Origin of the sequence: Methanococcoides sp. NM1, from assembly GCF_900774285.1 — an archaeon.
Taxonomy (GTDB): domain Archaea; phylum Halobacteriota; class Methanosarcinia; order Methanosarcinales; family Methanosarcinaceae; genus Methanococcoides; species Methanococcoides vulcani.
Genome location: NZ_CAAGTW010000002.1, coordinates 1 through 56,536 on the forward strand (window position 1 = coordinate 1; position 56,536 = coordinate 56,536).

Annotated in this window: 64 protein-coding genes, 1 tRNA gene, 1 rRNA gene and 1 pseudogene (1 of these 67 cut by a window edge); 34 read left to right on the forward strand and 33 right to left on the reverse strand. The window is 43.6% G+C overall.

What is annotated here, in order from left to right:
- Positions 1–57: 57 nt before the first annotated feature.
- Positions 58–179: ribosomal RNA gene (gene rrf, locus E7X56_RS01900) — 5S ribosomal RNA — on the forward strand.
- Between the two features lie 544 nt (positions 180–723).
- On the opposite strand, the gene E7X56_RS01905 is transcribed toward rrf, so the two are convergent.
- On the reverse strand, positions 724–1,020 hold the full coding sequence (locus E7X56_RS01905) for a winged helix-turn-helix domain-containing protein (protein WP_135604347.1): 297 nt from the start codon (positions 1,018–1,020) through the stop codon (positions 724–726).
- Positions 1,021–1,401: 381 nt separating this feature from the next.
- On the opposite strand from E7X56_RS01905, the gene E7X56_RS01910 reads away from it, so the two are divergent.
- A complete protein-coding gene (locus tag E7X56_RS01910) occupies positions 1,402–1,635 on the forward strand; it encodes a sulfurtransferase TusA family protein (RefSeq protein WP_091690142.1) in 234 nt (77 codons plus the stop codon).
- A 98-nt stretch (positions 1,636–1,733) separates the two neighbouring features.
- On the opposite strand, the gene E7X56_RS01915 is transcribed toward E7X56_RS01910, so the two are convergent.
- Entirely contained in the window at positions 1,734–2,741 is a 1,008-nt protein-coding gene (locus E7X56_RS01915; protein ID WP_135604349.1) for a DUF169 domain-containing protein, read from the reverse strand.
- Positions 2,738–2,998 carry a hypothetical protein gene (locus tag E7X56_RS01920; protein ID WP_210409224.1) on the reverse strand — a complete coding sequence of 87 codons (261 nt, stop codon included), beginning with the start codon at positions 2,996–2,998 and terminating at the stop codon, positions 2,738–2,740. Before E7X56_RS01920 ends, E7X56_RS01915 begins: the two co-directional genes overlap by 4 nt.
- Positions 2,999–3,084: 86 nt before the next feature.
- Between E7X56_RS01920 and E7X56_RS01925 the strand changes: the two genes are divergently transcribed.
- The 3 genes from E7X56_RS01925 (at position 3,085) to E7X56_RS01935 (ending at position 5,883) form a co-directional block, all read left to right on the forward strand.
- Positions 3,085–3,612, forward strand: coding sequence for a hypothetical protein (locus tag E7X56_RS01925; protein ID WP_244603367.1), 528 nt, complete (start codon positions 3,085–3,087; stop codon positions 3,610–3,612).
- 9 nt (positions 3,613–3,621) lie between these two features.
- Entirely contained in the window at positions 3,622–4,317 is a 696-nt protein-coding gene (locus tag E7X56_RS01930; protein WP_135604353.1) for a tetratricopeptide repeat protein, read from the forward strand.
- 300 nt (positions 4,318–4,617) lie between these two features.
- Positions 4,618–5,883, forward strand: coding sequence for a PGF-pre-PGF domain-containing protein (locus E7X56_RS01935; RefSeq protein ID WP_135604355.1), 1,266 nt, complete (start codon positions 4,618–4,620; stop codon positions 5,881–5,883).
- 24 nt (positions 5,884–5,907) lie between these two features.
- On the opposite strand, the gene E7X56_RS01940 is transcribed toward E7X56_RS01935, so the two are convergent.
- Complete coding sequence (locus tag E7X56_RS01940; protein ID WP_135604357.1) at positions 5,908–6,888, reverse strand: glycosyltransferase 4 family protein; 981 nt, start codon at positions 6,886–6,888, stop codon at positions 5,908–5,910.
- A gap of 249 nt (positions 6,889–7,137) precedes the next feature.
- On the opposite strand from E7X56_RS01940, the gene E7X56_RS01945 reads away from it, so the two are divergent.
- The gene (locus tag E7X56_RS01945; protein WP_135604359.1) at positions 7,138–7,716 is read left to right on the forward strand and encodes a VanZ family protein; all 579 of its coding nucleotides are present in this window, start codon (positions 7,138–7,140) and stop codon (positions 7,714–7,716) included.
- 12 nt (positions 7,717–7,728) lie between these two features.
- On the opposite strand, the gene E7X56_RS01950 is transcribed toward E7X56_RS01945, so the two are convergent.
- From E7X56_RS01950 to E7X56_RS01960, 3 genes are read right to left on the reverse strand one after another with little or no spacing between them, the layout of a single operon-like run.
- Positions 7,729–8,664 carry a UDP-N-acetylglucosamine 3-dehydrogenase gene (locus tag E7X56_RS01950; RefSeq protein WP_135604361.1) on the reverse strand — a complete coding sequence of 312 codons (936 nt, stop codon included), beginning with the start codon at positions 8,662–8,664 and terminating at the stop codon, positions 7,729–7,731.
- A gap of 1 nt (position 8,665) precedes the next feature.
- The gene (locus tag E7X56_RS01955) at positions 8,666–9,742 is read right to left on the reverse strand and encodes a DegT/DnrJ/EryC1/StrS aminotransferase family protein (protein WP_135604363.1); all 1,077 of its coding nucleotides are present in this window, start codon (positions 9,740–9,742) and stop codon (positions 8,666–8,668) included.
- Positions 9,743–9,789: 47 nt separating this feature from the next.
- Positions 9,790–10,458, reverse strand: coding sequence for an acyltransferase (locus E7X56_RS01960; RefSeq protein WP_135604365.1), 669 nt, complete (start codon positions 10,456–10,458; stop codon positions 9,790–9,792).
- Between the two features lie 294 nt (positions 10,459–10,752).
- Here E7X56_RS01960 and E7X56_RS01965 point away from each other — a divergent pair, with 294 nt between their 5' ends.
- The 10 genes from E7X56_RS01965 (at position 10,753) to ftsY (ending at position 16,864) form a co-directional block, all read left to right on the forward strand.
- Entirely contained in the window at positions 10,753–12,024 is a 1,272-nt protein-coding gene (locus E7X56_RS01965; RefSeq protein WP_135604367.1) for an adenylosuccinate synthase, read from the forward strand.
- A 203-nt stretch (positions 12,025–12,227) separates the two neighbouring features.
- Entirely contained in the window at positions 12,228–12,677 is a 450-nt protein-coding gene (locus E7X56_RS01970; protein WP_091689960.1) for a 30S ribosomal protein S19e, read from the forward strand.
- Positions 12,678–12,797: 120 nt separating this feature from the next.
- A complete protein-coding gene (locus tag E7X56_RS01975) occupies positions 12,798–13,154 on the forward strand; it encodes a DNA-binding protein (RefSeq protein ID WP_135604369.1) in 357 nt (118 codons plus the stop codon).
- Between the two features lie 2 nt (positions 13,155–13,156).
- Complete coding sequence (locus tag E7X56_RS01980) at positions 13,157–13,750, forward strand: alpha hydrolase (RefSeq protein WP_135604371.1); 594 nt, start codon at positions 13,157–13,159, stop codon at positions 13,748–13,750.
- A gap of 157 nt (positions 13,751–13,907) precedes the next feature.
- Positions 13,908–14,063, forward strand: a complete 156-nt coding sequence (locus E7X56_RS01985; RefSeq protein ID WP_135604373.1) for a 50S ribosomal protein L39e — start codon at positions 13,908–13,910, stop codon at positions 14,061–14,063.
- Between the two features lie 10 nt (positions 14,064–14,073).
- Positions 14,074–14,340 (forward strand): 50S ribosomal protein L31e, encoded by a 267-nt coding sequence (locus E7X56_RS01990; RefSeq protein WP_135604375.1) that lies wholly within the window; start codon positions 14,074–14,076, stop codon positions 14,338–14,340.
- 48 nt (positions 14,341–14,388) lie between these two features.
- Complete coding sequence (locus E7X56_RS01995) at positions 14,389–15,042, forward strand: translation initiation factor IF-6 (RefSeq protein WP_135604377.1); 654 nt, start codon at positions 14,389–14,391, stop codon at positions 15,040–15,042.
- A gap of 43 nt (positions 15,043–15,085) precedes the next feature.
- Complete coding sequence (gene rpl18a, locus E7X56_RS02000; RefSeq protein WP_135604379.1) at positions 15,086–15,262, forward strand: 50S ribosomal protein L18Ae; 177 nt, start codon at positions 15,086–15,088, stop codon at positions 15,260–15,262.
- A gap of 5 nt (positions 15,263–15,267) precedes the next feature.
- Complete coding sequence (pfdA, locus tag E7X56_RS02005; protein WP_135604381.1) at positions 15,268–15,684, forward strand: prefoldin subunit alpha; 417 nt, start codon at positions 15,268–15,270, stop codon at positions 15,682–15,684.
- A gap of 58 nt (positions 15,685–15,742) precedes the next feature.
- A complete protein-coding gene (gene ftsY / locus E7X56_RS02010; protein WP_135604383.1) occupies positions 15,743–16,864 on the forward strand; it encodes a signal recognition particle-docking protein FtsY in 1,122 nt (373 codons plus the stop codon).
- Positions 16,865–16,998: 134 nt separating this feature from the next.
- Here the strand turns inward: ftsY and trpA are convergent, their stop codons facing one another.
- From trpA to E7X56_RS02035, 5 genes are all read right to left on the reverse strand, one after another.
- A complete protein-coding gene (trpA, locus tag E7X56_RS02015) occupies positions 16,999–17,781 on the reverse strand; it encodes a tryptophan synthase subunit alpha (RefSeq protein WP_135604385.1) in 783 nt (260 codons plus the stop codon).
- A 1-nt stretch (position 17,782) separates the two neighbouring features.
- Positions 17,783–18,967, reverse strand: coding sequence for a tryptophan synthase subunit beta (gene trpB / locus E7X56_RS02020; RefSeq protein ID WP_135604387.1), 1,185 nt, complete (start codon positions 18,965–18,967; stop codon positions 17,783–17,785).
- A 29-nt stretch (positions 18,968–18,996) separates the two neighbouring features.
- Complete coding sequence (locus E7X56_RS02025; RefSeq protein ID WP_135604389.1) at positions 18,997–19,800, reverse strand: indole-3-glycerol-phosphate synthase; 804 nt, start codon at positions 19,798–19,800, stop codon at positions 18,997–18,999.
- A 67-nt stretch (positions 19,801–19,867) separates the two neighbouring features.
- Positions 19,868–20,230 (reverse strand): hypothetical protein, encoded by a 363-nt coding sequence (locus E7X56_RS02030; RefSeq protein WP_135604391.1) that lies wholly within the window; start codon positions 20,228–20,230, stop codon positions 19,868–19,870.
- The gene (locus tag E7X56_RS02035) at positions 20,223–21,011 is read right to left on the reverse strand and encodes a hypothetical protein (RefSeq protein ID WP_135604393.1); all 789 of its coding nucleotides are present in this window, start codon (positions 21,009–21,011) and stop codon (positions 20,223–20,225) included. The genes E7X56_RS02030 and E7X56_RS02035 overlap by 8 nt, the downstream gene beginning before the upstream one ends.
- Positions 21,012–21,253: 242 nt before the next feature.
- On the opposite strand from E7X56_RS02035, the gene E7X56_RS02040 reads away from it, so the two are divergent.
- From E7X56_RS02040 to E7X56_RS02075, 8 genes are all read left to right on the forward strand, one after another.
- Positions 21,254–22,033 carry an archaellin/type IV pilin N-terminal domain-containing protein gene (locus E7X56_RS02040; protein WP_135604395.1) on the forward strand — a complete coding sequence of 260 codons (780 nt, stop codon included), beginning with the start codon at positions 21,254–21,256 and terminating at the stop codon, positions 22,031–22,033.
- Positions 22,034–22,073: 40 nt separating this feature from the next.
- Positions 22,074–22,856, forward strand: coding sequence for an archaellin/type IV pilin N-terminal domain-containing protein (locus tag E7X56_RS02045; protein ID WP_135604397.1), 783 nt, complete (start codon positions 22,074–22,076; stop codon positions 22,854–22,856).
- 208 nt (positions 22,857–23,064) lie between these two features.
- On the forward strand, positions 23,065–24,006 hold the full coding sequence (locus tag E7X56_RS02050; protein ID WP_135604399.1) for a hypothetical protein: 942 nt from the start codon (positions 23,065–23,067) through the stop codon (positions 24,004–24,006).
- A 108-nt stretch (positions 24,007–24,114) separates the two neighbouring features.
- Complete coding sequence (locus tag E7X56_RS02055; RefSeq protein ID WP_135604400.1) at positions 24,115–24,357, forward strand: thioredoxin family protein; 243 nt, start codon at positions 24,115–24,117, stop codon at positions 24,355–24,357.
- Between the two features lie 13 nt (positions 24,358–24,370).
- Entirely contained in the window at positions 24,371–25,291 is a 921-nt protein-coding gene (gene trxB / locus E7X56_RS02060) for a thioredoxin-disulfide reductase (RefSeq protein ID WP_135604403.1), read from the forward strand.
- An 83-nt stretch (positions 25,292–25,374) separates the two neighbouring features.
- Positions 25,375–25,767: a DUF2111 domain-containing protein gene (locus E7X56_RS02065; protein WP_135604406.1), complete on the forward strand. Its 393-nt coding sequence runs from the start codon at positions 25,375–25,377 to the stop codon at positions 25,765–25,767.
- A 75-nt stretch (positions 25,768–25,842) separates the two neighbouring features.
- Positions 25,843–26,730, forward strand: coding sequence for a serine/threonine-protein kinase RIO2 (locus E7X56_RS02070; RefSeq protein WP_135604407.1), 888 nt, complete (start codon positions 25,843–25,845; stop codon positions 26,728–26,730).
- Between the two features lie 46 nt (positions 26,731–26,776).
- A complete protein-coding gene (locus E7X56_RS02075) occupies positions 26,777–28,753 on the forward strand; it encodes a DUF460 domain-containing protein (RefSeq protein ID WP_135604409.1) in 1,977 nt (658 codons plus the stop codon).
- A 66-nt stretch (positions 28,754–28,819) separates the two neighbouring features.
- Here E7X56_RS02075 and E7X56_RS02080 read toward each other — a convergent pair whose 3' ends face one another.
- On the reverse strand, positions 28,820–29,365 hold the full coding sequence (locus tag E7X56_RS02080; protein ID WP_135604411.1) for a ferredoxin domain-containing protein: 546 nt from the start codon (positions 29,363–29,365) through the stop codon (positions 28,820–28,822).
- A gap of 89 nt (positions 29,366–29,454) precedes the next feature.
- Here E7X56_RS02080 and E7X56_RS02085 point away from each other — a divergent pair, with 89 nt between their 5' ends.
- The 3 genes from E7X56_RS02085 (at position 29,455) to E7X56_RS02095 (ending at position 34,755) form a co-directional block, all read left to right on the forward strand.
- The gene (locus tag E7X56_RS02085; protein WP_135604413.1) at positions 29,455–30,060 is read left to right on the forward strand and encodes a molybdenum cofactor guanylyltransferase; all 606 of its coding nucleotides are present in this window, start codon (positions 29,455–29,457) and stop codon (positions 30,058–30,060) included.
- Positions 30,061–30,666: 606 nt separating this feature from the next.
- On the forward strand, positions 30,667–31,491 hold the full coding sequence (locus E7X56_RS02090; protein WP_135604415.1) for a CbbQ/NirQ/NorQ/GpvN family protein: 825 nt from the start codon (positions 30,667–30,669) through the stop codon (positions 31,489–31,491).
- A 6-nt stretch (positions 31,492–31,497) separates the two neighbouring features.
- Entirely contained in the window at positions 31,498–34,755 is a 3,258-nt protein-coding gene (locus tag E7X56_RS02095) for a nitric oxide reductase activation protein NorD (protein ID WP_135604417.1), read from the forward strand.
- 9 nt (positions 34,756–34,764) lie between these two features.
- On the opposite strand, the gene E7X56_RS02100 is transcribed toward E7X56_RS02095, so the two are convergent.
- The 12 genes and pseudogenes from E7X56_RS02100 to E7X56_RS02145 form a co-directional block, all read right to left on the reverse strand.
- On the reverse strand, positions 34,765–36,000 hold the full coding sequence (locus tag E7X56_RS02100; protein WP_135604419.1) for an MBL fold metallo-hydrolase: 1,236 nt from the start codon (positions 35,998–36,000) through the stop codon (positions 34,765–34,767).
- A 22-nt stretch (positions 36,001–36,022) separates the two neighbouring features.
- Entirely contained in the window at positions 36,023–38,245 is a 2,223-nt protein-coding gene (locus E7X56_RS02105; protein WP_135604421.1) for a DNA topoisomerase I, read from the reverse strand.
- 248 nt (positions 38,246–38,493) lie between these two features.
- Complete coding sequence (locus E7X56_RS02110) at positions 38,494–39,261, reverse strand: succinate dehydrogenase/fumarate reductase iron-sulfur subunit (protein ID WP_135604423.1); 768 nt, start codon at positions 39,259–39,261, stop codon at positions 38,494–38,496.
- On the reverse strand, positions 39,261–40,937 hold the full coding sequence (locus E7X56_RS02115) for an FAD-dependent oxidoreductase (protein WP_135604425.1): 1,677 nt from the start codon (positions 40,935–40,937) through the stop codon (positions 39,261–39,263). The genes E7X56_RS02110 and E7X56_RS02115 overlap by 1 nt, the downstream gene beginning before the upstream one ends.
- Positions 40,934–41,335 carry a hypothetical protein gene (locus E7X56_RS12010; protein ID WP_371413341.1) on the reverse strand — a complete coding sequence of 134 codons (402 nt, stop codon included), beginning with the start codon at positions 41,333–41,335 and terminating at the stop codon, positions 40,934–40,936. Before E7X56_RS12010 ends, E7X56_RS02115 begins: the two co-directional genes overlap by 4 nt.
- Positions 41,315–42,289: pseudogene (locus tag E7X56_RS02120) on the reverse strand (lyase family protein); the annotation flags it as partial. The pseudogene E7X56_RS02120 and the gene E7X56_RS12010, both read right to left, overlap by 21 nt.
- Positions 42,290–42,374: 85 nt before the next feature.
- On the reverse strand, positions 42,375–43,865 hold the full coding sequence (locus E7X56_RS02125; protein ID WP_210409225.1) for a glutamate synthase-related protein: 1,491 nt from the start codon (positions 43,863–43,865) through the stop codon (positions 42,375–42,377).
- A 36-nt stretch (positions 43,866–43,901) separates the two neighbouring features.
- Positions 43,902–44,063, reverse strand: a complete 162-nt coding sequence (locus tag E7X56_RS11930; RefSeq protein ID WP_210409226.1) for a rubredoxin — start codon at positions 44,061–44,063, stop codon at positions 43,902–43,904.
- Between the two features lie 20 nt (positions 44,064–44,083).
- Complete coding sequence (locus tag E7X56_RS02130) at positions 44,084–44,521, reverse strand: DsrE/DsrF/DrsH-like family protein (RefSeq protein WP_135604427.1); 438 nt, start codon at positions 44,519–44,521, stop codon at positions 44,084–44,086.
- Positions 44,522–44,536: 15 nt separating this feature from the next.
- Complete coding sequence (locus E7X56_RS02135; RefSeq protein WP_135604429.1) at positions 44,537–44,758, reverse strand: sulfurtransferase TusA family protein; 222 nt, start codon at positions 44,756–44,758, stop codon at positions 44,537–44,539.
- Between the two features lie 98 nt (positions 44,759–44,856).
- A complete protein-coding gene (locus tag E7X56_RS02140) occupies positions 44,857–45,312 on the reverse strand; it encodes a TIGR00725 family protein (protein WP_135604431.1) in 456 nt (151 codons plus the stop codon).
- Positions 45,313–45,335: 23 nt separating this feature from the next.
- Positions 45,336–45,857, reverse strand: a complete 522-nt coding sequence (locus E7X56_RS02145; protein WP_135604433.1) for a DUF367 family protein — start codon at positions 45,855–45,857, stop codon at positions 45,336–45,338.
- 358 nt (positions 45,858–46,215) lie between these two features.
- On the opposite strand from E7X56_RS02145, the gene E7X56_RS02150 reads away from it, so the two are divergent.
- From E7X56_RS02150 to E7X56_RS02165, 5 genes are read left to right on the forward strand one after another with little or no spacing between them, the layout of a single operon-like run.
- Complete coding sequence (locus tag E7X56_RS02150) at positions 46,216–46,563, forward strand: DUF5518 domain-containing protein (RefSeq protein ID WP_091690145.1); 348 nt, start codon at positions 46,216–46,218, stop codon at positions 46,561–46,563.
- 33 nt (positions 46,564–46,596) lie between these two features.
- Entirely contained in the window at positions 46,597–47,340 is a 744-nt protein-coding gene (sfsA, locus tag E7X56_RS02155) for a DNA/RNA nuclease SfsA (protein WP_244603368.1), read from the forward strand.
- A gap of 33 nt (positions 47,341–47,373) precedes the next feature.
- The gene (locus E7X56_RS02160) at positions 47,374–48,000 is read left to right on the forward strand and encodes a class I SAM-dependent methyltransferase (RefSeq protein ID WP_135604435.1); all 627 of its coding nucleotides are present in this window, start codon (positions 47,374–47,376) and stop codon (positions 47,998–48,000) included.
- Between the two features lie 13 nt (positions 48,001–48,013).
- On the forward strand, positions 48,014–48,220 hold the full coding sequence (locus tag E7X56_RS11935) for a hypothetical protein (RefSeq protein WP_210409227.1): 207 nt from the start codon (positions 48,014–48,016) through the stop codon (positions 48,218–48,220).
- Positions 48,220–48,849: an MBL fold metallo-hydrolase gene (locus tag E7X56_RS02165; protein ID WP_210409228.1), complete on the forward strand. Its 630-nt coding sequence runs from the start codon at positions 48,220–48,222 to the stop codon at positions 48,847–48,849. The genes E7X56_RS11935 and E7X56_RS02165 overlap by 1 nt, the downstream gene beginning before the upstream one ends.
- 22 nt (positions 48,850–48,871) lie before the next feature.
- Here E7X56_RS02165 and E7X56_RS02170 read toward each other — a convergent pair whose 3' ends face one another.
- Complete coding sequence (locus tag E7X56_RS02170) at positions 48,872–50,077, reverse strand: MFS transporter (RefSeq protein WP_135604437.1); 1,206 nt, start codon at positions 50,075–50,077, stop codon at positions 48,872–48,874.
- A 127-nt stretch (positions 50,078–50,204) separates the two neighbouring features.
- Here E7X56_RS02170 and E7X56_RS02175 point away from each other — a divergent pair, with 127 nt between their 5' ends.
- Positions 50,205–50,378 carry a PLD nuclease N-terminal domain-containing protein gene (locus tag E7X56_RS02175; RefSeq protein WP_135604439.1) on the forward strand — a complete coding sequence of 58 codons (174 nt, stop codon included), beginning with the start codon at positions 50,205–50,207 and terminating at the stop codon, positions 50,376–50,378.
- Positions 50,379–50,585: 207 nt separating this feature from the next.
- Here the strand turns inward: E7X56_RS02175 and E7X56_RS02180 are convergent, their stop codons facing one another.
- From E7X56_RS02180 to E7X56_RS02190, 3 genes are all read right to left on the reverse strand, one after another.
- Positions 50,586–50,804: a hypothetical protein gene (locus E7X56_RS02180; RefSeq protein ID WP_135604440.1), complete on the reverse strand. Its 219-nt coding sequence runs from the start codon at positions 50,802–50,804 to the stop codon at positions 50,586–50,588.
- Positions 50,805–51,007: 203 nt separating this feature from the next.
- Positions 51,008–52,282 carry a Glu/Leu/Phe/Val dehydrogenase gene (locus tag E7X56_RS02185; RefSeq protein WP_210409229.1) on the reverse strand — a complete coding sequence of 425 codons (1,275 nt, stop codon included), beginning with the start codon at positions 52,280–52,282 and terminating at the stop codon, positions 51,008–51,010.
- Positions 52,283–52,461: 179 nt separating this feature from the next.
- Entirely contained in the window at positions 52,462–54,756 is a 2,295-nt protein-coding gene (locus tag E7X56_RS02190) for a CDC48 family AAA ATPase (RefSeq protein ID WP_135604442.1), read from the reverse strand.
- Positions 54,757–55,006: 250 nt separating this feature from the next.
- On the opposite strand from E7X56_RS02190, the gene E7X56_RS02195 reads away from it, so the two are divergent.
- Entirely contained in the window at positions 55,007–55,459 is a 453-nt protein-coding gene (locus tag E7X56_RS02195; RefSeq protein WP_135604444.1) for a DNA-deoxyinosine glycosylase, read from the forward strand.
- A 100-nt stretch (positions 55,460–55,559) separates the two neighbouring features.
- On the opposite strand, the gene E7X56_RS02200 is transcribed toward E7X56_RS02195, so the two are convergent.
- From E7X56_RS02200 to E7X56_RS02215, 4 genes are all read right to left on the reverse strand, one after another.
- Positions 55,560–55,637 (reverse strand) — tRNA-Glu (locus E7X56_RS02200).
- 71 nt (positions 55,638–55,708) lie between these two features.
- On the reverse strand, positions 55,709–56,062 hold the full coding sequence (locus E7X56_RS02205; protein WP_135604446.1) for an Lrp/AsnC family transcriptional regulator: 354 nt from the start codon (positions 56,060–56,062) through the stop codon (positions 55,709–55,711).
- Between the two features lie 26 nt (positions 56,063–56,088).
- A complete protein-coding gene (locus E7X56_RS02210) occupies positions 56,089–56,313 on the reverse strand; it encodes an LSM domain-containing protein (protein ID WP_135604448.1) in 225 nt (74 codons plus the stop codon).
- Between the two features lie 178 nt (positions 56,314–56,491).
- Positions 56,492–56,536 carry the end of a DUF3467 domain-containing protein gene (locus tag E7X56_RS02215; protein WP_135604450.1) on the reverse strand. Its footprint extends 327 nt past the window's final position, so 45 of the gene's 372 nt are visible here — the last part of the coding sequence; its start codon lies off the right edge, out of view — the gene reads right to left on this strand; it ends in the stop codon at positions 56,492–56,494.

Sequence of the window (56,536 nt, forward strand, 5' to 3'; positions counted from 1 at the left end):
GATTCCATTCCGGTTCGAATCCGGACCTTGGCTTTCATCCATTAATATGAGTTAGAGTACGGCGGCCATAGCGGCAGGGCAACTCCTGTTCCCATTCCGAACACAGAAGATAAGCCTGCCCACGTTGCTTACTGTACTGAGGTACGAGAGTCCTCGGGAAATCTGCGTCGCTGCTGTGCTCACTCTATTACCCTTTTTCTTTAACTGATCTTAACTTACTAGTTTTCACTTTGCTGTTCTGATATGTTTCTATTCATGATCTCATTTTATAGATTCGAATTGCTATATGGATCTTACTAACGTCTGTTTCGTTTAACTGATTTCTACAAGCTGCGCTTTGGTCAAAATCCCGAATTTACCTGGCGCTACATCTTCTGACTTATTATTAAACCAGTGGAGAATAGAGGTAATTAAAAAAATCTGATAAATTGTAGATCTGAATACAAAATACAATATTCCAATTCATCGTTAATAGTCTGACTGTAATTTCAATACTTTTCAAAGTATTTAAGCTGAAGATGGATTCTTCTGAGAATTGATTTCCATTATCGACTTACAAACGATATTTTTGGGAAATGAAATAGAAAATAGCTTAAAATAACTGTTGAACTCATTGTTCTCACAATGAGTCCGCCATTGGTTGTAACACCTTTTTACCAATCATATTTTTGAGATACTCGGTTTTTAGGTTGTTGAGTTGATCCGTTTTTCACAGAATTAAATTTATGTTGCCAATACTTCGTACTCCTTAGGGACAGTATATACATTGGCAAAATCAAATTCAGCCGGTGAAGCTGTTTCTCCTGTTACCTGGTGTTTGGTCATATCTTTCAGACCATACAAGCTTTGTCTTGCGTCTTTGAAGTAGAATCTTTCCTGCAGGAAATCCTCATTCTTCAGTCTGCCCAATGCATATCGGATGGTACGGGGAGGGAGATAACTTTGTTCGGCGATTTCTTTCTGTGTAAGAAGACCACCGTATTCAAGTACCTTGTAGACAAGTTTTGCAGAAGGTGGCAACCCTTCAATTGTCTTTCTCAGGTGTTTGTCCTTTGGCTCTTCGATGCTTTTCTTTATCTGTACGTTTTTCTCGTGATTGTCAACAAAAGCGATCCCTCATTTTCATTACTCCTTTGTATAGGTTAAATCTTAGTCGTATCCATAGTTTGATATGGCACGTCACAACTTCACTATCGTGAAGTCACAATTGTGAATACAATTCTCTACTATATAAATGTGTCGGCAAAACACATCAATTGAATAAAATATGCAGAATGTTTTGTGTTGCTAGTCTTACATTGGATTGATGAAGAATACGTCTTTATTTGCCTGTATCTTAGCTCTTATATCTTTACAGGTAGAGCTATTTTCATTCCAATATTAAAGACCAAAGGTGAAAATATGACTGAAGATTCGATCGAATTAGATCTCAGGGGGGAGATTTGTCCCTTTACTTTCGTAAAAACAAAATTGCAATTAGAGGAGCTGGAAAGTGGTGAACATCTCACAGTTATCTTTGATTATGCATCTGCGATATCAAATGTTCCTAAAAGTGTGAAGAATGAAGGTCATACCATTCTTGGTATCGACAAAGAAGAAAATAACATCTGGAAAGTCCATATTAAAAAAGCCTGATCTCTCGGTCAAGTCTCTTTTTTCATCATCTTTTTCATTTAAAAATAGACAAAAGTAGATCCCCTATAGATTATAGGGTAATCACTTTTACTAAAGATTCACTGTATCGTCTTGAGCTTGAATTTAGCAACACGATCCAGCATTACCTCTATTCCATTGTTGACAAGTGCGTTGAACTTTTCAGGTTTCATGGCTGCACGTCTGATGGGTTCGTGGAGGTCGATCAGTAGTATTACATCAACCCAGTTATCCCTGAGACGATAGTTCATCGGGTCTTCGAACAGGCAGGATGCCACATCTTCTGAAACCTTTGCTGCATCCGTATCTTTAAATTTAACAGGGACATGCAGGGTTACTGATGAGCTCTTTCCGCTTTCATCCTTTGGAATGTATAGCCTCACTATCTCATTCCCGAAACGTCCGATGAAATGATCCGTACCTTTCGTGAAACCGAGTGCGAGGATAGCATCCACCAACCGTGCCGGCAGGTCGTCCATAAGACAGCCACAAAGCGCTTTTGTGATACTCTCTTCCTTCAATGATTCTGTGAGCTCAACAAAGGCCTCCATAGGGAATCCGAATACTATTTCATCGTTCCTGTAATCGCTGAACATACGTGCTCCGGCACACAAAAGTGAGAGGTTCACCTTGTTTTCCATTATTGGAATGGTAGTACATTCTCCACAGACCGCGAATTCCCCTTTGAATTTGGCATTTACCATATCTCCTTTCACTTTAGACAACGTTGCTGCCACACGCATGAGCTTGCTGGCGGTTCCGACAACCACCACCACATCAGGTTCGAATTCACATTTGTCAAGTGGTGTAACGGTCATTGTTCTGGTATCCGCGGGTTTCACCCTTGGATACACATCCCCGTAAGCAGGTTCGGTGAACCCGAGTGCAAGTTCTGCGCTTGCACAGGACATATCGTCAGCCGAACAGGTATAGGACGTACCAAACGCTGCAGCTTTTCTGACTATCTCACAATAACGCATAGGATGCGGGATATTAGGATCATCATCGCTGTTGAATTTTACAGCAACCGGTGTAAGTGGCAACTCGAAAAATTGCCTGAACTGTTTTGTCAGTTCCGTATATTTCATGCTTCATCCTCCACCGGTATATCATATTTCTTTGCTATCTCAATGAAAGCTTTAGCGACATATTCTACCTGATCTCTGCTGAGTCCGAATGTATTTAATTTGAAGCTCTTGCTCATACCAGGCTGTATTCCGATTATCTTTCGTTTCTTCAGTTCGTGGTACAGAAAATAACCTCGTTTCTTGGTCTTGGCAGCAGCCTCAAAGAGCGGCAGGGATTCAAATGCCACAAGTGTATGTTCTGTCGGCTTGACACCCATCTGGTGAAATCCTTCGATACGCTCGAGCTGTGTAGCAAGGTATTCCTGGATATGCCCTGGGTCTTATTGCAGGTATTTTTCTTGATATGCAGGGCTACCAGAGAAGTCCTGTGGGTCAATGGCTGGTCAGGACTCTGTCAGGAGAAGGTGAAAGCATACTGGAAGGTATCTATTCAATTCGCCAACGTTTTCTTGGTGGCGCGAGTACAATGGCGGAAGCCTACGGTTGGGGCAAGCTTTTTGGCTTAGCAGTTCCCTGGATAATCGATATTGCCAGTCGCCTTGCAGGTGTTAACGTATATGGCGTTGAGGGTTTCTATATTCCTTACTTCTATGCACTTAGTGACCAGATAGGAGCAAACATTTCCGGGATGCTTTTCCTGAAGAGAAAAGAAGGTACCTGGGTTGGAGTTGTCAATAAGTATGTACGTCATCCTGTGATGGTCGCAAGCCTGGCAATAATTGTGACCGTGCCTTTCGGTCTTTTACTTTTACGCATATATGGCTTCAGCCCAACGACCCAAACCTTTACTGCCCTTGAGACCATTGTGGCAAATCTATGCTGGGTTCCACCTGTTGTGGGCTGGTATGTACAGAGAAAAAGAGGAATATGAGGATATTCTATGGCAAAAGATGATGTAAGTAAGACCGTTGAGAGGTACATTGCCTCCGGCAGATCTGAAAAGGATGTTGAAAGGAAAGAACATTATTTCAAGATGGCTTTACAGCTGCAGCCTAAAAATGTCCACGCATTGAACAATATGGCTCTTCTTTTACAGCAGCAACGCAAATTCAGAGAAGCTGTAGATATTTATGAGAAGATCCTGAGCATAGGTGTTGTGGCAAGACCGTATCCCGTATACTATAATATTTCACTTTGCCTGAAAAGCCTTGGTAACCTTGAAGGCGCAAAAACATACATAAACAGGGCACTGGCAATAAAGCCTGATGATGAGATCTTCCTTGAATTAAAAGAAGAGATCGTTGATCTTCTAAGCAGTGGTTCAAAGGAATCTGTTCCAAAGATCACTTCGAATACTCTGGAGATCGGAGCAGTTTATGATGAATGGGATCCTCCAGCAGTTTCGACACTTACCAGTCAGATATATTATGCTGACTGGAATGATTACAAGTATCATCGTGGATTGGGTGAGACAGATCTTCACGAAAAGGTTATCCGGGACAAACTGGAACAGCGGTTCTACTGCTGTAATGCATGTCGTTATTTCTCAGCAGGCACATGCAGGAAGAAAGGGAAGGTTGGCAGGAAAGTACTGCCGGATTCGATATGCAAGCAGTTTTTCCCAGCAAAAAACTGATTTGTTTTATTTTTTTACTAAAACTATTATTATATTTTCTAGCATTCATATTTTATTTATTGGGGCGATTGCATGTTTTCTAAAAAACCTGTCTATTTATGGAAAGGTTTATCTATTAAGCAATTATACTATATTTTGTCCTTAGGAGAGAACATTGAGACCATTCCTGAACACAACGACATAAACTATTGTACCACCAACATATTCCCCCACCCAAACTCAAAGTTCTCTTCTAATGATTCCATTCAAAAGATAGATATGTTAGGGGGGACTAACTTTTCCTTATAAGTGGTGCTCAATATGATCAATAAACATTTAATTCCAGATAGTTTTACGAATAGTCTTCTAAAAACTCCGGATTCAAATTTACCCGTACGTCTTTTTGTGGTCTTTCTGTTGTTACTATCAGCATTTGCTCTTATAAGTCCGGTCTCTGCAGAGACGGTTGTGAGTCTCTCTCCTGATAACCAATCTGTGGAATTGGGTTCGGAAATTGTTGTTGATGTCTACATCGAGCCAGACATGCCTATATCAGGGGCACAGTTCGACCTGTATTTTGATGGTTCTGTACTTGATGTGAAAAGTGTATCAGAGGGAGACTTGTTTAGCAACACTGCTACTACTCTTTTCAGTGAAGGTACTGTTGACAATACAGCTGGGACCATCATATATGCATATACTGTTCTTTTTGGAAAAGATGAGGTCACAAGTCCCGGCATACTTGCAACTATTGTTTTTAAAACAACCAGTTCTGGTCAATCCAATTTACAAATGGCCAATGTCGTGGTAAGTAATTCCAGCGGAACAGCAGTTCCAATATCGATTGAAAATGCTGTAGTGAGCATATCGGACACGTCTTCATCCGGAGGGGGTACCGATAGTACTGGTTCAGGAAGCAGTGGAGGTGCCGGCGATTCAGGCGAGCAATTTGGGAATATTGAATTCAAAGATGTTGCTGCAAGGACGGTTAACAAGGGAATGGATGTGTCCTATACTTTCAGTTCTCGTGAGAATCCGATTGTGAACGTAAACTTCACACCTCTCAAAAATTCAGGTTCTATAACCACAACTGTTGAAGTTTTGAAGAACAGGTCTGCTCTTGTTCAAGATGATCCCGAGGGGCTTGTTTACAGGAATATGAACATATGGGTTGGAAAATATGGTTTTGCAACTCCTGCAAATATTGAAGCCATGACAATTGGCTTCAGGGTTGAAAGTTCATGGATGGAAAGAAATGATATTAATGCTTCTGCTATCAGGCTAAACAGACATTCTGATGGTAAATGGGATGCTCTTCAAACCATGGTCATGGGTGAAAAAGATGGTTATGTTTATTTTGAATCTTCAACACCAGGGTTTTCACCATTTGCAATAACTGCAGATTCTGATCCCACAATGGCATTGAATCATGATCCTTCCGGGAATGGGGCACAAATTCTGGATGATAGTTCTTCAGAGGATTCAACTTCCGATGATAATGAAGACGAAACTCTGGATCAGAATTTGATCTTAGTGCTTTTCATTGTATTCATGGTTCTGACTGTAAAGCGTGGCAGGGGTAAATGAACTCTGTCAATGCATTTTTTAATTTTAGATCCTTCCCGGAATAAGGAGTGCAATAAAACAGAAGAAGCCTGTTAAAAGATACATTGCATATGTTGCCTGCTTCTCAGTAACGTTATAGTAGTAGGGAAGTATCCATTTCAATGTGTAAGGATTCGGAACTTCGATTATTCCGTCGCCTCTATTTCCTCCAAATTTAGCTACCGGGAATTTCTTGACTTTCCAGTAAACGTAAAGCAGGAAGTTCACAGTATGTGGGATTAGCATGATGAATCCGCTTATAATGAATCCCTGTATGACTATCAGAGTACCAATTGTTGCTCCTATTGTAAGTGAACCCACATTTCCCCAGAATATTTTCGATGGATATCGGTCATAAATGTAGTATCCCACAAGTGCTCCTGTTATTGCAATTATTGAAAGGATGTTGTTTACATCTCCAATCATTATAGATTTTAGTATCAGTGATATCAGGATTATTATCGAGAGACCGGATGCCAGACCGTTATATCCGGAATGCATATTAACAAGGTTCGAAGCTACAAGGACATAGGTTGGTATAATGAACTGCAAATAAAGTATTCCTAGCTCAAGACTACCAATAGCTGGGATCACAAGTGCTGTGTTTGTGGCACATTGGATAAGCGGATAAGAACAATAATACATAATAAGAAGTTTAGATAATCGTCCGATATCGATCATATCATCGAGTATTCCAAATAGCCCAAAAAGACAAACGACAATAAGGGCAATGTAATTGGCAGGTTCGAAGTTGAAGAACAAGCTGTTAAAGGATATTGATAACATTGCTAGAAGCAGAATGACTATGCCACCACGCTCAGGGATCTTCACATGCCCTTTCTTATAATAGTCTCGTGCAAGAATACCGCTTTTAGTGAACTTTTTTATGAAATAAGGCATTGAGATGACAGTTAGCACCAAAGGTAGAAGGAAATTACTTGCTATTGCCAGATTATATATCATTGAAGGAGATGTAATATCTACCATCTTTGTACCTTTTACTTTAATTCAATGTCTAACTACTGGCGCTAAGCTATATTCTGCTCTGTTAAACTATATTGTGTTCTGCTTCCCATTCCACAATTTCCGTATATACTACATTGATATCGATTTATATAAAGTTGTCATCACAAGTTATATATGTACTCTGAAGTTAAATTATAGTGTAAGTTTTTTGTTTCATCTTCTAAATATTAGATGATGAAAAGCATATCTTTGTGAGTCGGGGTGGCGGGAATGGTCAAAGAAAACACAGATTCATATTTGATTGTGCCTCTAAAAGACCCAAAGAATAATGACAGCTATCGTATTAGAAGATTCCATATTTTCATTGCACTTTCTATACTTTATGGAGGCTTTATTTTTTATCTTTCATCACAATCTGCTATCAACGTGCCAAATGAAAGTTTTTTATTTGAATGGTCCATTGATTATGCAAAGAACAACAGTATTATCTCCAAAGTAATCGGTGTTCCTCTTTTAATGGACATTGTACGCTACTCTTATGGTAATTTTGATAAGATTGCACATATGTTCCTGTATTTAGGATTAGGGATTCTTTTACATATAACATTCCGTAATTCCGGAAACAATACCCTTAAAAAATATGCACCATTATTTGCGATTCTTCTGGGCATTGCCTATGGGATCACGGATGAGATTCACCAGATGTACGTTCCAGGCAGAACTCCAAGTGAAGCCGACCTTGTAGCAGATAGTGTAGGTGTAACCCTTGCCCAAATTATATTCTGGATCATCATCCTCAAGAGCTTTCTACTTCGTAAAAAAGGTAAAGATCCTAAAAATTTAAAGTAAGGTTAGATCAATTCAGTCAATCCTTATTATGCCATCCCGATTGTAGGATCCTATGGCTGAGAGTGCAACTTTTAATGCATGTTTTCCGTCAATGCCTGATTCGAGGGGTGTATCTCCTTTCTCTATGCAGTTTATGAAATGTTCGAGTTCCTTTTGCAGTGGTTCAGCTTTCTCAACCTTTGCATTTCTTATCCATTTAGCATCATGTATTGTAACTGTTTGATCGATGTAGTCCAGGTATCCGACCCCATGTACGCCAATAACTTCCATTTTTCTCACTTTGTGTGGGGTTAGCCAGTTAATGTTAACAACACCTGCCTGTTCATCATCAAATCTGAGCATTATAGATGCATGGTCTTCCTTTGAATGAATGTCCTTGCCGGCAATAGCGTAGACTTCTGTGACATTGCTACCGTACATATATGATATAGCATCGATGTCATGTACTCCAAGGTCGAGGATAATCCCCACATCTCTTATCCTCGGGTTGTAAGGGCCAACTCTCTTTGTGGAAATAGATACTATCTTTCCAAGGAGTCCGCTATCTATTATTTCTTTCATTTTTGTTGTTGCAGGGTTGAATCTCTCGATCTGTCCTACCATAAGGATAACTCCTGCCTTTTCGGCGGCTTCTATCATTATGTCGGCATTTTCAAGTGTATCTGCAATGGGCTTTTCTACAAGTACATTCGCATTTGAATTTATAGCATCCAATGAGACCTTTTTGTGGAGTGTAGTTGGGACAACAATACTTACTGCATCAAGATTCTCTTTTAAGAGCTCTTCATAATCAGTATAAGCTTTAACATCATATTTTGCTGCCAGTTCTTCGACCCTGTCCCTGTCAACATCGGATATTCCTACAAGTTCCACTCCTTCCATTTCTTTGTAGATCCTGACATGGTGCTGCCCCATAGCACCAACACCTATAACTCCTACACGTGTCATTTTACTTACCCCCCTCTATTACAGTTTTGATTATATGTTTAACATCTTTCTCTGAAACACCCGGGTGTACCGGAAGTGAGATGACTTCCTTTGCTGCTTTTTCACATACTGGCAGATTGTAGTTGTATTCTGCTTCAATATATGTCGGTTGCATATGTATTGGTATCGGGTAATAGACGCCTGTACCGATGCCATTCTCATTCAGCTTTGTGATCAGAACATCGCGTTTTTCCGCCCTTATGGTGTATTGGTGGAACATGTGCTCACATCCTTCCCTGATAGTTGGAATGGTAACTCCACTTACATCTTTTAGTCCTTCTGAAAGGAGCTGTGCATTCTTCCGGCGTTTAAGGTTGAATTCATCGACCTTTTTGAGCTGAGCCAGACCAATTGCAGCTGCAATATCTGTCATTCTGAAATTGTACCCTATCATTTCATGAATGTAACGTTCCTGTGAACCATGTGCACGTATCATCCTGGCTTTTCTGGCAATTTCACTGTCATTGGTGGTTATAATTCCACCTTCTCCGGTGGTCATGTTCTTTGTGGGGTAGAAACTGAACGCTCCCGTTCCGAAGGAACCGACTTTCTTACCGTGGTAAGTTGCACCATGGGCCTGACATGAATCTTCAATAATGGCCAGATCGTGATCTTCTGCAATTTCATTTATCTGCTTCATTTCTGCCGGATGGCCGTAGAGGTGTACCGGCATCAGTGCCTTTGTATCTTTGGTTATACTATCCTCTATTATATCAGTGTTGATATTGAACGTTTCAGGCTCAATATCCACGAATTCCGGCCTTGCACCGGTATATATGATACTGTTAGCAGTTGCTATGAAGCTAAAGGACGTTGTGATGACCTCATCGCCTTTACCTATCCCATGTGCCAGCAGTGCGGCATGAAGGGCAGCTGTTCCGGAGTTCACTGCGATCGCATGCTCTGTTCCGATATATTCTGCAAAAGCACTTTCAAACTCTACAACACATTTTCCTTCTGCGATGATTCCTGAAGCCAGCACCTCAGATACTGCATCTATTTCTTCATGTCCAAGATTGGGTTTTGCTATTGGAATCATAGTATCCTCTTGTATTTTTGGAATTTTCCTGATAAGTTCAGATCAGATCAGATCCTGTTTAGTGATCTCAGTTCTTCTGGAAGTTCTTCTATCTTTGCAGGGCAACCTATCGCAAGTTTCCATGGGGGGACTTCCCTTGTCACCAGCGCCCCACCTGCTATAAATGCACCTTCTCCGATCTCAACTCCCGGGAGTATGGTTGCATTTGCACCTATAGATGCTCCTTTTCGAATCAGAGGGCCTTCCGGTTTGTATTCTTTACGAATTGGATATTTATCATTTGCAAGTACTGCGCAAGGTCCGATGAAAACATTATCCTCTATCGTCACATGGGTTGGAATATAGACGTTCCCCTGGATGCTGACATTATTGCCAATAGTTACATCTCCATCGATGATCACGTTGGTTCCTATCAGGACATTATTTCCAATAGTGGTGTTCTCACGTATCATACAGTTGTGTCCTGTCTTGAAGTTGCTACCTGTCCTGACATTATTGAAGATCGTTGTATTCGGTCTTATGAATGAGTTGGGGCCAATTTCACATCCCTGAAAATCAGAATCTTCGATGGGGGCATCACCCTCTACTATTCGGGAGAGGATCTTATGTTCCGGATATCCAAGTATAACGTTTTCAAGTACTACTGAATTATCTCCTATAGTGCTTGATCCATATATCTTGGCAGAAGAATGTATTTTTAAATTTATATTATTCAATATGAACTCCCCGGTATCTTATATGTCAGTAATACATTGATAATGTTTATGGTTTGTAACATATAGCATTTTGGAATTATTCTTTGAAATTGATAGTTTATTTGTTGGTGGCAGTTTTTCATCTGATAGACAATTTGCCTTTAACTTACACTTGTATTCAGTTGCAATGAGTGATTTAACATAGTTTCCATCCTCTGTGTCAATTATTATTTCAGCGGCAAAAGTAGAGTTATTATCTCAACATCTCTAATGTTGCCAAATGCTTTATATGTATAAACTGCAATTTCCCCCTCTATGTTTACTATTCTGACAGGATCACAGTTTGGTGATGAAGGAAAAGGAAAGATCGTTGATCTGCTTTCAAAAGACTACGATCTTGTCGTCAGGTTCCAGGGTGGCGACAACGCCGGTCATACGGTAACAGTTGGCGAGGATGTCTATAAGTTACATTTGATACCTTCCGGGTTTTTACTTGATTCAAGGGTGCTGATAGGTCCGGGTACTGTCCTGAACCCTGAGGTTCTGGCAGAGGAGATCGATATGCTTGGAAAGGGCGGTGTTGATATCCATTCCGATAAGCTTGGTATCGATGCTAAGACCAGTATCATTATGCCATATCATATTGAGCAGGACGGTCTTCGTGAATCTTCCCGTAAGGAGAAGATCGGCACTACTAAGAGGGGTATTGCTTTTGCTTATATGGACAAGATCGCAAGGGATGAGATCCGCATGGGCGACCTGGTCGATTCCGAGAAGCTCCTGAGCAGACTTTCGGAGATGGCTCCTTCTAAAGAGGCAGCTATCAGGGAACTTGGCGGGGATCCTTCAATTGTCACCGATAAGGAACTTATTGATAAGTACGTGAAGCTTGGTCAGAGGTTGGCTCCTTATGTTACCGATGTGTCCTATGAAGTGAACAAAGGTATTGAAGATGGCAAGAACGTGATGGCTGAGGGTGCACAGGGCACTCATCTTGATGTTATCCACGGTACACAGAAGTTTGTGACCTCTTCAAGCACAATTGCAGGTTCAGCATGTGCAAATCTTGGTGTTGGTCCTACTAAGGTGGATGAGGTTCTGGGTATTGTTAAAGCTTATATTACAAGGGTCGGAGAAGGCCCGCTTCCAACAGAGCTTGATGATGGGGCCGGCAAACATTTACATGATGTGGGTCATGAGTTCGGTACTACTACCGGAAGGTCCCGCAGATGTGGCTGGTTCGATCTCCCGCTTTTGAAGAAGGCAATTTTCCTGAACGGCTACACAAGTGTCGCATTGACAAAACTAGATGTGCTGACCGGCCTCGAAATTAATAAAATATGTGTTGCCTATGAGCTTGATGGGGAAAGGCTGGATTATCCGCCTATTGATGCTTCCGATCTTGACAGGTGCAAACCTGTTTATGAAGAGATGCCTGGCTGGTCTGACGATCTCACAGATGTCAAAAGCTATGCAGATGTTCCCGAACCTGCCCGCAACTATGTCGAGCGCCTTGAAGAATTGATGGGCGTACCCATTGAATACGTGTCCGTAGGACCTGGCAGGGAGCAGACTTTCGGGAAATAATGCTCCATTATCTATAATACAATGCATGAGTACAGGAGTATATGCGAAAACTGCCGAAACACGTATATACTAATCAATAAATTACAACCCTATTTCCATGCACACATTATGATAGATAATTATACTTGCTGGTAACAAGTTTACTGAATAAATCAACTACAAATAAAAATCCAATCGATACATTTCATTCCAAGGAGGATAAGATGACTACAGCATATGATGTTCCTGCTGCAAATATTATTGCAAAGGTGGCAGAGAAACTAAAAGAGAACGATCAGATCAATGCTCCCGTATGGGCAGCTCACGTTAAGACAGGTGTTCACAAAGAATTGCCACCTATTGATAATGAATGGTGGTACACTCGCTGTGCAGCTATTATGAGGACCATTTACATGGAAGGTCCTATCGGTGTGGAGAGATTAAGGTCTGTCTATGGCGGTAAAAAAAGGAGAGGCGCAAACCCATCCAAGAAAGCAAAAGGAAGCGGTTCTGTCGCAAGGGAAGTAGCTCAGCAGCTCGAAAATGCAGGCTTTGTCCGCAAGTTGAAGAGCGGAAGGGTAATTGCTCCTGCTGGCCAGTCACTGCTTGACAATATGGCAGTTGAGGTCAAGAACGAGCTTGTCGAAACAATTCCAGAACTTGCAAAGTACTGAATGGGTGTTAAGGGAGTTGATCTCCCATCCTGTTCAGATACATAATAATTGCTATACAATTGCTATACAATGGTTCTATCGGGCCATTTGTAATAAAATCGGAAAGGACGTGATGAAGTAATGGTGGACGATATTGAAGCTATCCGAAGAAAGAGACTTGCTGAAATGCAGCAGCAACAGCAGGCAGCTCCTCAAATGGAAAATGATGCCCAAGCCGCATACCAGCAGCAACAGGCACAGGCTGAAAGGGATGCTCAGGTCCAGGCGGTCCTTCGTCAGATCATGACCCCTGAGGCGCGCGAGAGGCTAACTCGCTTGAGACTATCACGCAAGGAACTGGCTGAACAGCTTGAATCCCAGCTTGTGATGCTCGCTCAAAGTGGTCGCCTGCAGTCAATGATCGATGATGATAAGCTTAAATTACTTCTTTCACAGATGCAGCCCAAAAAACGTGAACCAACCATCACACGTATGTGAACATGAAAGCTCAGGTACTGTTCAGTGGAGGAAAAGACAGTTCATTGTCGGCAATATTGCTTGCTCCCTTCTTTGATGTCGAACTTGTGACCTGCAGTTTCTCGATCCTTCCGGTTGGGGAAGTTGCAAAGGTTGCCGCAGATGAGCTGGGTTATTCCCACAGGGTACTGGAACTTGACAGAGGCATATTGGAATCCGCTTTGGATATCATAATAGATGATGGTTATCCAAGAAACGCTATCAATTACATACACAAGACCGTGATCGAGACACTTGCAAAGGAAGAGGATGTCTCTTTGATCGCGGATGGTGTCAGGCGCGATGATCGTGTTCCAAAACTGACCGATGCAGAAGTTCGAAGCATAGAGGACCGGTTCGGCGTAAGTTACATATGCCCTCTTCATGGGTATGGTAGAAGTGCCGTTAATTTACTGGTGAGCCGATATCTGGTGATCGAAGAAGGTCAAAGTGACAGTATTGCAAAAGCAGACTATGAAACTGAGCTTCGTGAACTGATAAGGCAGCAATATGGTGATGAAAAAGTACTTGAAATATTTCCGGAGCATGTTCAATCAAGGGTTGTCAGGCGTGTCTGATAGTCTGATGATGTTTTGGATGAGCAATTTGATAAGCAATTTGTTATGTGAAGGCAGGAACCTATCGTACATAGATTAATAATTTATAGGATAATCGATTTATAGACGCAAATCTTTTAGATTGGCGTTACAATTAATCAATTCACAGGTGAGATAAGTGAGCCACAATACAAAAGGACAGAAAATGAGGTTGGCAAAGGCGCACAACCAGAATCAGCGCGTTCCAACCTGGGTTATCATAAAGACTAACAGACACGTTGTTAGCCACCCTAAGAGAAGACACTGGAGAAGAAATAGTTTAGATGTAAAGTAAGGTGATGACAATGGCAGAAGACGCGGTAAAGGAACAGATCTATACCATACCACTTCGTCAAGCAAAGCTTGCACCAAGGTGGAAACGTTCCAACAGAGCAGTTTTACTTATCAGGAAATATCTGATAAGACACATGAAGGCAGAACCTTCACAGATTAAGATCGATGCATCTATCAACCACAAGGTTTGGGAGAAAGGTTCTCAGAAACCACCATCCTCAATACGCATTCGTGCAGCTAAGTTCGAAGATGGCGAAGTTCAGGCAGAACTTGCCTGATCCTTCTTTCGATGATGGATAACATTCAACAAAAGTATAAGGATAATAATGATCAAAACCGTGAACATTTACGACAATCCCGTTTTAGGGGTTTTTGCCACATGCACTGAGGATGTGGCAGTTGTTCCTATTGGTACAACTAAGAAGGCCATTGATCTGCTTGCAGAACTGCTTGATGTCAGGGTTATCTCTACACTGGTAAATGGCAGTACTGTTGTAGGTTCCCTTTCCAGGGGCAACTCTAATGGTTTTTTACTATCCAGGGATGCCAGTGTCAACGATCTTAGAGATGTTGATGTCCCTGTGGAAGTGCTTCCAGACAGGCTCACTGCCACTGGAAACGTGATATTGGCAAATGATACGGCTGCACTGGTGCATCCGGATATCAGTGACAGATCCATAGAAGTTATATCAAGGGTTCTTGGTGTGGATGTTCACAGAGGCACAATTGCAGGCCTCGGTACGGTTGGAATGTCTGGCGTAGCTACTAACAAGGGACTTCTGGTTCACCCAATGGTGACGCAGGAGGAATTTGCTCATCTTGAGGAAGTATTCGGACTTTCTGTGGATGTGGGAACTACAAATTATGGTTCGCAGGCAGTAGGTTCCGGATTACTGGCCAACTCGAAAGGATATGTGGCAGGTTCCAGTACAACAGGGCATGAGCTAGGTAGGATAGAGGATGCTCTGTTCTTTGATTGATCATATTATTGTTAAATAAAAATTATAAAACAGGTGATTCCGTATGCAGAATTATGTTGTCAAAGGCACATTCAAAGCAGGTCATTCTTGGGAAAATTTCACTAAGACCGTTGAGAGCCAGAACGAGAAGAACGCTCGTGAAAAGACGTATTCCACTTTCGGCAGTAAACATGGTATTAACAGATCATTGATCAAGATCGATAGTGTCGTAGAGGCGTGAGGCACATGTCAGAAGTAAGTGAGCAGGATGTGAGAAATCTCGCAGTTCAGCATCGCGAGCTCCAGAATCAGGCAGAATCTCTGCAGCAGCAGATGGGAATGGTTCAAATGTCCATCGAAGAGTGCACACGTGCTATAGGAACTCTCGAGGAACTTGAGGCTGTTTCCGGCAGTATCAACACGATGCTTCCTCTTGGAGGCGGGACTTTCGTACATGCAAATGTCGCTAACGTCGAGAAGGTCGTTGTAAGTGTTGGTGCAGGTATAAGCGTGGAGAAATCCCCTGCTGAAGCAAAGGAACTCCTTAATCAGCGCAAAGAAGAGCTAAGTAAGGTAGTTGAACGCTTGAATGGATCAATTGCTCAGGTCGGACAGCGTATCCAGTCCATTGAATCTATGGCTGGTAACAGAAGTCCGCAGTGATCCTGTTCATGAAGTTCTGATACTCTTTTTATTTTTATTATTTTAAGGATGAGTTTGCGTGTTCAATAAACTCAAGGATAAACTCAGTAATTTCAAACAATCGATCGGAAAGACGATCGATGAGAAAGCAGTTGATCTTGAAGAGCCAGTGATAGAATCTGTTGAGGTGCCAGCTGAAGAATTGGTTGCCGAACCGATCGAAGAGTCCGTCATTCCGGAGGAACAAACTTCCACTCCTGAAGCTTCAATTACTCCTGCAGCCCAGCCTGAAGCAAAACCATCATTCAAGCAGAAGATAGGCTTTGCCCAAAAGGCAAAAGCCCTTGTTTTCGAACGAGAGGTCATACTGGATGAGGATGATATCGGCGATTCCCTCTGGGAATTGGAGATTGCATTGCTTGAAAGTGATATTGCGATTACTGTCGCTGAAGCCATTGTCGAAGCCGTCAAGGTAGAACTTGTGGGCAGCCGTAAAAAGATCGGAAGTAACACCGGTGAACTTGTGGAACAGGCGCTAAGGACTGCGATCTACAATGTGATGTCTGCCAATGTTTTTGACCTGGATGAATATATCGAGAAGGCTGAAAAGCCTGTTCATATAGTTTTCATTGGGGTCAACGGAACCGGCAAGACTACCACTATCTCCAAGATGGCAAAACGTCTGAAAGACATGAAATATTCTGTTGTCATTGCAGCAGGTGACACTTTCAGGGCAGGAGCCATTGACCAGATCGCTATCCATGCAGAGCGAATCGGTGTAAAACTGATAAAACATCAGGAAGGCGGCGATCCTGCAGCAGTTGTCTATGATGCTGTAGAGCATGCAAAGGCTAACAATGTGGATGTCATTCTTTCTGATACCGCGGGCCGAATGCACACCAATGTGAATCTCATGGCTCAGCTTGAAAAGGTCTGCCGTGTAAGCACTCCTGACCTTATCATCTTCGTTGATGAAGCCGTTGCAGGCAATGATGCTGTAGAGCGTGCAGAGCAGTTCAATGCTGTTGTCCCTATCGATGGGTCCATTCTGACAAAAACAGATGCAGATTCAAAAGGTGGCGCAGCGATCTCCATCGCATATATCACCGGAAAACCTATCCTGTTCCTTGGAATGGGTCAGGGGTATGATGATCTGATAAAATTTGATCCGCAATGGTTTGTGGATCAATTGTTCGAATGAACAAAATTTAATGAGCAAAATCAAACAAACAACATAAATTGAACAAAAAAGATCTTTGAGGATATCAAGGACCTTCTTTATTTCATTATTTTGTTTTACTTAACATTATGTTATTTTTTTAATTTATTTGATATTCATCGATCGACCTTACACCCGCTTTTAATATCATGTGCAAGTTCTTCAAGTCGTTCGTTAACATTGTCTCCGGATGCGATAATGTCCACGAAAGCAGATCCCACAATGACGCCATCGGCTCCTGCTGCAACCACTTTTGAAGCCTGTTCTCCGTTCGAGATTCCAAATCCGACTGCTTTTGGTATGTCAGTATTCACTCTGGAAAGTATCTGTGAAGTAGCATCTGTGACATCGGAACGTGCTCCTGTAACACCAAGTCTTGATACAATATAGACAAAGCCGGAACTTTTTTCCAGTAACATCTTTATTCTCTCATCTGTGGTAACAGGTGCTATCAGGAATATCAGGTCTACGCCGTTAGTAGAACATGATCTTGCAAGACCTTCACTTTCCTCTGCAGGCAGGTCTGGTACTATAAGTCCGCTAATGCCGAAATTTACACAATCGGTCACAAATTTGTCAAGACCCCGCTGGAATATCAGGTTATAGTATGTCATGCAGACAAGAGGGACATCAACATCAAGGGATGCAACAAGCTCAAAATACCTGTCAGGGTCCATTCCAGCTTCCAGTGCCCTTTCGGATGCTTCCTGTATTGTAGGTCCGTCTGCAACAGGGTCTGAAAAAGGCAATCCCAGCTCGATAATATCCGCACCGCCTTTTATAAGTGCATCAACGATCGCCGGTGTTGCCTCAATATTTGGATCACCTGCGCAAACATATGCCAGTAACGCAGCTTCATGCCTGGAACTAAGCTCATTGAACTTTGTAGATAATTTCATTTCACTCACCCCTGTCGATCTTTCGAACGGCTTCAAGGTCTTTGTCTCCTCTTCCTGAAAGGTTGATCACCACAAGTTCACCAAGCTCTCCTGATTCTGCTGCTTCCATGACATGAGCAACCGCGTGTGAGGATTCCAGTGCCGGGATAATGCCTTCCATAAGGCTTAGTTCGTGGAATGCTTTGAGTGCCATATCATCATTTGCCACACGTGGCGTAAGTCTGCCGATATCTGAAAGATGTGCCAGCTCCGGTCCAACTCCGGAATAGTCCAATCCGGCAGAAACAGAACTTGATTCCAGGATCTGTCCATGCTTGTCCTGCAGGATGCGTGTACAAGCTCCCTGAAGAACTCCTTCCTCTCCCACGGACAGTGAAGCAGAGTGCAGTGCGGCTCCTTTTGTATATTTCATGCCGCTACCTCCGGCTTCGACAGCAACGAGCTTCACATCCTTTTCCTCAATAAATGAATGGAAGATTCCCATGGCATTACTGCCGCCCCCTGTGCAGGCTACAATGGAATCGGGGTAACGACCTTCCTTTTCCATTATCTGCTGTTTGACCTCCTTTCCTATCACACTCTGGAAATCCCTGACCATCATTGGGTATGGGTGGGGTCCCACTACAGAACCTATCAGGTAGTGTGTGTCCTCTACATTTGAGACCCAGTCCCGTAAAGCTTCATTGATTGCATCTTTGAGCGTCTTTGAACCGGATTCGACAGGGTGTACCTCAGCTCCCATAAGCTCCATGCGATAAACATTCATTCGCTGCCGGATGGTATCTTTTGCTCCCATGTAAACGTGGGTCTGGAATCCCATGTTCGTGCCTGCCATGGCCGTTGCAGTTCCATGCTGGCCTGCACCGGTCTCAGCTACAAGTCTTGTTTTTCCCATGTATTTTGCAAGCAATGCCTGACCGATGGTATTGTTCAGCTTGTGCGCACCACCATGTACGAGATCCTCTCTTTTCAGGTAGATCTTAACACCGTACCTCTTGCTCATGTTCTTTGCATGATATAACGGAGTCTCACGCCCGGCAAAGTCCTTGAGGTAATAATCCAGTTCCTTCAGGAATTCGGGATCGTTCTTGTATCTTTCATATCCTTCCTCAAGCTCCTCAAGTGCAGGCATAAGTATCTCAGGGACAAATTGTCCTCCATACTTGCCATACTTTGGTCCACTCATATCATTTCCTCCTTATTGTCAATTGTATTTTATTCAAGAGCATCAACAAGCTCTTTCGTTTTGTTGTAAATATCGTCATTTTTCACGATGGTTGTTCCAATGAGTATCGCATCGGCACCAGCTGAAATCATCCTTCTCACATCATCTGCATCATGGACTCCGCTCTCACTTATGATGAGATGTTCAGTATCGCTTATGCGATCGTGTTCCTTTATGATCGGTATAAGTTCTTCTGTGGTTGCAATGTCCACTTGCATTGTTGTAAGGTTCCTGTTGTTAATTCCAATGATCCTTGCTGAGGTATCAAGCGCATTGAGCAGTTCCTCCTTGTTATGTACCTCTACCAGGGGTTCAAATCCCTTTGAACGCGCATGCTGAATGAATTCTTCAAGCTTCTCATTTAGAAGTCCTGCGATAAGCAGGATCAGGTCACTTTTAACCTCATCGAACTGGGCCTTATCAATTATAAAGTCCTTTCTCAGAACAGGCAATGATACCTCTTCCCTTACTGCCATCAGGTTGTCGATGGATCCCTCAAAAAATTCAGGTTCAGTTAGAACAGAGATCGCGACAGCACCGGCCTTTTCCATTTCTGTGGCTATTCTTTTTGCTTCTGTCGGATCTATCTCTCTTATTTTCATAGAAGGGGATGCTGGCTTTACCTCGGAAATGATGGGAGCTTTTCCTTTCTGTTTTTTTGATAATATCGAGTCGATTATCTTTTGCGTATTGGGAGTGAAACTTTCCAGTGGGGTTTCATTATTCTTGATCTTATAGAGTTCTTTGACCCTATTTTCAGTTGAATTGATAATTTCATGTATTGCAGAATGCATAATAACCACTTATGTACAACAATGCTCAATGATGTACATACATTTAATGGTATATACGTTTTGCGGATTATGGAAGACGTTCAAGCATTGTCTGCATCTTCTTTGTCCTTTTGTAGAACACCGAAGTTTCCTTTAAAAAGTTTGCAGCTATAAGTCCTTTGTCTGTAATGACGTACCCACCACGCTGTACTTTTTCAGCAAGGCCTTCAAACTGGAAAACAGTTTTCATCTTGCTCCCAATGCTTCCGCGATCGGCAACCTTGTCAGTATATTTTCTGATCTCCGCAAATTCTGTGATCTTCCCCTCATTCTTCTTCAGTACCAGCAGGATAATACGATATTGAATGTCTCCTGGTCCCTGGTTGACACCAAGTGACTGATAAAACCCAGCAACCTCTTTCTCAAAATCCAAATTGATCTTATCAGGCATTTACATCTACCTCAGGATCAAACTCGTCCATTTCATCGTAGGGTTCGTAGTGCTTTTCTTCGATCCCAAGTCTTTCTTGCAGTGTAAGTGGGGGGAAATAGGAAAGATATGCTAAGATCGTTCCGATCAGGACGAATATCCTTGCAACAAGTTGCATAACATCGATGTTCGTGATCATATCTATGAGCATGAAATCGATTACAAATGATATCGATACAAGTAATAATGTTGTATGATAAAGTTGCTTTTTTGAAACCTTCCTGAGGAATATCAATGTCATGATCCCCAATATCATGGCAGTCGGTAGTATGAACAATCCTGCAAGGTATATATTGATCGCAATATCGCTATTTACTGTGATGAGGGATGACCAGTATGAGACCCGTGGTTCCATTACTCCCTGGCTGAACAGGAGCATCAGGTATGCTAATCCGAAAGTAGAGAAAGCCAGTCCGGTAAATCCGCTTGTCTGCTTGCTTCCTGTAAGAATATACATTAAAGTATATACCAATGGTACAGAAATAAATGCGAAGGGTATTGCTGCTAAATAATACACAGACATGTCAAGTTCTACATTATGTGCGTAAGCAGCTATCATACGCAATGCTGTGAAAAAATATGTTATTGCTACAAGTGTCCACAGGGCTATCAATGCTCGGAGTGATGGTTTTGTTTTATTGTTCCATAATGGCTTGTTTTTTGTGATCACTGCAGCAAATGTAAAAGAGACAATTGCGATAGCAAAGCAGATCATTATGTTTAGAAGCAGTCCTGCACTCATCCTATTCCCCTTTCTTAAATAAACAATGACTTTTTGATATAAAAATATTCAATTTGTTTGTTTTGAGCATGTTCTTTGTTTGAAATTTCAAACCGGAGAGTATTTATAATAGATGTCTCATACTCATTATGATAATAATATCTTCCTGTACTATATAGCATTGTTTGTTCATGTTTAAACTTGAACACATATGTTATTGAGTACCTGATACCAACCCATTAATCGTAATTTGGAGAGCCAATATGAAATCTGGAAAGTTTATGAGAAAAGATTCCTGCGGACAGGTTGGTATTGGAACCCTTATTATCTTCCTCGCCATGATCCTTGTGGCTTCTGTAGCTGCCGGTGTACTCATCCAGACCTCCGGTGTCCTTCAGCAAAAGGCACAGGCTACTGGTACCCAGGCAACTGAGGAAATATCTTCCAACCTGAAAATAATAGGTATTGAAGGTATCCGGGCAAAGGACACGGGATCGAACATGTCCGATTCCATTGACCTGCTCAAGATAAGAATGGGTTTGAATGTTGGCACTACTGAAGTTGATCTTAGTACCCTTATTATTACGATTTCAGATGGTCAGGTGACAAATGATCTGGTCTATGGAAGTAATACTATGTTATACGGCAGCGAAATGGATGGTTTTACAGGCGATGTTAAAACCGGTGACCTTTCAGAACTGCTGAATAACACTCACGAGGTTGCAGGACCAAACATCGCCTCCTTCTTCACAGTCGAAAGAATGAGGGATGAGGACAATTCCTTAGCTGCCTCGACACCTGTACTGAACTCAGGAGATATTGCTATCATCTATATCGGAACTGCCAGTTCTGATGCAGTGAATTACACATACCTCGGAGATTTCAACGCTACAGAACCCGGCACAAGTCTGAAAGATTCCGGTTTGACCCTTAATTCAAGGACAACTGTGGATATTCAGATGACCCCGGAAAAAGGATCCCAGACGTTTTCAACGTTTATGATCCCGACTCTGAACGTGAACGAAAAATACATGATAAGATAAAATTCCAATGATCTAATTTAACCTATGAGGAGATGAATAAATGAAAGCAAACAGATATCTGATGAAAAAAGATGAGCGTGCACAGGTAGGTATAGGCACCCTTATTATCTTCATCGCAATGGTATTGGTAGCTGCTGTAGCTGCCGCGGTATTGATCCAGACCTCCGGTGTTCTTCAGGAAAGAGCACAGTCAACTGGTAAACAAGCTGCTCAGGAAGTATCATCCAACATGATGCTCAAGAGCATTGAAGGTGTAAGGTCTAATGACACTGATGGTTTAGCTGACACCGTTGACCTTCTTAAGCTCAAAGTAGCACTTAACATTGGTAGCTCTGACATCGATCTTAATCAGGTTGTCATTACTGTGACCGATGGTACGAATACGAACGATTTGGTCTATGCTGGCAACGACAAAACATATGTTACTGCTATGACTGGTTTCGATTCAGATAACACCGGTTTACAAAACACAGTTCAGTTACTTTCAAACAACACAACTGCTGCTAATGGTGACAACGGTAAGTATTTCTTTACTGTTGAGAAGATAAGGGATGAAGATGAGTCTTTCTCACAGGGTAGCCCAATTATGACCCAGGGAGATCTTGTTACAATCTACATCTCCACTGTATCCGCAGATTCAGCAGGAAACAAGAATGTTGGCAGTGATATCACTACAACTAATGATCTTGATGACACTGGTCTTACAATTGAGCCAAGATCAACACTCAGCATACTGATGACACCGGAAGCAGGTTCACCAACCAGTGCTGAGTTCACAGCACCATCCTTTGGTGTAGACACAAGCATCGGCCTCTGGCCATAAGGTGAATTAATTCACCTTATTCTTTTTTATTTTTAAGAGATTTAATTAGAAATTTACATTCTTTTGTGGCTATTAATTTATACTTGTTCTTTATATTAGCTTTAAGTCAGTAAGCTAAAAAAATAACGTGATGAAAATTGTATATAGTTGTATGCATATTAATAAATGCATAGCTTATACAAGGAGTTATTTTCATATGGTGGTATTGTTGGAAAAAACGTTTTTCTGTGCATTGATGTGCATGGTCCTATTACTTGTTGCCTGTAGCGGATGTCTGGGTTCAGGTTCTGATGAAGCGGTAAACGAAACTGTCACTTCATTTCTGACCTCGTTCAATGAGGGCGACATTGACACTGCATTCTCTTATTATGAAGGGAAGGATTTCCTTGTACCTGCTACACTGGAGATCAAATTCAAGAACAAGGACATTTTAACAGGCTCCATACAGCAGTTCGAACTGAAGGATACTACAGTGGATAGGGATGTTGGTTATACAACTGCAGTATGTGAGGTTACGCGTTTTGAAAAGAATAAAGCTGCTGGCACGGAACAAAAACTAATACACTTCAGGGTTCAGAAAGTTGGTGCCCTCTGGGTCATTACAAAAGTAAATCTTGATGGGCCGATATCTGCTTCTGAGACGCTTGAAAATGTAGAAGTTCCCGCTACACCGCTTGATCCTATTGTTAATAATATTCCTCTTATTTCAGGAGTAACAATTGCTGTGTTGGTTCTGGGGTTATACCTGAACAAAAAGGACAAGTCGAAGGGAGGTTCCGGTACTCCTGTGCTGGATATATCTACTGCTGTCCCGGTGGAAAAGGAAGCACTTGCACAGTTCATTAAGTTCGCACCGGCTCCCCAGTATTCTGCAGGCTCGAAGGCAGTAGTTGATGTGTGGGTCAAGAACTTCTCGCAGCAGCCATATGATAACTTAACGATCATTGCCAATTTCCCGGGAACTGTTAAAGTGAAGAAGCCTGCATTAGCATTTGGCAGCATTGGTCCGGGTGAGACTGTCAAGAAGACATGGAATGTCACGCCTTCGATTCCTGGTTGGGTGGCCATGGAAGAGCCAATGGTCGTTTTCGAATACGCTGGTGCCCGATATTCCGGACAGCTTGACCCGATCTGGCTTAATGTTCAGTAAAGATGGAAAGGGTTTGTAAACCTTTTCATTTTTCACTTTTTAGTGTGTATTTTTAAAAGATGAGTTACATATTATATTCTGTTGTTAACAAACTAGGGGAGGTTGTTTATGGTAAAAGTAACTCTTGTTCATGCTTCGTGGTGTCACGTTTGTCCTGCTGCTAAAAAGTTATGGAACGATCTCAGATCTGAACATGACTTTGATTATGAGGATATAGATATTGATACTCCGGAGGGCGAAGCACTCTCGGGAAAGTATTCGATCATGTCTGTTCCAACAACTATAATCGATGGTGAGGTCGCTTTTATAGGCGTCCCTGGCAGGGAAGAAGCGCTTTTGAAAATATCCTGATGGGGTAGTTCAAGTGGTTTATGATCTAATCATTGTAGGTGGCGGTCCGGGAGGTCTGTCTGCCGGAATATATGCGGTTCGTTACGGGTTGAACACACTCGTTCTTGAGAAAGGATTTGTCAGTGGTCAGATATCGACCACTGGTGAAGTAGAGAACTATCCGGGTTTTCCTTCTATAAGTGGTATGGACCTGATGGATAAGTTCTCCGAACATGCAAAAGCAGCCGGTGTGGTAGTTGAGAGCAGGGAAATTCTTGGAATCCGATCAGAGGGTGATCGTAAGATCGTCAGTACGGATTCCGGAGATCTGGAGACGCTCAGTGTTATAATTGCCACTGGTGCAAACCCGCGACATCTCGGAGTTCCCGGGGAGGAAGAGTTCCGTGGAAAAGGTGTTTCATATTGTGCTACCTGTGACGGTCCTTTCTTCAAAGGTCGCAATGTACTCGTTGTGGGTGGAGGCGAGTCTGCAATTACTGATGCCTTGATCCTTTCAGATATTGCTGCTTCTGTCTGTGTAGTACATCGCAGGGATGAGCTTCGGGCATCACAGGTACTCCAGGACAGGGCCTTTGCGAAGCCGAATATAGAATTCTCATGGGACACGGTCCTTGAGGAGATCATCGGTGATTCCGTTGTCAGGGAGGCTGTACTTCAAAATACCGTTTCCGATGAAGTATGGATAAGTCCCATTGATGGTGTCTTCATCTATGTGGGTGTTGAGCCTAACACTGAATTTACTGATGTTGAAAAAGACGATTACGGATTCATTGTGACAGATGAGAAAATGGCTACATCAGTGGATGGTATATTTGCAGTTGGAGATTGCAGGACAGCTATCCTGCGTCAGGTGATCACTGCTGCCAGCGATGGTGCGATTGCGGCATTCGGTGCTTATGAGTATGTATCCAATATGAACCACAAGGGTGAATAAATAGATATTTCTGTGGTCTTACCCTTTAGAAATACGTTAAAAACTAATAACTTAATCTTTTAATTTCAGGTGGGATGTAATAAATGATGTGTTTGAAGATTTGTCAGGATTCAACTTCAGAAGACCTTAAACCAATTGCGGAAGCGGTTCATTCGCTTCTGGGGATCCCTACTACTATCCGAAGCAAAAGCTTCCATGGGCTCCGAATGGAGAAAGGTCAGATAATCGATGATGATTATACTGGTCCTGTTCTTGAAGAGGTACTGGAAAAGAATACGATCATCAGGAAAGTTCCTATGGAAGGTGTCTATAAGGGTAAAGCTGTGGTCGTGGTCCCGATCAGGTCAAATGAAGGTGAAGTTTTAGGTGCTCTTGGTCTCGTGGACCTGGTGGCAGCTCTTGATATCCTTTCTGTCTTCCGTGAATACCCTGGCATCATCGATGAGGTGGAAGAGGCGAAAAAGCGTATATCATGATGGCATAAGGTCCTTTTCTTCTCATTTTTGATCTGGCAACAAAAAGCTCTTTAATATTCAGGACAATTACTGCCGATGATAGACGATGTACTCAAGGTCTTCAGGAAGCTGGATAGCAAAGACCTCCGAATTCTGACCGGTATTGAGATCGGGATGAAAAATTTTGAATGGGTCCCCCTCGAAGAGATCCGTAAATATACCAAACTTTCTTTCGATAAACTTGAGTTCAAGCTTCTCAGGCTTTTCAGATCCAACATGGTAGTGGGTACGAAAACTCCCTATGAGGGCTATCAGATCTATTTTGACGGCTATGATGCACTTGCATTGAACACATTTGTCAAAAGGGGTAGTGTCAGTGCCATAGGTGATGAGATCGGTGTTGGCAAGGAATCAGTGGTCCATGAAGCTATCAGGGAACCCGAGCTTGCCATTGCAGACCCTATACCTGTTATCATCAAGTTCCACAGGGAAGGAAGGACAAGCTTCAAACGCGTAAAAAGAGTGCGTGACCACCTTGTTGACCGTGAACACTTCTCCTGGATATATGCAGCCAGGCTTGCTGCCAAAAGGGAGTATGATATCATGCAGACATTATATGACAAGGTTTCAATACCTAAACCGCTTGATCACAACAGGCATGCAATTGTCATGGCTCCTGCAAAGGGAAGCATCCTTGTAAAGACCAGACTTCTTGAACCGGAATGGGTTCTCAATGAGATCCTTTCACAGATAAAAGTCGTTTATTCCCTTGGAATAATACATTCCGATCTTAGTGAGTACAATATCTTCGTAAGTGATGAAGGCGTGGAGTTCATAGACTGGCCTCAGTATGTTACAGTGGACCATCCGCATGCGGATGAGTTGCTTGAGAGGGATGTGTCCAACGTGTTGACACACTTCAGGCGGAAGTACAATCTTGGGGAGGATCTGGGTGAGGTCTTGCGTTCTATAAAAGAAGAATGATCTATATGCTATAGTTATATGCTATAGTCTCCCAATTTTAATTGTTATGTTTATGGAAAGTGGGGTAATATTCGGCATAGACATCGCAAAAGGCTCCTCCAGGGCCAGGGAGTTACCAAGGTATGCAGTTGCTGTGCTGAAAGTGGGGGAGGTAACCCATCATAAAATGGTGCGCCTTCCGCGTATATTGAAGATGGTTCGCGAAGACCATCCTGAATATATCGCAGTGGACAACATTTTTGAACTGGCTCCTAGCAAGAAGGAGCTTGTGCGTTTTCTTGAGAAGCTTCCTGAAGGTGTCCGGCTTGTACAGGTTACAGGGGGCCTGCATAAGAAATCCCTTTTACATCTTGCAAAGGAAAATGGACTATCCTTCAACCAGTTTAATCCCAACGAGGAGGCAGAAACATGTGCGCGTCTTGCAAGTATGGGGGTTGGCTCTGAAGTATCCCTTTTTGAAGATATCACGAAGATCAAGGTAAGTCGTGCCAGGTCGCTCGGACGTGGAGGCTGGAGCCAGAACAGATATCGTCGTAAGGTTCATGGGGCTGTGAGGGAAAGGAGTCGCGAGGTTGAGGCGATATTGAAGAAAGCTTCAAAAGAACACGGATATACGTATACAAGCAGGATATCCAGTGGATTCGGAGGTTATGTGCGTGCTGAGTTCACGGTATATGCAAAGAGGAATCAGGTTCCGGTTGGTTCCGGTTCCACTGCGGATGCCCAGATCCGTGTAAGCAACGTGGTGCGTGATAAGATCCAGTATACTCCTTTGACCAGGGTCAAAAGGCGCCCTACTATTGTGGGTATCGACCCCGGCACCACGGTAGGAATAGCTATACTCTCGTTCGATGCTGAGCTTCTGCTCTTGAAAAGTGTTCGTGGCATTTCCCATGATGAAGTTGTCAAGCTTATTGCGGAATATGGGAAACCGGCGGTCATTGCTACGGATGTCACACCAACTCCGGGTTCTGTGGAGCGGATCCGGCGCAGTTTCAATGCTGTGATAAGTACGCCTTCAACGGAAATTTCCTCTGAGGAGAAGATCGCCCTTGGGAGGCCCTATGGCTATTCCAATGACCATGAACGTGACTCTCTTGCTGCGGCTCTTTATGCTTACCGTAATTACAAGAACATGTTCTCGCGTGTTGAGAAGAAAGCACCTCCGCATCTGGACATGGATAAGATAAAACTGTATGTGATCCAGGGTGCTTCCATAGGTGAAGCTATCGAGAAAGTTTCCGGGGTGCCGGTTCCCGAGAAGAAACCTGTGAAGGTATTGGAAACTCCTGATGAAGATACTAAAGAAAGGGACAGGAAAATTTCAGAGAAACTTAAGTTAAAAGATACTCAGATCAGCAATCTCCGGGATTATCTCCAGGAACTTAAGAAGGAGTTGAAGTCAAAGGATAAGCGTATCTCAAAACTTGAACTTAAACTGGAGAAGATGAGGGAAGCTAATCATCTTCAGATTCGTAAGGACAAGGAGATCGAGATACGTGAACATAAGATCTCAGTTCTGAAGAAAGACCTGCGCAGGTCTAAAAAGTCATTAAAAAAGGCCCATTCCAACATCAAGAAATTGAAGCAGATAAGAAAGATGGAGATCAAGGGTGAGGGGATCCCTGTAAAGATTCTTCTGTCCTTTACCCGTGAGGCTATTTTAGAAACAAAGGACCATCTTGGCATCAAGAAAGGGGATGTTATCTTCCTTCAGGATGCAAGCGGTGGCAGTACAGTGACAGCTTCAATGGTAGTTGAACTGGGTGTTCGTGCTGTGATCACTTCCTCGGATGTGACCTATGCTGCAGAAGATGTTTTCTTCAGGGCAAATCTACCTTTGCTCAAAAATGTCAGGATACAGAGAGTTGACGATTTTGCAGTGGTGGACCCTGCCCATCTTCAGGAAGCCCTGGATGGGTGGGAGAAAGAAGCTGAGATAAAGCGTCAGGAAGAAAAAGAAAAGAAATTGAAGCATCTTGTGGATGAATATCGAAGTGAGAGGCGCAGGGGTCTTACCTGACCGGCTGTGATTCTCTCTTGTTGCTTTACCTTGAAGTTTTCATCTTTTTATTTGGTTCTGGAATTCTTATTTCCTGTCAAAGAACAGGTTCTTGCCCTTAATGCTGAGGGGCATTCCACACGCGATGTCAGCATCCAGAAGTCCGGCTGACAATGCTCCGGCACCCACCGAGTACATTACCCTGTTGTCAATACAGAGGTCCTTTGCCTTTGCAGCAGCACTTCCCAGTGCAATACCCATGTCGATGTACTTGAAAGAACAGTGCGGACCTGTAAAATCAACATTTACCTTTGAATGCTGGAGCATATCCTTGCAGCTTTCAAAACCACAGGCTCCACAGTTGAGACCTACGACACTTTCGGTCTTGAAACCGATAAGTAATACTGCATCTGCATTGCGTACATTCTGCGCATCACGTTTGAAGAATGCAAATCCTTCTCCTTTCCTGTCTGGCATTTCTTCCATGGCAGAAGCAAGGACCTCGACATCTTCCGTTTCCAGTAATGCTGTTACAATATCGTCCTTTCCTTTTGCTTTAGGCGCTGTCCTTGCTGCAACAAGTATTGTCTTTGCAAGCATCTCAATAGTTTCGGATTCAGGATTCAGTTTCATGAACATATTTATGTTATTTCCAGACTTAATAATTTCTGTGTAAAGCTATACACATCTTTTTGTATTATCGTTCTCAATTACAATTTAAGATGACACTATCAGCATTGATCCTTGCAGGCGGGCGTGGAAGGCGTCTTGGAAATGTGGAAAAGGCCCTGATGAATTGTGAAGGGAAGTCCGTACTGGAAAGAACGATCAATATACTCGACGATATAGTTGATGAAGTACTGGTATCTGTCAGGGATGAAGGACAGGAAAAAGAGTTTAAGGCTCATGCCTGTGGAAAAAAGATGGTCCTTGACAGCTATTCTGACATAGGACCCCTGGCAGGAATTCTTGAAGGCTTCAAAGCGACAAAGGGTGAATATATCTTTGTGACTGCATGTGACATGCCTTTTATTGATCCGAAAGTTGTTGAGTTCATGTTCCAGTGTGCAGAAGGGCATGATGCAGCGGTACCTTTGCGTCCGGATGGTTCCATGGAGCCATTGTGTGGGGTCTATCGTGTTGAGCCGATGTTACCTTTGATCGAAAGGTCGATAAGCTCAGGGAAGAGGTTCATACTTGCACCTGTCTTTGAACTGGATGATGTTGTGGGTGTTGAAATGGAGAATATTCGTGAGGTAGATCCGCAGTTAAAGACATTTATCAACATCAACACTTTTGATGATATAGATGAACTGAATATTTGTTGATATATCGTTACATTTTGTCTTTTTATTTCGGATTTCTAAAATCGGTACAATTAAGTTATTTTTGATGTTTCTTTTAGATACTGTTTTTTCCGAAATTTATACAAAATCTATTTATATAATTATTCCTCATAATTATTATGGGAATGTTAATACATCCCATAAATGCAGGCAATTAAGCCTGATACAAGAGGGGAAAACTTTGAGAGATTCAGAATCAGGACAACAGGAAGAAGAGTCTGGGCAGATGATGTACGAAGAAGAATGTGATGGGTTCTATTCAAGTTCAGGACAGGCATTTATCAGGATACCGATGAAATAATTGGACTTCCAATGTTTATCCCATATATGATTGATTAATTGATCGGTCTATTTGGTGTATCTGATATTAAGCAGACTTGTTCAGCAAAAGGAATTATCTTTTTTAATTTCTTCTTTTTGCTTTTCACTATTTTATTTGATTTAATTAATACCATTTTCATCTAAGTTTCAATGATATCACTCAAAATTTACTTTATCTCATTTTGTTTTCGATCCACCTCTTTCGTCTGCAAAACGTTATCAACTTTAAATACTAAAATTATATCAAAAAGTTAAAGAGTGATCCCAATGACCAATATTATCTGTTCCCAGCAGCGTGTTGAAGAATGTGTTATCAAAGAAGAACCATACTACGTTCCTGTCGGAAATGAGGTCGAGATCTTCAGGGCTGCTTATGAAAATAAACTGCCTGTCAGTCTCAAAGGACCAACCGGTTGCGGGAAAACACGTTTTATCGAATATATGGCCTACCATCTGGGGCGTCCTCTTATTACGATCTCCTGTCATGAGGACTTGACAGCTAACGATCTTATTGGCAGGTTCCTGATAAAAGGTGAAGGAACCGAATGGAACGATGGTCCCTTAACAGCTGCTTTGAAGAACGGTGCTATCTGCTACCTTGATGAGTTCGTGGAAGCAAGGATGGATACGAGAGTAGTAATTCATCCGCTTACAGATGACAGGCGTATTATGCCTGTTGAGAAAATGGGTATTGTGCTCCAGGCACCACCTGAGTTCATGCTTACCATCTCTTACAATCCGGGATATCAGAGTGTGCTGAAGGACCTGAAGCAGAGCACAAGGCAGAGATTTGTTTCCATCGACTTTGACTACCCACCGGTTGAACTGGAAACCGATATAGTTGCTCATGAAAGTGGCGTGGATGAGGAAACTGCCCGAACACTTGTGGATATTGGACACCGCATACGTAATTTCAAGCAACATGGTCTTGAGGAAGGAGTAAGCACCCGTCTTCTCATATATGCAGGCATGCTTATCAGGTCCGGGGTAGAACCAAGGGAAGCATGTAGGGTCGCTATGGTCAAGCCTATCACCGATGATGCTGATCTCCAGAAAAGCATAGATGAGATCATATCAGCTATCATGGAGTGAAGGTAATTGTCGCAGGATGAAGGGGAGGTCGTTCATCTTAATGATGTAATTAATATCTTGGATTCAGCAGGTCTGCTCGAGGACCTGTCAGAAGTTGAAATCTCTGAAATCTCTGCTGAATTTGAAAAAATGCCTCTGCAATGGCTTACACTTTTCAGAAAACAACCATCCCGGTTTGTAGAATGGTTCTCTATCTGGAAAGCTTCACTTTACAAGGATAAGGACCTTGAAAATGTCTACTTCTTGGACACATTTCCTGTTTTCCTTGATATCAGTTCTACCGCTTTCAGCGAATGGATCAAACTGGCCACAGAGCTTAATTCTTTGAATTCCAGTGTCGGGAAGGTATTTCTGGAAAATATCAAAAAGCTTGTGTCTTTGATGGATCAGGAGCTTTTAGACATCTGGTATCCGATGGTGCAGGATATTGCCGGGAGGAAATGGAGAGTTGCTATCGAGCTTATTGAGGGGACTGTAAATGTTCTTCCTGCTCTCCCAAAGCACCAGAGAAAATTGCTTTTGCTTTCATCAAAGGAATTCAGGAATATTGATCTTCAGCTGTTCCTTACATTCTTTACCAGTGCACCTCTTGCATTAGCTGTACTCAGCAAAAGCGAGTTTGATAAATGGACATATCTTGGAGGAGAACTTGCTGTTGAAAACGGTGATGTTGCCAGCTTATTCCTGAAGATAACTCCAAAGTTCATTGGCAGGATCGACATTGATGATCTTGCGGAATATGTGGAAATGGGCAAAGTACTCTTTTCACATGCTGAACCTGAAGCTGCGAGAACTTTCTATGAAGCGGTTTTCAGGGGTTTGGGTAAAGATCTCCTAAGGTCTGACAAGGAAGAGACAATACATCTCATCGATATTGGTGTGCAATTAACTACTATCTGTTGGAGGTGTGTTGAGAGCTTTTTTGAGAATGCACCTGAGATGCTAATTCATCTGGAAAAAGAGGAGTTCGATGAGTGGGTCTCTATAGGGAAGAGCATTTCACAGATATCGACATTTTATGGCTCGGACTATTTCCACAGTTCTCTTTCTGTATTAAAGAACACCGATCGGAAATACTATCCGACATTATTCAACAATGCAAAGCTTCTGGCAGAAAATAACGGAATGCTTGCAGGTATCTATTTCTCTATCCTGTCAGATGTACTGCTCAATATACATCCCAGGGAGATCGAAAGATGGGTGCATACAGGTCTTGATGTCTTTGAAATTGACAGAGAAATGGCATTCAGTTTTTTCAGGAATTCCCCTGCATTGTTAAAGGACCTTGATGTTACAGAGCTCGATGAGTGGGCACGGAACGGTCTTTCCGTTTTTGAAGGAGATCGTGGTGGAGGCAGGTCTTATTTCTCGCTGAGATCAAAGAATGCAACGGAGTTTGCTGAAAAACTGATGAGTGGTGTGGCACTTAAGCGTGTTTCAAGGATCCTTAAGTATTACTCAGTGGGAATCTCAGGGATAAATTTTACAATACGTTCAAAGAGCTTCCTGTCAGGAGAGTTCAGCAAGTACCCCAATCCGATAGTATCCGGCAGGACGATCTATCTGGAACCAACGATTAAAGGGTATGGTGATTTTGAGGAGAACTTCACTATCTATAAGTTGAGTTTAATGCATGAAGTGGGACACATCCAGTTTGGAACTTCGGTTTTTGAGCTGGAAGACATTTTTCCACTGTTCGAAAAGATGGGTGTGGACCCTTGCGAGTTTCCTGAATGTGTAGGGGGGAATTCCGGCGTAGTTCCTCCCAGAGTTGCATCTGTCATCGGAAAATTTCCAGCTCCATTCATTGCTGCTGACATAATGGGAATTATAGAAGATGCAAGAGTGGAGTACATGACAACATCCCTTTACAGGGGATTGCGCCGGGAATTTGAAAAGGTCAGGATGCAGATGTCACAGAACAGAGCTCCAGATACATTTGGTATTGAAAAGTTCATTGAAGCTCTTTTGCTTTACTCTGTAGGTATCGAACCATCGTTTGAAATTGAGAGCGATCTCAAGGAAATTGTGGATCTTTCTCATGAAATACTTGTAAATAACGTTTTCAAACCTGATTCATCCACACTTGATTCACTTGAAGTATCAATTAAGATCTATGGTGTGCTTGCCAATCGTTTTGGTCCTCTGGAATTACTGGAATATGAACCTATAAGGAATTTTGATTATCGTGGAATGGGTGTTGGTGCGTCCTCTCTCACTCAATCTCGTAGTGAAGAGTTTTCGGAGCAGGTAATGGAATCTTTTATCCCGCAGACAGTCCTTCCGGATGACGAAGAGTTCATAGAGGGCAGACCGGGCAAAGGGCCGGAATATGCAAATTCGAAGAACTGGGAAGTGCTTGGTAGTTATAGTTATGATGAATGGGATTCCCGGATGCAGGATTATAAGAACGACTGGTGCACTGTCTATGAAGTATCCCCTTCAGGAAGTGACAATGAATTTTACCTTGAGGCCAGAGAGCATTATGCACGTGAGATCACTCTGATCAATCGTATCTTCAAGATGATGAAACCGGAATCATTCCGCAAATTACGCAGGCAACTGGATGGGGATGATTTTGATCTTGATGCTTTGATCGAGGCTTTTACTGACAGGAAGTGCGGTATCAATCCAACGGACCGTTTATACATTAGGAGGGACAAGCGGGAGAGGGATGTTGCTACTCTTTTCCTTCTGGACATGAGCGCATCAACGAGGAAGAAACTGGGAAATGGTCGTCGGATACTTGATGTGGAAAAAGATTCGCTTATAATAATGACCCAGGCCCTTGAGAGCATAGGAGATAAGTATGCAATAGCAGCCTTTTCCGGTAATACCAGGTCCGATGTTGAATTCTATACGATAAAGGATTTCAACGAGCACTTCTCAGAGGATGCGGAATGCAAGATAAGCGCTCTGGAACCTGCAATGAACACAAGGCTAGGTGCTGCGATCCGTCATTCTATTTCAAAGCTTAAGGACATCGATGCTAGGGTAAAGCTTCTTGTCCTGCTTTCAGATGGTGATCCTTACGATCTTGGTTTTGCTGACGGCAAATACGAAGGGCAGATGGCCATTGAGGACACAAGGGTTGCAATACAGGAGGGCAATGCACTTGGGATGCACTTCTTCTGTATTACCGTTGACAGTGAAGCAGAAGAGTATCTGGATTCCATCTTCTCAGATGTAGGGTACACTATAATCGATAATGCGGCTTCACTGCCGGAAAGGCTTCCGATGCTTTACAACAGGATAACTACCTGATATGTAAACTCAGATCATAACGTCTTCACCGTTGGCAGGAGCATATCCTTCTACACCGATCTCTTCATTTACCCATGTAGCGAAATCTTCAGCGTTCTCTCCGTGCATGGTGAAGACCTTCTCTCCGCCTTTGTCACAGAACTCTTTCACAAGCTGTTTTAACTCACGGTCGCCACAGTGGGATGAGAAATCATACTTTTCGACCTTCATGCGGACCTGCTGGATAACTCCATCGTTATCGATGATCCCGGTATCAAGCATCATCCTTCCATTGGTGCCTTCTACCTGGTAGCCTGTAAGCATGATCTTGGACTTCGCGTCTTTGTAGAGCTGGTTGATATAGTAAAGTACAGGTCCACCGTTTAGCATACCGGCAGTTGTCACGATCACGGATCCATGGAGTGGAACTTTTGATCTTTTTCTGCCTTTGACAAATGTTGCATTATCAAATGCATGTTTCAGGTGTGCCGGGTTCTTCAGGTAATCAGGATGGTTCATCAGGAGTTTGTAGATCCCGACTCCCATTCCATCCACATAGCAGGGGATGCCATGGTCACTGAGGAACATGAGTATTTCCTGTGTTCTTCCGATGGCGAAAGCAGGGATCAGGACATTGCCTCCCATGTCCAGTGTATCCTTCAATGAATCGATGAATTCCCTTTCAGTTTCCTTTCTGGAAGGGTGATCTTCATTGAAATATGTGCTTTCTGTTATGAGGGCATTTGCTTTTGGCAGTTCATCTGCTGCAGGTACAAGTCTTGTGTCAAGGGTGTTGATATCGCCGGTGTAAACAATGCTTTTTCCATCCTTTTCAAGATAGATCGCGGATGAGCCGGGTATGTGACCTGCATTATAGAACTGTGCGGTGTAACCGTGAGCATGGAATTCTATACCGGTGTCCACCTTGTTGGTATTCATTGTCATCTGCTGGAGTTCCCAGCCGCTATAAGGCACGGACCTCCCTTCTCTTTCTGCTATTGCAAGTGTGTCCTTTGCGAGTACATGTGCAAGATCTGCTGTTGGTGGTGTCATGAACACATCAGGTTTCATGTCCATGAGGTTTGCAACAGCACCACAGTGGTCCAGATGGCCGTGTGAAACAAAGACTGCTTTAGGATGGACTTCGCTCACAGGATAGAGTGGTGTCTCTCCCGGTTTGATCCCGTAATCGACCAGTATCTCATCGTTGACCAAGAGTGCAGAACGTCCAACTTCCTTACAACCGCCTTTGAATCCCAGTTTCATTTGTATCCCTTCTATTGTTTATTTATGCAACAGCTTCCTGCCACTTCATGATCTTCCCGACAGGTATGCTGGTGCTTTTTGAAAGTTCTATTGCGTTTACTTCACCAAGCTCATCTACAGTTGAAACGCCTGCGTCCTTGAGCTTTTCAGCTGTAACCTTTCCGATACCCGGAACATCCAGTATCTTCTCAGGTCTTGGTACTTCAGGCTGCTTGCGTTTCTCTTCTTCCTGTGTCTTCTTCCATTCGATGAAATTACATTGCGGGCAGCCAAGGTCCCATGGTCGTTTTCCGGCATTTATTATCTTAATATGGTAGATGCCGTGTTCCTCGCATATCTTATCGGTAACAATGACCTGTCCGCTCTTTGGAAGCGGGAGGGAGAAATTACAGTCAGGATACCCGTCACAGCCGATGAACCTCGAACCTCGTTTTGAGCGTCTGACTATAAGCTTTGAGCCACATTCTTTACAGATGCCGATGACCTTGTCTTCGCGAAGACCGGCACGTAATGATTCTGATATTTTCTCCTTATTTACCTCAAGTTCGGCAAATACATCATCAAGCATCTTCCTTGATTCGCTCAGGACATCCTCTTCATTGACCTTGCCTTCTGCAATACGGTCCATATTCTCTTCCAGCTTGCTTGTCATGTCATGCCTTGTGATCGTAGGGGCATATTCCTCAAGGGCCTCTACTACCGCAAAGGATGTTTTTGTAGGCTGGAGCGGATTTCCGTGGACGTATGCCCGTGAATAGAGCTTGCTGATGATCTCATGGCGTGTTGCTTTTGTGCCAAGCCCAAGCTCTTCCATGAGCTTGATAAGTCTTCCCTGTCCATACCTTCCGGGTGGCTGGGTCTCCTTGGATGTCATCTCCTTGCTCTTTATACTGAGCACATCACCTTCTTCAAGGGCAGGAAGCAGCCTGTCCTGTGGTGCATTGTATGGGTAGTACCATCTCCATCCTGCGTGAAGCAATCTGGCTCCGTTTGCTTTGAATTCCTCATCTTCAATGTCGAACCTTACCTTCAGGGTCTCCCACTCGGCCTCTTCAGCAAAGGTCGCAAAGAATCTCCTGACCACCAGTTCGTAAAGCTTCCATTCCTGGTCATTGAGCTCGCTCTTCTTTGCAAGTGATGCAGGATAGATAGGAGGGTGATCTGTGGTCTCTTTCTTACCACGGGTCGGAACAAGTTTTTCCTTGGCGAGCAGTTTTTCTGCATATTCCTTGAAAGTGCCTTTCTTGAATACTTCGATCTGTTCTCTCAGGTCGATGGATGCCGGATAGACCGTGTTGTCAGTTCTCGGGTATGAAATGAAACCGCTTGTATAGAGTGATTCTGCGATTCTCATGGCATTGGCAGCGCTATAACCGATGGAACTTGCAGCGCCTATGAATTCGGTAGTATTGAATGGAGTAGGTGGCTTGTCCTTCTTCTTTGATTTGACAACTGAGGAAACCGTTGCATTGTCACCTATGATGTCCATTATCTTTTCAGCTTCGGTCTTGTCCCAGAACTTCGGGGTCTTGTGCTGAACCTCGAAGAGTTCACCACTCTTGCCCTTGAGGGTGGCAAATATTTCCCAGTATGGTTTTGAAACGAAAGCCTGTCTTTCTTTCTCCTTGTCGACTATCAGTGCAAGGGTCGGTGACTGTACCCGTCCTACAGATAGGAAAAGCTTACCTAACCTGCCTGCTGAAATGGAAAGGTATCTTGTGAGCGATGCACCCCATACGAGGTCGATGACCTGTCTGGAATGACCTGCATCAGCAAGATCGAAGTCAATGGCTGCAGGATTTGCAAAAGCATCATCGATCTCCTTTTTTGTAATTGCACTATAGAACACACGGTCAAAGTCCACTTCCGGGTTCACTTTCTTGATGATCTCCAGTGCTTCGACACCAATAAGCTCTCCTTCCCTGTCGTAGTCAGTAGCAATGGTGACGTGTGTTGCTTCCTTTCCCAGTTTTTTAAGGGCACTCACGATCTTCACATGTGTAGGTGTAGTAATGACCTCCGCATCGATGAGCTCTCTTGACTCTACTTTCTGCCAGTTGTTATATGCTTTAGGGAAGTCCAGCTGGACTATGTGTCCACTAAGCCCCATAACGACGGTCCTGTCATCGGCATTGAACTCGTAGGTATCCATTCCGCTGACGCGTACCTGCTTTGGCTTCTTCGGGGCAAGGATACTTGCTATCCTTTTGGCCGCAATGTGTTTTTCTGCTATGATAAGATGCATCGAAAACTCCGGTATTATGATTTATAAATATATGGAACGTCTTGCCGTTACCAGTGAAACTATAATGGATATGCCAGATGTTGAAAAATCTTTATATGATAAAAACTTTTGTATCACACTAATATTCTCGCATACTCGTTCCCGATCATCTGTTCCTGTTGAAATAATATAATATACTGTATTATATCCTATTCTGTCCTTTTCGATCCATATTCTACAATAATTTTCAAAGAAAAGTAATACCTATTTTACTCTTCTTTTTTCTTATTTGTATCTATCCTGTTGCGAAGCTCATTGATCCCCAACGTTGGTGCCACCTTTTTAGGGCAGACTGCAACACATTTGTACACCGTGTCGCATCCCCATACACCGGATTCAGAGTCTACGACCTCAAGCCTTTCCTCTCGATTGTCTTCATTTTCCCTCGGATCAAGGTCAAAACGCCATGCTTTTGCAAGAGCTGCCGGTCCGTAGTATTTCCTGTCCCTTTCTGCAACAGGACATGATCCGTGGCATATCGCACATAGGATGCAGTTAGTATATTGTTCAAGCTTGACCTGCGTTTCCTGATCTATAATGTTCTCTTTCTTAGGAATATCATCCTTCATCTCAAGCCAGGGTCTTACACTTTCCAGCAGGGAATAGAATGGATCCATATCTACCACAAGATCACGTATGACATCCAGGTTCGGCAATGGTTCTATCAGTATTTCATCATTATCTGTTTCAGTCTTCTTGTTGGTTATCAGAACCTCCGGGTTCCCCTCATTCGTAGGTTCCTTCCTCAGGTCAGACACCTGGGTCTTGCAGGCGAGCCTTGGTACCCTGTTGATAAGCATTCCACAACTTCCACAGACAGCACCTCTGCACGAGTACCGGAATGTCAGGCTTCCATCAAGCTTTTCCTGTACATAGAACAATGCTTCCAGCAAATTCATTCCCGGCTTGTCCTCAACCTCAAAGAGATCGTACCAGACTATTTCATCATCCTGTCTCCTGATCTTTAGCTTTGTCATCAGTACGTCCTCCTCTGTGGCTGGAAGATCGTTATGTTAACATCTTTGTATTCCAGCCGGGGTCCTTCCGGTGTAAGATAGGCAAGTGTGTGCTTTAACCAGTTCTTGTCGTCCCTTTCAAGGAAATCTGTCCTGTAATGGGCTCCCCTGCTTTCCTCACGTACCAATGCTCCTAATGCGATTACATGTGCCAGGTCCAGCATACCCTTAAGTTCGATCGCATTGAGCAGTTCCAGATTGAACTCCCTGGCTTCTGTTCTGACCTTCAGTGACCTTGCTCGCTCTTCCAGCCTTTTGACATCTTCGACCGCCTTTTCAAGTTCTCCTTGCTCTCTGAATACTCCCACATTTTCCTGCATGGTCTTCTTCAGTTCCTCGCTGATGCCGGAATAGCTTTCACCATCATCTCCCATCATTTCGGAAATGGCAGTGTTCTCACTGTCAAGTGCCTGTGTCAGGGGGCTATCGCTGGTTTCTCCCAGTGATGTAACATAATCTGCTGCATGTACTCCTGCTCTTCTTCCAAAGACCACAGTGTCAAGAAGGGAATTACCTCCCAACCTGTTCGCACCGTGAACACTTATACAGGCACATTCGCCAACTGCATAAAGACCGCTTGCAGGAGTGGCTCCATCCTTATTCGAGCTGATTCCACCCATGGAGTAATGCTGTCCGGGCTGTACGGGAATTGGTTCCTCGACCGGGTCAATACCTATAAAATCGATACATATCTGGCGTATGCCGCCCAGTCTTTCTTCGATAAGGTCCTTTCCGAGGTGTGTGATATCCAGATGGACATATCCTCCGGGGAATCCCCTTCCCTCGTCGATCTCCTGCTGGATGGATCTTGCAACGATATCCCTGGGAGCCAGTTCCATTGATGAGGATGCGTAGTCTTTCATGAACCTTTCATTGTCCTTGTTGTAAAGGTATCCGCCTTCACCCCTTGCACCCTCGGTAATCAGTATATTAGTGCCCCATAATGTTGTGGGATGGAACTGTACGAATTCCATATCCTGCAGTGGCACTCCTGCACGATAGGCCAGGCTTATGCCAAATCCCTTGTTGATGATCGCATTGGTGGACTTCTGGTAGATCCGCCCGTAACCTCCTGTAGCAAGTACTGTGGCCTTTGTTTTGAAGACCTCAAGTTCGGAGTTCAGCAGGTCCATAGCTACAAAACCCAGACACCTGTCATCCTCGATGACAAGTCTTGTTACAAGCCATTCCCTGTAGACCTTGATACCGGCACGTAATATCCTTTCATGAAGTGTATGAAGAATGTTATGTCCGGTCCTGTCTCCGGCGTAGCATGTTCTTGGGAATCCTGCACCTCCAAAAGGACGCTGTGCTATGGTGCCATCATCCTTCCTTGAGAAATTGGTGCCCCAGTGTTCCATTTCAAGCACCCTGTCAGGAGCTTCCTTGCACAATATCTCAACAGTGTCCTGATCAGCAAGGTAGTCGCTTCCCTTTACAGTATCAAATGCATGTGATTCCCAGCTGTCATCGGAACCAATGGATGCATTAATACCTCCCTGTGCAGCTCCGGAATGGCTGCGTATCGGAGGAACTTTTGAAACGATAGCTACATCCACTCCCCTTTCATGAAGCTCAATAGCACATCTGAGACCTGAAAGACCACCTCCTATCACTACCACATCATGTGTAATCATTTTCCCACACCGGTCATGTTGATAGGATCAAGAAGTTCTTCTACGTCTTTCTCATCCATTATGTTCATCTCCTTCACGACCTCGATTATGCTCTTGTTCTCCCGGTGTGCAGTGTGTGCGATCTCTGCAGCCTTCTCATAACCTAGGGTTGTTGCCAGTATGGTGACAAGAGCAAGGCTCTGCTTTGATAGTTCTTCACATCGTTCCCTGTTCACAGTGATCCCCCGAAGGCACTTTTCTGTAAAGGAGATCGATGCACCCGTGAGTATCTCTATCGAACTAAGAAGATCATAGGCAAGCACGGGGGTGAATACGTTGAGCTCGAACTGTCCTCCCTGTGCTGCCATAGTTATGGCTGTATCATTCCCGATGATCTGGAAACATGCCATGTTCAGCATCTCGGCCATTACTGGGTTCACTTTTCCTGGCATGATAGAAGACCCCGGTTGTACTGCCGGAAGGTTGATCTCTCCGATACCTGTTCTTGGACCGCTTGAAAGAAGACGCAGGTCGTTTGCGATCTTGATAAGGGTTACAGCAATACTTCGTAGTGCACCTGATGCTCCAAGAATGGCTTCTGCAGACTGCGTAGCCTCAAATGCATTTTTAGCAAGTCTGAAATCCTGACCTGTGATCAGTTCCATCTTTTTTATCGCCAGCTGGCCGAAATTTTCCGGTGTGTTCAGTCCGGTACCGACAGCAGTACCTCCCATGTTCAGTTCCTAAAGGTCATCAATGGCGACTTCAAGTCGTTTGATCCCGAGTTCAAGCATATGTGAATATCCTGAGAATTCCTGTCCAAGCGTGACCGGTACAGCATCCTGAAGATGCGTTCTTCCCGGCTTGACGATATCCATGAACTCAGCGGACCTTTCAGTAAATACCGTCAGCATTTCCACAAGTGCAGGCATGAGCTCTGAATTAATGGTCTCCACAGCTGCAATGTGTATAGCAGTATGTGTTGTATCATTTGAGGACTGGGACATGTTCACATGGTCGTTCGGGTGTATTATGTCGTAATGTCCCTTTTCAAACCCAAGGATCTCAAGTGCCCTGTTGGCAATGACCTCGTTTGCGTTCATGTTCTGTGAGGTCCCTGCACCTGACTGGAACGCATCTACTACGAACTGGTCATCGAACTTCCCTTCCCTTACCTCGGTTGCAGCCCTTATTATGGCTTCTCCCTTTGTGGTGTCAAGCTTTCCGGATTCCATATTTGCACGTGCGGATGCCATCTTTATTGCAGCCTGTGCTTTTACAAAAGAAGGAGGCAGCCTCTGCCGGCTGACCTTGAAATTATGAACTGCCCTTGTTGTCTGAGGACCATAATAGGCGTCCTCAGGCACTTCCACTTCCCCAAGTGTATCTTTCTCTAAACGGATATAACCCCCCCAGGTTTATTTTATGGTTTTACTTTTCTATTATATACATCAGATCTCAGACATGTTCGATCTCCGTATGGTCTGAAATTTCGGAATTTGTAGTGCAAAGGTCAGTGATACTTAACTTGTGAACATCATCATTTCCTGTGAGTCTTGCGAAATTCTCAAGCTCTTCAGTGGATACTCTCAGGAAGTTCTCAAGCTTCTTCGCAGAAATGTCGATCTTAAGCCTGGAACGAAGTTCAGGGTCCTGTGTTGTGACCCCGACCGGACATTTTCCGGTATCGCATAACCTGTATTGCTGGCAGGCACACGCCATGAGCGCTGCTGTGCCTATGGCAATGGCATCTGCACCAAGTGCCAGTGCTTTTGCAAGATCGGAAGATACACGCAGACCGCCTGTGATTATCAGGGAAATATCCTTTATGCCTTTTTCATCAAGGAACTTCCTTGCACGGTAAAGTGCGAATATCGTGGGTATCGATGTTGTGTTCTTGACAAATTTCAATGCAGCAGCAGTTGCTCCCGGTCTGCCGTCGATGGTAATGAAATCAGGTCCTGCATAGACAGCAACTTCAAGGTCAGCTTCAATATTGCCTGCTGCCATCTTGATGCCTATTGGTTTGCCTCCCGAGGTCTCTCTCAGCCAGTCGACCTTTGCTTTCAGGTCTTCCTTATTCCGGATATCATCAAAATGTGCCGGGCTTATGATGTCTGTGCCTTCGGGAAATCCCCTTATGTCCGCCAGTTCCTTTGTTACCTTCTCGGCAGGCAGGTGTCCGCCCATGCCAGGCTTTGCGGATTGGCCTATCTTGATCTCGATGGCATCCACTTTTTTGAGGTTCTCTTCGGTAACACTGTATCTGTTCGGTACATACTCGAAAATGTACTTGTGGGCTTTCTCCATGCTCTCTTTAAGGATCCCGCCTTCCCCGGAGCACATTGCAGTCTTAACGGCAGCACTTCCCATTGCAAGGGCCTGTTTTACTTCCCTGGATAATGCGCCATATGACATATGGGTAATAAATACAGGAGTCTCAATGACAAGTGGGTGTTTTGCTTTTGGTCCGATGACCGTGGTCGTGTTAACAGTTTCATCCTCGTTAAGAGGCATCTTTGCAAGCTGTGCTCCTTTGATAAGAATATCATTCCATGAAAGTACATCCTGCTTTGTCCTCATCGGTTCAAGGATCGATTCACCGGTAACAGAGATCTTATGGATATCTTCCATGTAGGGTTCAGTAATGTCAGAGGTCCTTCTCCATTCTCCAAGGTAGCCGCGAATGTCTACTTTTTCAAAATCTGATACTGTGATCTTGCTCTTTTGACCACATTTAGGACAGGTAACGATCTCCTGAGAGGTGATCTCTTCGATCTCTTCTTTTTCAACAGGCATCTGGTGGCTCTTGTCAGCACCACATATCGGACAGCGCCAATCATCAGGGAAATCTTCCGGCTTTGTTCCGGGTTTTATGTCTGTGTTCGAGTCTCCCCTGGTATCATCATATTCAAAAGCACCACAGACATTGCATCGATATTCAGTCATCCTGAAAGCACACCTCTTTTGCTATCATCAAAAATATCAGACTGGCATCAGGTGGCTCTTGTCAGCACCACATATCGGACATTTCCAGTCGTCAGGGAAATCCTCCGGTTTTGTTCCTGGTTCGATGCCCATTTCAGCATTGCCCTCTGCGTCATCGTATTCAAAAACGTTACAAACATTACACCGATAGTTTGTCATTTCAATTCAGACTCCTTTTGTTAAATGAATAGTGTTATTTTCGCATCCCTTGCTTCATTGATATAGGTGCCCACTGCACCGTATTCATCGATCCATTCGGTGCGAAGCTCTTCAACTTTGACTCCCATGATCTCCATGGTCATCTCACAGGCGAGTATTCTCCCGCCCAGTTCCTTGTAGTCGTTCATGAGCTTTTCAAGAGGAGCTACATTTGCTGCTTTCATGCGTTTGTTTATCATCCACTTTCCAAGTCCCAGCATGTGCATCTTGGATAAAGGTCCCTTTTCAAGTCCGCCTTTCTTAAGTCTCTGGAGTCCCCAGAAAGTAAAGTACATGGAAACATCCATTCCCATTGCAAGTGCCCCATTGCCAACTATAAGGGCGCTGTATAGTTTGTCCATATCCCCACTATGGACAATAATGACAGCCTTATCGATAGTATCTGCCGTATCGGTCATAGTAACCCCCAATTGTTACCTGCGTATCTTTATCTTCCATTCCTCATCTTTTTCTTCAACACCAATGATCTCAAGTCCCAGTGCTTTGCAGGCCATTGGTATCTCCTTTTTTGATGCGGGATGTGTTCCCAGAATAGTGACTTCATCTCCTGACGATGCCTTCTTCAAAGCTTTGCGGCATTCTACAAGAGGTACCGGGCATGTTTCTCCTCTGGTATCTATTTCGATTTCTGTCATATTTTATCTCCCCCATAAATTTGTGTAGATTATAAATGTGATGCAGCACCACAAATTGATCCCAAATAATTTATCTTCATTATACTATTAAAGTATTGTTACCTTGTCAAAAATAGCCGCATTGCGATCTTAACCGCATCCTGTGGGCTTGCTGCAACCCGTGCTCCTTCGACATCCCATTTTGATTCCAGTGTGACCACGGGCTTTCCCATCTTCAGTGAAAGCGCGATCTCCGAAAGTGTGCCATATTCTCCATCTACCGCTATCAGTGCATCACATGATTGTGCAATGATCGCATTCCTTGCATGGCCCATTGCAGTAACGATCACAAGATCAATATACTGGTTCGCATCCTCCTTCCTGTTTCCCGGAAGGATGCCTATTGTCTGTCCGCCTTCTGCTTTACATCCCTTTGCTGCGGCTTCCATGACACCACCCAGCCCTCCGCAAATGAGTATTGCGTTGTTCTTTGCGATCTCAGCACCGACAGCCTCGGCAAGTCCGGCTACCCTATTATCGCATGAACCTGCGCCTATGACCCCGATCTGTATCAATGCATCATGCTCCTTTTTGTCGATCAGATGTATTCGCCCTGGATCCTGATGATATCCTTGCTGTCCTTTGCTTTGGAATAGTCTTCAAGGGGTTCTTTATTGACCTCAAGGAAACTGTGTCCCCAGTTGAACTTTGACAGGATCTCCTCGGCCTGTTCCTTATTGCCAAGTATGTAAAGGGCTGCTGCAAATGCTTCCACGGAGTTGAGCTTGAAAGGTCGGCCGAAGTTCACAGGATTGGCAGCCACAAGATAGGGAAGTGCACGGTGTTTAAGCTGCAATCTCAAAAGTTGTGGAAAAACTTCCTCAACTGTCTCCCAGGAGCAATCAAGGACAGTTATGTTCTGCTCGTTCCGATCTGCCGGGGAAAGTGCCTGCTCTGCCATTGGGTCAAGCAGAATGCTTCCACGGGGGATCTTCTGGACCTTGTCGAAAAGGCGTGCAAGGTCAAATCGTGCCATCTTTTTCCCGGTGCATTTTTTCGGATCACACTGGCGAGCGTGATAAATATGAAGGTGGTACTTTTTCTCTTTCTGTTTATCCATGAAGCATTAATTGTTGTGTTTAAGGTTATACTTTTTGGATTACAAACCCCGATCACAAAAGTTGAAAAATAGGTATGAAGCCTGATACCGAGAATACCCGGTATCAGGTTCAAATTGGTGGTAGTATTCGTTTTTCCTCAAAGACATTCTCAAATAGGTTTTAATAATGCTTTTGAGTACTTGCTAATCAACACTATACTATTTAAATGTTAACGGCGCAAACATTGTAAAAAACAGGCATTGAAATATTAAAACCATTTCTTTATTTGTATCCCCCATGCACTTTTTCTCTTCAATAGATAACTAAATAAAATGTTCAGCCGTTATATTGCATCATATAGTAAGAGGATCTGTTCTTATGAATATTATAAAAGGAGCAATTATTGGACTGGTTTGCACGGTCGTTCTCTATATGGTGCCGTTGATAAATGCACTTTCTCCGTTCTTCGGAGGTTTTCTCGGAGGGTATGTTGCTTCCGAAGGTGCTTTCGGTGGCTTTAAAGTAGGTGTGTTGATGTCTTTACTGGCAGCTATTCCCGGATTCATGCTTTCAGGTGCTTTGGCACTTCTGCTTGCAGATGTTCCTGTACTGGGTGCTATTCTGGCAGGATCAGGTATTTTTATCACATTCGTAATTGTCATCTACACTGCGATATTCGGGATTATCGGTGGTGTTGTAGGTGGAGCAGTAGCGGATAACAACTGATCTGTCCTTATTCTTTTTTATCCGGGAAGCTAAATGATACCTGAAAAAGAAGTAGTCATGGAGATCCCATGGGACGCTGAAGGGAGATTATTGTCAAGACCCAACAGGTTCCTGGGGATCGTGGACATCACATCAATTTCCGGATCTCCTGCTGATATACAGGAAGAGAAGGTCCACATACATGATCCCGGAAGACTTGAATACCTGCTTTATACAGGGAACGACCTGCTTTTGAAAAAAGCTTCCAATACTAACAGAAAGACCGGTTGTGATGTCATAGCTGCTAAAGCTGATGATGGATGGATCCTTATAAATTCAGCATTCCATCGCAAGATCGCGGAATGGGCTATCAGGAATGAGGTATGTTCTTTCCTTGAAGGACTGGATTCAGTTGCAGCCGAGCAGAAGTTCGGGGAAAGCCGGTTGGATTTTCTTCTCGGGAAAGGTGACAGGAGGATATGGGTTGAAGTAAAAGGCTGCACTCTCATAGATGATGGGAGAGCAATATTTCCTGATGCACCAACATCAAGGGGGAAAAGGCATGTTGGGGAGCTGATTAAGGCAGTTGCGGGTGGTGATGAAGCACTTCTGCTCATCCTTGTGTTCAGGCCTGATGCACAATGTTTCGCACCAAATGAGGTTATTGATCCTGACCTTGCAGCCGCATTCAGGGATGCGATCGGTGCTGGTGTAAAGGTATGCCCTCTGGTATTCAGCTATGAGGGCCGGGAAATTATCTACAGGGGAAGAATTCCTTTGTGTGATGGTTGGAGCTGATATTTTATTGTTACTTATAAGGAGTTGATGTGATTGGATATCGAGGAAGTTGTGAGAATTCATGCAAATCCTTCAGGGGAAGATGGGAGGAACGTGGGTCTTGAAATGAACGAGCATCATTATGAACTATGGAAATGGGGTATTGGACATATTTCCATTGGACCGGATTCATGGATACTCGATGTTGGCTGTGGTGGTGGTCGTGCTGTAAGTATACTTGCAGACCTGGTAAAGGCTGGTAAAGTTTATGGCGTTGATCATTCCAGTGAAATGGTCGGTCTTGCTACCGAGCTGAACAGGGATGCGGTTGACAGTGAACATGTGACCATAATACATTCCCCGGTTTCAGAGTTGCCGTTTCCTGATGATATGTTCGATATTGTCACAGCTTTTGAGACATGCTATTTCTGGCCGGATATCGTAGAGGATCTCAAAGAGGTCCGGCGTGTGCTCAAAGATGAAGGGACGCTTCTGATAGTCAATGAGATGTACGAGCATAGCAACTTTGAGGAAAGGAACTCGCCTTTCACCGGAGTGGGTGGAATGAACATCTTCTCACCTCAGGATTACAGGGATATGCTTGAAAGTGCAGGTTTCTCTTCTGTTGAGATCGATGAGGTGCCGGAAAATAACTGGATAACCGTGATCGCAAAGAAATGAGCAGGGGTTGAACATGCAGGTAACAGAACATGTGCATGCCATAAAGATACCTTTCAGCCTGACCAGCGACTCAGGTATAATCATCGAGCGCTTCGTATATGCCTATCTTATCTATGGCAGGGAAATCTGCCTTGTGGATTGTGGTGTTGCATCCTCTGAGAAGATCATCTTTGACTACATGAAAAAGACAGGCAGGGATCCGCAGGAGATCTCACTATAGTGCAGACGCATTCCCATGCGGACCACATAGGTGCTACTCCTGTGATAAAGGAACTGACCGGATGCGAAGTTGCTGCTCACAGGAATGCGGTTGGGTGGATCGAGAATTCGGATGTACAATTCAGGGAGCGTCCAATACCGAATTTCGATGCACTTACAGGTGGTCCGGTGAAAGTGGACCGTGTGCTTGAGGATGGGGATGTGATCGACCTTGGCGAGGTTATGTCCATTAGAGTAATTCACACTCCCGGTCACTCAAATGGTTCGATCTCATTGGTGTTGTCCCCTGACAACGTGCTTTTCTCCGGTGATTCTATCCCTCTGCCGGGAGATATTCCGATCTATGACAATGTTGCAGAGGTCATCTCATCTCTCAGGAAGCTCAGGGAGACTGGTGGTGTGAAGTTGCTTTTATCCTCTTGGGATGATCCGGTCAAAGGTGATGATGTCTACAAGGCAATTGATGAGGGTATTGACTATGTCAAAAGGATTCATGAGGTTGTTCTGGGTTTCTCATCGGTTTCATGGGAAAAGGTTCTGGAAGAGATTGGATTGGAAGGTGTGCCTGTCAACCCACTGGTCGTGAGAACCTTTGAGGCTCATTTGAAAGAGGATGTAGATATTTCCTGACTTTTCTGACTTTTCTGGTCTTTCAATGGATTCCAGTATTTCCATTTTTGTCACTGTTCTTCCTTAATGCAGCCCATACCAAAATTCCTGATAGGACGATCAGTAAACTGCTTATGTGGAAAGGAGTTTCAAAACTGACATACCCTCCAAAAACACCTCCGATCAGAGGTCCCATTGCTACTCCTGCTGCCTGTGCACTGGTTATGGTGCTGACCTTGCTGCTAACTTTTTTCTCGCCTGATAGTTCCACTGCAAGAGCAAGCAGGGGTGTCTCAACTGCTGCCATGGCTATACCCTGTAGTAACCTCAGCAGGATGAGGGAGTTTATGTTATCAACATGCCCGAGGCCATAGACTATGATCGCGTTAAAGAAGATGCCTGCAAGTATGGGAAGCTTTCTTCCGAACCTGTCCGAGAGGATGCCTATTGGCACCTGGAATACGATCCTTGAGATCACGTAGGCAGATAGTGCTATCCCGAGCAGGAATTCGCTTGCTTCAAGCCTTGTCTGGTAGGCAGGCAGGAGGGAAAGTATGAGCATTATGCCTACAAGCATCATGAACATGGCAATGGCAAGTATCTTAATGATGAAAGGTCCGTCAGTAGAAGCTTCATCCGGAGTTTTGGTCTCAGGTGCTTTTGTTTCTTTCACAAAGAGGACTATGAGGATAGTACTTAACATAACAAGGGCTGCACTGATGTAGAATCCGGCAACGAATCCATAGTAGGTCACAACAGCACCGCCGACCATTGAACCTATTCCAAAGGCTGCACCCCTGAGGGTGGAGTAAATGCCTATTGCCTGCCCCCTGACCGTTGAAGCGGATAGGTGTGTGACCATTGTAATGATGGCAGGAATGGTTGCACCGATTGCAATTCCCTGGATGATCCTGAAGAAAAGTATTGATTCAAAGTAGCCTGAGATGGCATAGATGTAACAGATAATTGCGAAAATCATGTAACCAATGGTCAGGAAAAGCTTCCTCTTGTCAAGCCGTTCGCTTAGCCTTCCCATATATGGTTGGGATATGGAGTTCGCCAGCCCGAAGACAGTTGTTGCGAGTCCTGCTTTGAGAACAACCGGCATATCATGCAGTATCAGGGAGTCCATGTTCGCAACGTACAAAGGTATTATGAACACCAGCATTCCGGTAGCAAGGTCTTTGAAGAGCTTGGATATGGAGAGAACGTAAAGCTGGCGCTTAATTGGATGGTCCGAAGGTGCCATATATTCATTTATTTATGATGTATGGGTATAAAAGAAGGTAGGGTGGTATCTTGTTGTGGGTTTTGCTACAAATTTCTAGCAAGATGTTATATATTAATTATGTCAATCTAATCTTGGAGGTTATAATATGCTCGAATCAATATGGGGTCTATTGGAATTATTGTCAGTTGTCTGGGTCATCTATGATGTAGTGACACAGAATAAGAGATTAAGCGGTGCAATGAAAGTTGTGTGGATCCTTGTTGCAGTTCTATTTAATATCTTTGGCGCCGCTGCATATTACTTCTTAGGCAGAAAATAAGGTTTCTGCCAGTTTTGTTTTTGATTTTTTGAGATGCTTTGAAAATACAGCAGTGCTGATATGAAATAATAGAATAGTTCTTCAAAGCAGCAATTCAGATCGAACCTGATAACGGTTAATACCAAATTCGATCGATAAAAAAGGAAATGACCCTCATACACTAATTTTCCTGAGTATCATTGCCTGTTCATAGAAAAATGGATTAATTTACTTATTTTTGGCTCGAGCAGCCACTCCTCTTGAAAGTATCTTGTAGGTCATCAAATATATTCCAAGAATTAATAATATTATATTTTGAGTGATTGTAAGACCACTGTTGGACAGAACTGGTATGTTAATACCAAGGAAATTGCTTATACTGGCAATGAAGAATGCGAATCCTGCTATCTCACTTATAATACTTTGGTTTTTGTCGATTATTCCCATAATTGATCATCCATGAATTCGGTCATTAGTTCGAAGTTTGTGTTCATTAACTGGAACCGGCTGCTTCAAGTGTTCGATCATCTCTAATGTAATGAGTTAACGATCTTTCACTCTAAATGGTCTTTATTTGTATTTAATTGCAGTGTATGAAGAAAGAAAAAAGGAAATGTAGATCAAAAATAAATGTGGGAGGATGAACGAGATCAAAGATTCCCACGTAGTCTCTCAGCATATAGTATCCTTCGAACTGAGAATTGCAATGCTGCTCGTCTCATACTGCAATCTTGTTCCATGCAGATCGCATATACTTTTTCAAAAGCAGTTATCATTTTCTGCTGGAGCCTTTCCAGAACTTTTTCTTCTTCCCAGTAATCCTGACTGAGGTTCTGTATCCATTCAAAATAACTGACCACAACACCGCCGGCATTAGCAAGTATGTCAGGTACAATTATTACTGATCTATCAAGCAATATTCGGCTTGCATCCATTGTAACAGGTGCATTGGCAAGTTCAAGGATTATTTTTGCTTTTATGTCATTGACGTTCTCTCGTTTGATCTGTTTTGAAAGAGCTGCAGGGATAAGTATTTCACAATCGGTTGCCAGTAATTGTTCATTTGTTATATTCCTGGTCTCCGGGAAATCTATAACACTTCCGGTCTTGTACTTGTGGTCTATAACCTCCATGATATCAAGACCATCTTCCTTGAAAATTCCACCACTTGAGTCGCTTACTGCACATATTGTGAATCCGTTCTCATAGAGAATCCGTGCAGCATTCAATCCTACTTTTCCGAATCCCTGAATAGCAACACAAAGTTTGGACTTATCCAGTTTGGCTTTTTCCATGGCTGCTTCAAGTATGTAGACGCCGCCAAGGGCTGTGGAATATTTTCTGACCTGACTTCCTCCTAACTCTATCGGTTTCCCGGTAACAATTGAAGGGGTGTGCTCCCTTTTTATTCTCTCGAACTCGTCAAGTATCCATACCATGATCTGTTCATCGGTATACACATCAGGCGCAGGGATGTCCTTCAATGGACCGATGTAGTCAGCGATCTCCCGAATATAGGCTCTGGTAACTCTTTCAAGTTCACCTCGGCTGAGCTCTTTGGTATTGGTCACGATACCGCCTTTTGCTCCCCCGAAGGGTATGTCAACAAGGGCACATTTTATGGACATCAGGAAGGCGAGATCCTGAAGATATTCGATGGTAAGGTCAGGATGATACCGTATCCCTCCTTTAGTGGGGCCCCGGGCATCATTGTACTGTACCCTGTGACCCACGAACATCTTCATTCTTCCGGAATCCATGCGAACAGGGAAATGTACTGTAAAAGAACGTTTTGGCATGTCGAGCAGATCGATTTCCTCTGTTGACATGGCAAGGTGATCATAGAGGGTTTCCATTTCCTGCATGCACAGTGTACAGGTTATCGCACTATCTGAATGGATCCTTTCGATATTGTTTTCTTTCAAAATTGCACTTCCTGATCTTCCCTTATGCTAATATTCGAGTAACCGTTTTCTGTTGTCAAAATGAAATGGCCAGTACTGTATCGTTGTTCAGGCTGGCAGGTAGGCCTATGGCAATTTCCAATAGGTATAATCGTTCATTGTTTTTAGAACTTATAACCTGAACTGATGTTTTTTAAATATCAGCCATAGGCAGGGCCCTCTATCTCTCTGGATCTCTTGGTCTTCAGGTCGCCTTTAAGGTCTTCGTAATATTTCATGGTGTCAGACGTGACCGATGTTCCTGTTTCAGCGATCGCTTTCAGGAAATGCTTATGTGAGACCTCGTTTGCCATGAGGTCTTCACGAAGAGCAAAGCGTCCTGCTTTTTTACAGACTGCTGCAATATCGGCTCCTGTGTACTTGTCTGTTGCAGTTACAAGTTCATCTATATTGACATCACTTGCAAGTGCCATCTTTCTGGTATGGACCTCAAAGATCTTACGTCGGGTGGCCAGATCAGGGACAGGAACAAGTATAAGCTCATCAAATCTTCCCGGGCGGATCAGTGCCGGATCGATGATATCTGGTCTGTTCGTAGCACCTACGATCACAACACCGTGGAGCTCTTCAAGACCGTCAAGCTCTGAGAGTAGTTGGTTCACGATACGTTCGGTAACCTGTGGTTCTCCCATTGAACCGCCCCGTATGGGTGCAAGTGCATCAAGTTCATCAAGGAGAATGATGGATGGTGCTACCTGGCGTGCACGGGCGAACATCTCTGAGATGTGCTTTTCAGATTCCCCATACCACTTTGAAAGCAGATCACTTCCCTTTGCGGTTATAAAATTAGCATTAGATTCATGGGCGATGGCTTTTGCCAGCATTGTCTTACCGGTTCCCGGCGGCCCATACAGCAATACTCCCTTTGGAGGCTCCACTCCGATACGCTGGAACGATTCCGGATTTTTAAGAGGCCACTCAACAGCTTCTTTGAGCAGTTCCTTAACATCTTCCAGTCCTCCTACATCATCCCATCCCACATTTGGCGTCTCGATCATGATCTCACGCATGGGGGATGGTTCCACATCCTTCTGAGCGATTTTAAAATCTTCTGATGTGACGATCAGCTTTTCAAGGATCTCTGCAGGGATATGTTCTTCTTCAAGGTTGATATGGGGAAGGACCTTCCTAAGGGAGCTCATTGCTGCTTCACGACAAAGTGCTGCTATGTCCGCTCCCACGAAACCATATGTTGTTTCAGCCAGTGCCTTAAGGTCCACGTCATCTGCCAGTGGCATTCCACGGGTGTGTATCTGGAATATTTCCAGCCGTCCATCCTGATCAGGCACATGTAGCACTATCTCACGATCGAACCTTCCTGGACGGCGCAGGGCCAGGTCCAGGGCTTCCGGACGGTTGGTTGCACCTATGACGATGACGTTCTTCCGCTCCTTCAGGCCGTCCATCAATGAAAGAAGCTGTGAGACGACCCTTCTTTCGACTTCTCCGGTAACTTCTGCTCTCTTCGGTGCAATGGAATCGATCTCATCAAGGAATATGATGGCTGGTGCATTCTGTTCGGCCTCATCGAATATCTCACGTATCTGGTGTTCGGATTCACCATAGTATTTGGACATTATCTCGGGACCATTGATCGATATGAAATACGCATCGGACTCATTGGCAACTGCTCTTGCCAGCATGGTCTTGCCGGTCCCGGGCGGGCCATGCAACAACACACCTCTTGGAGGTTCGATTCCCAGCCTGTCAAATAGCTCCGGGTGCTTTAACGGAAGCTCGATTATTTCCCTTACTTTGGAAATAGCCGGTTTGATGCCACCAAGGTCTTCATACATTACAGTAGGGATGGACTGCTCCGGCGGGAGCTCTACAGCTTCGGATAGCAACTGAAGTTCTGTCACATCAGTGATCTTGACGATGCCCTTTGGGGATGTTGAGACCACCTGCATTTTGATCTCACCCAGGCCGAACGAGTAATCAAAAATATCACTGAACATATCCTCGAGCATCATACTTCTGGCAGGGCTGTCCTTTGATCTCTTGAAATGTGTAGTAGAGATAAAATCCCCTTTTGATACGGTCCTGTTCCTGAAAACGGATGTAAGGATGTCACTTGAGGCTGAAATGTGCATACCTTTGCTCACAGGTGCAAGAGTGACATTAAGTGCTTCCTTCCACTCTGCTTTCCTGACCTCTACATAATCTCCAATGCTGATCTTTGCATTGGCACGCATAAGTCCATCCATTCGGATGACATCAAGGCCGACGTCTGTCGGATCTGTATTTATCGCAAGCGCTGATGTTGCACGTCCTCCCTCGATCTGCACAACCTCATACTCCCCAACATCGATCTTTTCCCTGTGTGCCGGATCGATACGCACAATACCTTTTCCAACATCTTCCTGGGACGCCTCTGCTACTTTTAATTTAATACTGGCCCCGTCCGAATTGCTTTTTTCTACAATTGCTGCCATATCCCTATCTCCCACAGATAATCTAAATATATAATATGTTAAGTTCAAGTATTTATTATTGTTTGGAAGTGATGTGGGGGTTAAGTGTGCGATATGGGAATGTGATTCATTGGATGGAAGTTCAATGGTTCGATAGCTTACAAGTGAGCAACAACTTTTAATAAATTTTGAATACCTCTCTCTAAGCCTAGATTCTGTTGGATTAGAGAGGATGTCGGATACATTTTAACAAAAAGAAAGAGAACTTGCAATGGAACTTATAATCGATGGAAACACGACATTGTTAATTGTTGGAACTTTTCCTTCACAAATATCTCGGGATATAGATCAATACTATGGCAATCCCAGAAACCAGTTCTGGAAATTGCTGGGTAGTATACTTGATATCGATTTACAAGAATTGGGCTATAATGACCGGATCAGGGCTTTAAAAGAGCACAAGATTGGATTGTGGGACACTGTAAAAAGTTGTCAGATAACCGGAAGTTCAGATCAGAGTATTCGCAATGAAGAGTATAATGACTTTTCTCATCTGACCAACATCAAGAAGATCATATGCAATGGAAGCAAAGCAATGAAATTCATCAAACATTGCAATGTACCAGATGGGGTTTCTATTTCATTGGTTCCTTCTTCAAGCCCAGCAAGAGCCATGATATTTTCTGAAAAATTAAAAGAATGGGAAGAAGAAATTGTTATTTAACTCATGTCAATAGAATAAAGTTTAATTTTAATCAATAAAATTGTCTCAAAAACCCAAAGCTTTGCATCCCAAAGATAACAACTTAGAAAAATAGTTGAATTGGTGCTCCGGCCGGGATTCGAACCCGAGTCTTCGGCTCGAAAGGCCGGAATGATTGGCCGGACTACACTACCGGAGCACGCTGTTTTTTGCTTACATTGAAGCGACCCTAGTAGGTACGTTAGCAATATAAAGCTTTCGGCCGAGGGGTCATTCTTCGTCTTTTTTGACCTCGTCTTCCAGGGGTAACTGGTTGATCCAGGTGGATAGTAGTTCGCAGATCTCGGGCTGGCAGGCTAATCTGCAGCCTGCGCAGGGGGAGAACATCTCTCCTGCGAGAAGGAGATCAAAGGATTCCTCTTCTGGTGCAACTACTTTGATCAAATAGGTCCTGGCACCGTTATTGACCGCAGACTCACGGTATATCAGGTCTGCGTTCATCAGCTTGGTGATGACCCTTGAGCACTTGCGGCTGTCGATCTCCAGCATCTTCCAGAGTTCGTTCTGGTAGACACCGTCTTTGCTATCGCCTATCAGTTTAAGAGCCTTATCTTCTATTTCCATGGTCTATATCCGGAAAATAAAAGCTTTTAGTTCTCTACAGGGATGATCAGGATTATGTTGTTACCTCTCAATACAACGGAACCAAGAGAGCGCAGGCGCTGTCCGTCAGCTATCTCAACAGTATCCACAAGGTGAAGGTTAAGGTAATCGTCAGCGCTCTCTAATGTACCTTCAAGAATATGCTGGTTGCCTTTCATCTCTACCTGGATCTTAGATCCTACCAATTTCTGAACTTTCTTATTTGGGAACAAGATCGTATCCTCACACGCATTATTCAAAGATAATAAACAATATGATCTGCAATATGTATTACTACGTATTGGAAAAAGTAAACTGTCCAACCTACTATTTATTACTGCCGATTAGAACCCCTTATCAACTGTCCTTATAGGTAGTATGCAGCTAACTTCTTCAAGTTTAGCTTTAGTTTTAGATGTATCCCTGTATCTCGGATGTATCCTCAGGCTGCTTCAT

Coding starts and splice junctions, on each gene's coding strand:
- E7X56_RS01910 (WP_091690142.1), top strand. CDS start 1,402: ATGACTGAAGATTCGATCGAATTAGATCTCAGGGGGGAGATTTGTCCC.
- E7X56_RS01915 (WP_135604349.1), bottom strand. CDS start 2,741: ATGAAATATACGGAACTGACAAAACAGTTCAGGCAATTTTTCGAGTTG.
- E7X56_RS01920 (WP_210409224.1), bottom strand. CDS start 2,998: ATGGGTGTCAAGCCGACAGAACATACACTTGTGGCATTTGAATCCCTG.
- E7X56_RS01925 (WP_244603367.1), top strand. CDS start 3,085: ATGCAGGGCTACCAGAGAAGTCCTGTGGGTCAATGGCTGGTCAGGACT.
- E7X56_RS01930 (WP_135604353.1), top strand. CDS start 3,622: ATGGCAAAAGATGATGTAAGTAAGACCGTTGAGAGGTACATTGCCTCC.
- E7X56_RS01935 (WP_135604355.1), top strand. CDS start 4,618: ATGATCAATAAACATTTAATTCCAGATAGTTTTACGAATAGTCTTCTA.
- E7X56_RS01940 (WP_135604357.1), bottom strand. CDS start 6,888: ATGGTAGATATTACATCTCCTTCAATGATATATAATCTGGCAATAGCA.
- E7X56_RS01945 (WP_135604359.1), top strand. CDS start 7,138: ATGGTCAAAGAAAACACAGATTCATATTTGATTGTGCCTCTAAAAGAC.
- E7X56_RS01950 (WP_135604361.1), bottom strand. CDS start 8,664: ATGACACGTGTAGGAGTTATAGGTGTTGGTGCTATGGGGCAGCACCAT.
- E7X56_RS01955 (WP_135604363.1), bottom strand. CDS start 9,742: ATGATTCCAATAGCAAAACCCAATCTTGGACATGAAGAAATAGATGCA.
- E7X56_RS01965 (WP_135604367.1), top strand. CDS start 10,753: ATGTTTACTATTCTGACAGGATCACAGTTTGGTGATGAAGGAAAAGGA.
- E7X56_RS01970 (WP_091689960.1), top strand. CDS start 12,228: ATGACTACAGCATATGATGTTCCTGCTGCAAATATTATTGCAAAGGTG.
- E7X56_RS01975 (WP_135604369.1), top strand. CDS start 12,798: ATGGTGGACGATATTGAAGCTATCCGAAGAAAGAGACTTGCTGAAATG.
- E7X56_RS01980 (WP_135604371.1), top strand. CDS start 13,157: ATGAAAGCTCAGGTACTGTTCAGTGGAGGAAAAGACAGTTCATTGTCG.
- E7X56_RS01990 (WP_135604375.1), top strand. CDS start 14,074: ATGGCAGAAGACGCGGTAAAGGAACAGATCTATACCATACCACTTCGT.
- E7X56_RS01995 (WP_135604377.1), top strand. CDS start 14,389: ATGATCAAAACCGTGAACATTTACGACAATCCCGTTTTAGGGGTTTTT.
- rpl18a (WP_135604379.1), top strand. CDS start 15,086: ATGCAGAATTATGTTGTCAAAGGCACATTCAAAGCAGGTCATTCTTGG.
- pfdA (WP_135604381.1), top strand. CDS start 15,268: ATGTCAGAAGTAAGTGAGCAGGATGTGAGAAATCTCGCAGTTCAGCAT.
- trpA (WP_135604385.1), bottom strand. CDS start 17,781: ATGAAATTATCTACAAAGTTCAATGAGCTTAGTTCCAGGCATGAAGCT.
- trpB (WP_135604387.1), bottom strand. CDS start 18,967: ATGAGTGGACCAAAGTATGGCAAGTATGGAGGACAATTTGTCCCTGAG.
- E7X56_RS02025 (WP_135604389.1), bottom strand. CDS start 19,800: ATGCATTCTGCAATACATGAAATTATCAATTCAACTGAAAATAGGGTC.
- E7X56_RS02030 (WP_135604391.1), bottom strand. CDS start 20,230: ATGCCTGATAAGATCAATTTGGATTTTGAGAAAGAGGTTGCTGGGTTT.
- E7X56_RS02035 (WP_135604393.1), bottom strand. CDS start 21,011: ATGAGTGCAGGACTGCTTCTAAACATAATGATCTGCTTTGCTATCGCA.
- E7X56_RS02040 (WP_135604395.1), top strand. CDS start 21,254: ATGAAATCTGGAAAGTTTATGAGAAAAGATTCCTGCGGACAGGTTGGT.
- E7X56_RS02045 (WP_135604397.1), top strand. CDS start 22,074: ATGAAAGCAAACAGATATCTGATGAAAAAAGATGAGCGTGCACAGGTA.
- E7X56_RS02055 (WP_135604400.1), top strand. CDS start 24,115: ATGGTAAAAGTAACTCTTGTTCATGCTTCGTGGTGTCACGTTTGTCCT.
- E7X56_RS02065 (WP_135604406.1), top strand. CDS start 25,375: ATGATGTGTTTGAAGATTTGTCAGGATTCAACTTCAGAAGACCTTAAA.
- E7X56_RS02070 (WP_135604407.1), top strand. CDS start 25,843: ATGATAGACGATGTACTCAAGGTCTTCAGGAAGCTGGATAGCAAAGAC.
- E7X56_RS02075 (WP_135604409.1), top strand. CDS start 26,777: ATGTTTATGGAAAGTGGGGTAATATTCGGCATAGACATCGCAAAAGGC.
- E7X56_RS02080 (WP_135604411.1), bottom strand. CDS start 29,365: ATGAAACTGAATCCTGAATCCGAAACTATTGAGATGCTTGCAAAGACA.
- E7X56_RS02085 (WP_135604413.1), top strand. CDS start 29,455: ATGACACTATCAGCATTGATCCTTGCAGGCGGGCGTGGAAGGCGTCTT.
- E7X56_RS02090 (WP_135604415.1), top strand. CDS start 30,667: ATGACCAATATTATCTGTTCCCAGCAGCGTGTTGAAGAATGTGTTATC.
- E7X56_RS02100 (WP_135604419.1), bottom strand. CDS start 36,000: ATGAAACTGGGATTCAAAGGCGGTTGTAAGGAAGTTGGACGTTCTGCA.
- E7X56_RS02105 (WP_135604421.1), bottom strand. CDS start 38,245: ATGCATCTTATCATAGCAGAAAAACACATTGCGGCCAAAAGGATAGCA.
- E7X56_RS02110 (WP_135604423.1), bottom strand. CDS start 39,261: ATGACAAAGCTAAAGATCAGGAGACAGGATGATGAAATAGTCTGGTAC.
- E7X56_RS02115 (WP_135604425.1), bottom strand. CDS start 40,937: ATGATTACACATGATGTGGTAGTGATAGGAGGTGGTCTTTCAGGTCTC.
- E7X56_RS12010 (WP_371413341.1), bottom strand. CDS start 41,335: ATGCTGAACATGGCATGTTTCCAGATCATCGGGAATGATACAGCCATA.
- E7X56_RS02125 (WP_210409225.1), bottom strand. CDS start 43,865: ATGACTGAATATCGATGCAATGTCTGTGGTGCTTTTGAATATGATGAT.
- E7X56_RS11930 (WP_210409226.1), bottom strand. CDS start 44,063: ATGACAAACTATCGGTGTAATGTTTGTAACGTTTTTGAATACGATGAC.
- E7X56_RS02130 (WP_135604427.1), bottom strand. CDS start 44,521: ATGACCGATACGGCAGATACTATCGATAAGGCTGTCATTATTGTCCAT.
- E7X56_RS02135 (WP_135604429.1), bottom strand. CDS start 44,758: ATGACAGAAATCGAAATAGATACCAGAGGAGAAACATGCCCGGTACCT.
- E7X56_RS02145 (WP_135604433.1), bottom strand. CDS start 45,857: ATGGATAAACAGAAAGAGAAAAAGTACCACCTTCATATTTATCACGCT.
- E7X56_RS02150 (WP_091690145.1), top strand. CDS start 46,216: ATGAATATTATAAAAGGAGCAATTATTGGACTGGTTTGCACGGTCGTT.
- sfsA (WP_244603368.1), top strand. CDS start 46,597: ATGATACCTGAAAAAGAAGTAGTCATGGAGATCCCATGGGACGCTGAA.
- E7X56_RS11935 (WP_210409227.1), top strand. CDS start 48,014: ATGCAGGTAACAGAACATGTGCATGCCATAAAGATACCTTTCAGCCTG.
- E7X56_RS02170 (WP_135604437.1), bottom strand. CDS start 50,077: ATGGCACCTTCGGACCATCCAATTAAGCGCCAGCTTTACGTTCTCTCC.
- E7X56_RS02175 (WP_135604439.1), top strand. CDS start 50,205: ATGCTCGAATCAATATGGGGTCTATTGGAATTATTGTCAGTTGTCTGG.
- E7X56_RS02180 (WP_135604440.1), bottom strand. CDS start 50,804: ATGGGAATAATCGACAAAAACCAAAGTATTATAAGTGAGATAGCAGGA.
- E7X56_RS02190 (WP_135604442.1), bottom strand. CDS start 54,756: ATGGCAGCAATTGTAGAAAAAAGCAATTCGGACGGGGCCAGTATTAAA.
- E7X56_RS02195 (WP_135604444.1), top strand. CDS start 55,007: ATGGAACTTATAATCGATGGAAACACGACATTGTTAATTGTTGGAACT.
- E7X56_RS02205 (WP_135604446.1), bottom strand. CDS start 56,062: ATGGAAATAGAAGATAAGGCTCTTAAACTGATAGGCGATAGCAAAGAC.